This is a genomic window from Micromonospora sp. NPDC020750, from assembly GCF_044334565.1.
Classification (GTDB): Bacteria; Actinomycetota; Actinomycetes; order Mycobacteriales; family Micromonosporaceae; genus Micromonospora.
This window is the reverse complement of sequence record NZ_JBIRTH010000009.1, coordinates 226,348-281,678: the sequence shown is the minus strand read 5'-3', so window position 1 is coordinate 281,678 and position 55,331 is coordinate 226,348. Positions and strand designations below refer to the sequence as shown.

50 protein-coding genes and 1 pseudogene (1 of these 51 running past the window's edge) are annotated in these 55,331 nt (G+C 73.4%); 25 read left to right on the top strand and 26 right to left on the bottom strand.

The window, feature by feature from the left end:
• The 3 genes in view from ACH4T9_RS26370 to wecB are tightly spaced (each overlapping or abutting the next) and all read left to right on the top strand, a layout consistent with a single transcriptional unit that may run on beyond the window.
• Window positions 1-316, top strand: the final stretch of a protein-coding gene (locus tag ACH4T9_RS26370; RefSeq protein WP_396674022.1) for an NAD-dependent epimerase/dehydratase family protein. Its footprint begins 812 nt before the window's first position; 316 of the gene's 1,128 nt are visible here — the last part of the coding sequence; its start codon lies off the left edge, out of view; its stop codon occupies window positions 314-316.
• Entirely contained in the window at window positions 313-1,551 is a 1,239-nt protein-coding gene (locus ACH4T9_RS26365) for a glycosyltransferase family 4 protein (protein ID WP_396674021.1), read from the top strand. Before ACH4T9_RS26370 ends, ACH4T9_RS26365 begins: the two co-directional genes overlap by 4 nt.
• A complete protein-coding gene (gene wecB / locus ACH4T9_RS26360; protein ID WP_396674020.1) occupies window positions 1,548-2,672 on the top strand; it encodes a non-hydrolyzing UDP-N-acetylglucosamine 2-epimerase in 1,125 nt (374 codons plus the stop codon). Before ACH4T9_RS26365 ends, wecB begins: the two co-directional genes overlap by 4 nt.
• Before the next feature lie 100 nt (window positions 2,673-2,772).
• On the opposite strand, the gene ACH4T9_RS26355 is transcribed toward wecB, so the two are convergent.
• Window positions 2,773-3,828, bottom strand: coding sequence for a GNAT family N-acetyltransferase (locus ACH4T9_RS26355; protein WP_396674019.1), 1,056 nt, complete (start codon window positions 3,826-3,828; stop codon window positions 2,773-2,775).
• On the bottom strand, window positions 3,825-4,958 hold the full coding sequence (locus tag ACH4T9_RS26350; protein ID WP_396674018.1) for a DegT/DnrJ/EryC1/StrS family aminotransferase: 1,134 nt from the start codon (window positions 4,956-4,958) through the stop codon (window positions 3,825-3,827). Before ACH4T9_RS26350 ends, ACH4T9_RS26355 begins: the two co-directional genes overlap by 4 nt.
• A gap of 301 nt (window positions 4,959-5,259) precedes the next feature.
• On the opposite strand from ACH4T9_RS26350, the gene ACH4T9_RS26345 reads away from it, so the two are divergent.
• Window positions 5,260-6,225 (top strand): DUF389 domain-containing protein, encoded by a 966-nt coding sequence (locus ACH4T9_RS26345; protein ID WP_396674017.1) that lies wholly within the window; start codon window positions 5,260-5,262, stop codon window positions 6,223-6,225.
• A 96-nt stretch (window positions 6,226-6,321) separates the two neighbouring features.
• Here the strand turns inward: ACH4T9_RS26345 and ACH4T9_RS26340 are convergent, their stop codons facing one another.
• From ACH4T9_RS26340 to yidD, 3 genes are all read right to left on the bottom strand, one after another.
• Window positions 6,322-6,753: a hypothetical protein gene (locus tag ACH4T9_RS26340; protein ID WP_396674016.1), complete on the bottom strand. Its 432-nt coding sequence runs from the start codon at window positions 6,751-6,753 to the stop codon at window positions 6,322-6,324.
• Window positions 6,754-6,794: 41 nt separating this feature from the next.
• Window positions 6,795-9,260, bottom strand: coding sequence for a Tex family protein (locus ACH4T9_RS26335; RefSeq protein ID WP_396674015.1), 2,466 nt, complete (start codon window positions 9,258-9,260; stop codon window positions 6,795-6,797).
• Between the two features lie 163 nt (window positions 9,261-9,423).
• Window positions 9,424-9,936, bottom strand: a complete 513-nt coding sequence (gene yidD, locus ACH4T9_RS26330) for a membrane protein insertion efficiency factor YidD (protein WP_396674014.1) — start codon at window positions 9,934-9,936, stop codon at window positions 9,424-9,426.
• A 121-nt stretch (window positions 9,937-10,057) separates the two neighbouring features.
• Here yidD and ACH4T9_RS26325 point away from each other — a divergent pair, with 121 nt between their 5' ends.
• A complete protein-coding gene (locus ACH4T9_RS26325) occupies window positions 10,058-11,569 on the top strand; it encodes a deoxyguanosinetriphosphate triphosphohydrolase family protein (RefSeq protein ID WP_396674013.1) in 1,512 nt (503 codons plus the stop codon).
• A gap of 68 nt (window positions 11,570-11,637) precedes the next feature.
• On the opposite strand, the gene ACH4T9_RS26320 is transcribed toward ACH4T9_RS26325, so the two are convergent.
• From ACH4T9_RS26320 to ACH4T9_RS26310, 3 genes are all read right to left on the bottom strand, one after another.
• On the bottom strand, window positions 11,638-12,777 hold the full coding sequence (locus ACH4T9_RS26320) for an MBL fold metallo-hydrolase (RefSeq protein ID WP_396674012.1): 1,140 nt from the start codon (window positions 12,775-12,777) through the stop codon (window positions 11,638-11,640).
• Between the two features lie 162 nt (window positions 12,778-12,939).
• The gene (locus tag ACH4T9_RS26315) at window positions 12,940-13,950 is read right to left on the bottom strand and encodes a serine hydrolase (RefSeq protein WP_396674011.1); all 1,011 of its coding nucleotides are present in this window, start codon (window positions 13,948-13,950) and stop codon (window positions 12,940-12,942) included.
• 126 nt (window positions 13,951-14,076) lie between these two features.
• Window positions 14,077-15,261 (bottom strand): zinc-dependent alcohol dehydrogenase, encoded by a 1,185-nt coding sequence (locus ACH4T9_RS26310; protein ID WP_396674010.1) that lies wholly within the window; start codon window positions 15,259-15,261, stop codon window positions 14,077-14,079.
• Between the two features lie 222 nt (window positions 15,262-15,483).
• Here ACH4T9_RS26310 and ACH4T9_RS26305 point away from each other — a divergent pair, with 222 nt between their 5' ends.
• Window positions 15,484-16,452: a peptidoglycan DD-metalloendopeptidase family protein gene (locus ACH4T9_RS26305; protein ID WP_396674009.1), complete on the top strand. Its 969-nt coding sequence runs from the start codon at window positions 15,484-15,486 to the stop codon at window positions 16,450-16,452.
• 153 nt (window positions 16,453-16,605) lie between these two features.
• Here the strand turns inward: ACH4T9_RS26305 and ACH4T9_RS26300 are convergent, their stop codons facing one another.
• From ACH4T9_RS26300 to ACH4T9_RS26290, 3 genes are read right to left on the bottom strand one after another with little or no spacing between them, the layout of a single operon-like run.
• Entirely contained in the window at window positions 16,606-17,367 is a 762-nt protein-coding gene (locus ACH4T9_RS26300) for a succinate dehydrogenase/fumarate reductase iron-sulfur subunit (RefSeq protein WP_396674008.1), read from the bottom strand.
• On the bottom strand, window positions 17,364-19,301 hold the full coding sequence (locus ACH4T9_RS26295) for a fumarate reductase/succinate dehydrogenase flavoprotein subunit (RefSeq protein ID WP_396674007.1): 1,938 nt from the start codon (window positions 19,299-19,301) through the stop codon (window positions 17,364-17,366). Before ACH4T9_RS26295 ends, ACH4T9_RS26300 begins: the two co-directional genes overlap by 4 nt.
• Window positions 19,302-19,303: 2 nt before the next feature.
• A complete protein-coding gene (locus ACH4T9_RS26290; RefSeq protein WP_396674006.1) occupies window positions 19,304-20,035 on the bottom strand; it encodes a succinate dehydrogenase cytochrome b subunit in 732 nt (243 codons plus the stop codon).
• 35 nt (window positions 20,036-20,070) lie between these two features.
• Between ACH4T9_RS26290 and ACH4T9_RS26285 the strand changes: the two genes are divergently transcribed.
• On the top strand, window positions 20,071-21,000 hold the full coding sequence (locus tag ACH4T9_RS26285) for a LysR family transcriptional regulator (protein ID WP_396674005.1): 930 nt from the start codon (window positions 20,071-20,073) through the stop codon (window positions 20,998-21,000).
• Window positions 21,001-21,200: 200 nt separating this feature from the next.
• Window positions 21,201-22,241, top strand: a complete 1,041-nt coding sequence (rfbB, locus tag ACH4T9_RS26280) for a dTDP-glucose 4,6-dehydratase (protein ID WP_396674004.1) — start codon at window positions 21,201-21,203, stop codon at window positions 22,239-22,241.
• 84 nt (window positions 22,242-22,325) lie between these two features.
• Here rfbB and hrpA read toward each other — a convergent pair whose 3' ends face one another.
• Window positions 22,326-26,375 carry an ATP-dependent RNA helicase HrpA gene (hrpA, locus tag ACH4T9_RS26275; protein WP_396674003.1) on the bottom strand — a complete coding sequence of 1,350 codons (4,050 nt, stop codon included), beginning with the start codon at window positions 26,373-26,375 and terminating at the stop codon, window positions 22,326-22,328.
• Window positions 26,376-26,473: 98 nt separating this feature from the next.
• On the opposite strand from hrpA, the gene ACH4T9_RS26270 reads away from it, so the two are divergent.
• Complete coding sequence (locus ACH4T9_RS26270; protein WP_396674002.1) at window positions 26,474-26,917, top strand: cytidine deaminase family protein; 444 nt, start codon at window positions 26,474-26,476, stop codon at window positions 26,915-26,917.
• Window positions 26,918-26,954: 37 nt separating this feature from the next.
• Here the strand turns inward: ACH4T9_RS26270 and ACH4T9_RS26265 are convergent, their stop codons facing one another.
• Window positions 26,955-27,314 (bottom strand): YciI family protein, encoded by a 360-nt coding sequence (locus ACH4T9_RS26265; RefSeq protein ID WP_396674001.1) that lies wholly within the window; start codon window positions 27,312-27,314, stop codon window positions 26,955-26,957.
• Window positions 27,315-27,455: 141 nt separating this feature from the next.
• On the opposite strand from ACH4T9_RS26265, the gene ACH4T9_RS26260 reads away from it, so the two are divergent.
• From ACH4T9_RS26260 to ACH4T9_RS26240, 5 genes are all read left to right on the top strand, one after another.
• Window positions 27,456-29,516 (top strand): multicopper oxidase family protein, encoded by a 2,061-nt coding sequence (locus tag ACH4T9_RS26260; RefSeq protein ID WP_396674000.1) that lies wholly within the window; start codon window positions 27,456-27,458, stop codon window positions 29,514-29,516.
• 53 nt (window positions 29,517-29,569) lie between these two features.
• Window positions 29,570-30,616, top strand: coding sequence for a FecCD family ABC transporter permease (locus tag ACH4T9_RS26255; RefSeq protein ID WP_396673999.1), 1,047 nt, complete (start codon window positions 29,570-29,572; stop codon window positions 30,614-30,616).
• Entirely contained in the window at window positions 30,613-31,677 is a 1,065-nt protein-coding gene (locus ACH4T9_RS26250) for a FecCD family ABC transporter permease (protein ID WP_396673998.1), read from the top strand. The genes ACH4T9_RS26255 and ACH4T9_RS26250 overlap by 4 nt, the downstream gene beginning before the upstream one ends.
• 146 nt (window positions 31,678-31,823) lie before the next feature.
• Window positions 31,824-32,675, top strand: coding sequence for an ABC transporter ATP-binding protein (locus ACH4T9_RS26245; RefSeq protein WP_396673997.1), 852 nt, complete (start codon window positions 31,824-31,826; stop codon window positions 32,673-32,675).
• A gap of 11 nt (window positions 32,676-32,686) precedes the next feature.
• A complete protein-coding gene (locus ACH4T9_RS26240; RefSeq protein ID WP_396673996.1) occupies window positions 32,687-33,628 on the top strand; it encodes an ABC transporter substrate-binding protein in 942 nt (313 codons plus the stop codon).
• A gap of 232 nt (window positions 33,629-33,860) precedes the next feature.
• On the opposite strand, the gene ACH4T9_RS26235 is transcribed toward ACH4T9_RS26240, so the two are convergent.
• From ACH4T9_RS26235 to trmB, 7 genes and pseudogenes are all read right to left on the bottom strand, one after another.
• On the bottom strand, window positions 33,861-34,760 hold the full coding sequence (locus tag ACH4T9_RS26235) for an endonuclease domain-containing protein (RefSeq protein ID WP_396673995.1): 900 nt from the start codon (window positions 34,758-34,760) through the stop codon (window positions 33,861-33,863).
• Window positions 34,761-34,973: 213 nt separating this feature from the next.
• Window positions 34,974-35,621 (bottom strand): hypothetical protein, encoded by a 648-nt coding sequence (locus tag ACH4T9_RS26230; RefSeq protein WP_396673994.1) that lies wholly within the window; start codon window positions 35,619-35,621, stop codon window positions 34,974-34,976.
• Between the two features lie 392 nt (window positions 35,622-36,013).
• Window positions 36,014-36,634, bottom strand: a complete 621-nt coding sequence (locus tag ACH4T9_RS26225) for a dihydrofolate reductase family protein (protein WP_396673993.1) — start codon at window positions 36,632-36,634, stop codon at window positions 36,014-36,016.
• Window positions 36,634-37,140, bottom strand: coding sequence for an SRPBCC family protein (locus ACH4T9_RS26220; protein ID WP_396673992.1), 507 nt, complete (start codon window positions 37,138-37,140; stop codon window positions 36,634-36,636). The genes ACH4T9_RS26225 and ACH4T9_RS26220 overlap by 1 nt, the downstream gene beginning before the upstream one ends.
• Window positions 37,141-37,143: 3 nt before the next feature.
• Complete coding sequence (locus ACH4T9_RS26215; protein ID WP_396673991.1) at window positions 37,144-37,485, bottom strand: ArsR/SmtB family transcription factor; 342 nt, start codon at window positions 37,483-37,485, stop codon at window positions 37,144-37,146.
• Window positions 37,486-37,640: 155 nt separating this feature from the next.
• The gene (locus tag ACH4T9_RS26210) at window positions 37,641-40,154 is read right to left on the bottom strand and encodes a DEAD/DEAH box helicase (RefSeq protein WP_396673990.1); all 2,514 of its coding nucleotides are present in this window, start codon (window positions 40,152-40,154) and stop codon (window positions 37,641-37,643) included.
• Between the two features lie 148 nt (window positions 40,155-40,302).
• Window positions 40,303-41,015: pseudogene (trmB, locus tag ACH4T9_RS26205) on the bottom strand (tRNA (guanosine(46)-N7)-methyltransferase TrmB).
• 161 nt (window positions 41,016-41,176) lie between these two features.
• Here trmB and ACH4T9_RS26200 point away from each other — a divergent pair.
• Both ACH4T9_RS26200 and ACH4T9_RS26195 read left to right on the top strand, forming a co-directional pair.
• Window positions 41,177-41,857, top strand: coding sequence for a hypothetical protein (locus ACH4T9_RS26200; protein WP_396673989.1), 681 nt, complete (start codon window positions 41,177-41,179; stop codon window positions 41,855-41,857).
• Window positions 41,858-41,889: 32 nt separating this feature from the next.
• A complete protein-coding gene (locus ACH4T9_RS26195; protein ID WP_396674073.1) occupies window positions 41,890-42,537 on the top strand; it encodes a class F sortase in 648 nt (215 codons plus the stop codon).
• A 41-nt stretch (window positions 42,538-42,578) separates the two neighbouring features.
• Here the strand turns inward: ACH4T9_RS26195 and ACH4T9_RS26190 are convergent, their stop codons facing one another.
• Window positions 42,579-42,950, bottom strand: coding sequence for a tyrosine-protein phosphatase (locus ACH4T9_RS26190; RefSeq protein ID WP_396674072.1), 372 nt, complete (start codon window positions 42,948-42,950; stop codon window positions 42,579-42,581).
• Here ACH4T9_RS26190 and ACH4T9_RS26185 point away from each other — a divergent pair.
• Window positions 42,910-43,086 (top strand): DUF397 domain-containing protein, encoded by a 177-nt coding sequence (locus ACH4T9_RS26185; protein WP_396673988.1) that lies wholly within the window; start codon window positions 42,910-42,912, stop codon window positions 43,084-43,086. The two genes, ACH4T9_RS26190 and ACH4T9_RS26185, sit on opposite strands and share 41 nt — an antisense overlap.
• A gap of 375 nt (window positions 43,087-43,461) precedes the next feature.
• Here the strand turns inward: ACH4T9_RS26185 and ACH4T9_RS26180 are convergent, their stop codons facing one another.
• The 3 genes from ACH4T9_RS26180 to ACH4T9_RS26170 are packed head-to-tail and all read right to left on the bottom strand — an operon-like array spanning window position 43,462 to window position 45,578.
• Complete coding sequence (locus ACH4T9_RS26180; RefSeq protein ID WP_396673987.1) at window positions 43,462-43,782, bottom strand: antibiotic biosynthesis monooxygenase family protein; 321 nt, start codon at window positions 43,780-43,782, stop codon at window positions 43,462-43,464.
• A gap of 40 nt (window positions 43,783-43,822) precedes the next feature.
• Complete coding sequence (locus tag ACH4T9_RS26175) at window positions 43,823-44,620, bottom strand: exodeoxyribonuclease III (RefSeq protein ID WP_396673986.1); 798 nt, start codon at window positions 44,618-44,620, stop codon at window positions 43,823-43,825.
• A gap of 37 nt (window positions 44,621-44,657) precedes the next feature.
• The gene (locus ACH4T9_RS26170) at window positions 44,658-45,578 is read right to left on the bottom strand and encodes a proteasome assembly chaperone family protein (protein ID WP_396673985.1); all 921 of its coding nucleotides are present in this window, start codon (window positions 45,576-45,578) and stop codon (window positions 44,658-44,660) included.
• A gap of 410 nt (window positions 45,579-45,988) precedes the next feature.
• On the opposite strand from ACH4T9_RS26170, the gene ACH4T9_RS26165 reads away from it, so the two are divergent.
• The 3 genes from ACH4T9_RS26165 to ACH4T9_RS26155 all read left to right on the top strand — a co-directional run bounded on the left by ACH4T9_RS26165 (window position 45,989) and on the right by ACH4T9_RS26155 (window position 48,036).
• A complete protein-coding gene (locus ACH4T9_RS26165; RefSeq protein WP_396673984.1) occupies window positions 45,989-46,975 on the top strand; it encodes a peptidase M23 in 987 nt (328 codons plus the stop codon).
• A gap of 105 nt (window positions 46,976-47,080) precedes the next feature.
• Window positions 47,081-47,227 carry a hypothetical protein gene (locus ACH4T9_RS26160; protein ID WP_201754126.1) on the top strand — a complete coding sequence of 49 codons (147 nt, stop codon included), beginning with the start codon at window positions 47,081-47,083 and terminating at the stop codon, window positions 47,225-47,227.
• 47 nt (window positions 47,228-47,274) lie between these two features.
• Window positions 47,275-48,036: an EcsC family protein gene (locus tag ACH4T9_RS26155; RefSeq protein ID WP_396673983.1), complete on the top strand. Its 762-nt coding sequence runs from the start codon at window positions 47,275-47,277 to the stop codon at window positions 48,034-48,036.
• Window positions 48,037-48,142: 106 nt separating this feature from the next.
• Here the strand turns inward: ACH4T9_RS26155 and ACH4T9_RS26150 are convergent, their stop codons facing one another.
• Window positions 48,143-48,991 carry a GDSL-type esterase/lipase family protein gene (locus tag ACH4T9_RS26150; protein ID WP_396674071.1) on the bottom strand — a complete coding sequence of 283 codons (849 nt, stop codon included), beginning with the start codon at window positions 48,989-48,991 and terminating at the stop codon, window positions 48,143-48,145.
• Between the two features lie 178 nt (window positions 48,992-49,169).
• Between ACH4T9_RS26150 and ACH4T9_RS26145 the strand changes: the two genes are divergently transcribed.
• From ACH4T9_RS26145 to ACH4T9_RS26125, 5 genes are read left to right on the top strand one after another with little or no spacing between them, the layout of a single operon-like run.
• Window positions 49,170-49,433 (top strand): DUF6343 family protein, encoded by a 264-nt coding sequence (locus ACH4T9_RS26145; RefSeq protein ID WP_396673982.1) that lies wholly within the window; start codon window positions 49,170-49,172, stop codon window positions 49,431-49,433.
• Window positions 49,434-49,445: 12 nt separating this feature from the next.
• Entirely contained in the window at window positions 49,446-50,858 is a 1,413-nt protein-coding gene (locus tag ACH4T9_RS26140) for an NADP-dependent succinic semialdehyde dehydrogenase (RefSeq protein ID WP_396673981.1), read from the top strand.
• 38 nt (window positions 50,859-50,896) lie between these two features.
• On the top strand, window positions 50,897-51,859 hold the full coding sequence (locus ACH4T9_RS26135; RefSeq protein ID WP_396673980.1) for a TIGR03885 family FMN-dependent LLM class oxidoreductase: 963 nt from the start codon (window positions 50,897-50,899) through the stop codon (window positions 51,857-51,859).
• A gap of 37 nt (window positions 51,860-51,896) precedes the next feature.
• The gene (locus ACH4T9_RS26130; protein WP_396673979.1) at window positions 51,897-53,468 is read left to right on the top strand and encodes a Na+/H+ antiporter; all 1,572 of its coding nucleotides are present in this window, start codon (window positions 51,897-51,899) and stop codon (window positions 53,466-53,468) included.
• Window positions 53,468-53,725, top strand: coding sequence for a UBP-type zinc finger domain-containing protein (locus ACH4T9_RS26125; protein ID WP_396673978.1), 258 nt, complete (start codon window positions 53,468-53,470; stop codon window positions 53,723-53,725). Before ACH4T9_RS26130 ends, ACH4T9_RS26125 begins: the two co-directional genes overlap by 1 nt.
• Before the next feature lie 111 nt (window positions 53,726-53,836).
• On the opposite strand, the gene ACH4T9_RS26120 is transcribed toward ACH4T9_RS26125, so the two are convergent.
• Entirely contained in the window at window positions 53,837-55,111 is a 1,275-nt protein-coding gene (locus ACH4T9_RS26120) for an MFS transporter (RefSeq protein ID WP_396673977.1), read from the bottom strand.
• Between the last annotated feature and the right edge of the window lie 220 nt (window positions 55,112-55,331).

Below are 55,331 nucleotides of genomic sequence, written 5' to 3'. Positions count from 1 at the left end.
CACCCACCCCGGGGTGACCCGGGGGGAGCACTTCCACCTCGCCAAGATCGAGCGCTTCGTCGTGCTGCGCGGCTCGGCCGAGATCGCCCTGCGCCGGGTCGGCCACGCCGACGTCGTCCGGTTCGCGGTCGCCGGGGACGATCCGGTCGCCGTGGACATGCCGACGATGTGGGCGCACCGGATCACCAACACCGGGCCCGGTGAGCTGGTCACCCTGTTCTGGACCAACGAGATCTTCGACCCGGCCCGGCCCGACACGTACCCCGAGCCGGTCGACCTGCCGGCCCTGGTGTCGAGCGCGGTGGTCGCCGGATGAGGATCGGCCTGGTCAGCCAGTGGTACCCGCCGGAGGGCGCCTTCATCCAGGACAACCTCGCCGCGGAACTCGTCGCGCGCGGGCACGAGGTGAAGGTGCTCACCTCCTTTCCGAGCTATCCGTACGGCCGCGTCTACCCCGGCTACCGGCAGCGGTGGTACGACTGTGTCCGCACCGGAGGGCTGACCGTGCGCCGGGTGCCGGCGTACCCCAGCCACGACCGGTCGCCGGTGCGCCGGGCGGCCAGCTACCTGTCCTTCGCGGCGACGAGCGCGGTCGCCGGGGCGCGTTACCTCGCCGACGTCGACGTGACGTACGTCTACCACCCGCCGCCGACGTCCGTCGCCGCAGCCGTCGTCGGCCGGCTGCTGCGCGGCACGCCGGCCGTCCTGCACGTGCAGGACCCGTGGCCGGAGTCGGTGCTGCACTCCGGGATGGCGCCGCAGGGGCGCGCGGGCCGGCTGCTCGACGGGGCGATCGCCGGGGCCATGCGGCGGATCTACCGGTCGGTCACGGCCGTCGCGGTGATCTCGCCGACGATGGCCGAACTCGTCATCGAACGGGGCGCGGACCCGGACCAGGTGCGGGTGGTCTGGAACTGGACCGACGACCGGCTGTTCCGGCCGGTGCCGGCCACCGACGCCGCCCGCGCCGCCATCGGCCACACCGGACGCTGCACGATCATGTTCGCCGGGAACCTGGGGCTGCTCCAGGGGATCGAGACGGCGGTCCGGGCCGCCGCCGCGACCCGCGACCTCGTCGACCTGGTGCTGGTCGGCTCCGGGGTGCAGGAGGAGAGCGCCCGCCGGCTCGCCGCCGACCTCGGCGCCCACAACGTCCGGTTCCTCGGCCGTCGCCCGCCGGAGCGGATGGCCGAGCTGTACGCCGCGGCTGAGTACCAGCTCATCTGCCTGCGGGACGCTGCCGGCCTGCGGGGGACCGTCCCGTCGAAGCTCCAGGCGGCGCTGGCCTGCGGCCGTCCGGTGATCGTCTCGGCGGGCGGCGACGCCGCCCGGCTGGTCCGCTCGGCCCGGGTCGGACTCACCTGCCCGCCGGAGGACTGGCGGGCGCTCGCCGACCGGTTCGCCACCGCGGCGGCCCAGCCCGTCGCCGAGCGGCGGGCGGCGGGTGACCGCGCCCGCCAGGTGTATCTGGACCGCATGTCGCTGCGGGTGGGAGTCGACCAGTTGGAGGACATCATGATCAAGGCCGCGGACCGGGGGAGGCGTCGATGACGCGCGTCATGACGGTGGTCGGGACCCGACCCGAGATCATCCGGCTGTCCCGGGTCATCGCCCGGCTCGACCGGACGGTCGACCACGTGCTGGTGCACACCGGGCAGAACTGGGACCCGACCCTGTCGGACGTCTTCTTCACCGAGCTGCGGCTGCGCCAGCCCGACCGCTACCTCGGGGTGGACACCACCTCGCTGGGCAGCGTGCTCGGCGGCGTGCTGACCGGGGTGGAACGGGCGATCGAGGACCTGCGGCCGGACGCCATGCTGGTGCTCGGCGACACGAACAGCTGCATTGCCGCGCTGATCGCCCGGCGGATGCGGGTGCCCGTCTACCACATGGAGGCCGGGAACCGCTGCTTCGACCTGAACGTGCCGGAGGAGACGAACCGGCGGGTGGTCGACCACGTGGCCGACTTCAACCTGGTCTACACCGAGCACGCCCGGCGCAACCTGCTGGCCGAGGGGCTGCACCCCCGTCGGATCCTGCACACCGGGTCACCGATGCGGGAGGTGCTGGAGCACTACCGCGCCGAGATCGACAAGTCCGGCGTCCTGGAGCAGCTCGGGCTGACCCCCGGCGGCTACTTCCTGGTCAGCGCCCACCGGGAGGAGAACGTCGACGACGCCCCCCGGCTGGCCCGGCTCCTGGACTGCCTGCGGGCGGTCCGGGAGCACTGGGACCTGCCGGTGCTCGTCTCCACCCACCCCCGTACCCGCAAGCGACTGGCCGAGCTGGCACCCGACCCGGCCGACCTGGCCGGCATCACGTTCCACGAGCCGTTCGGCCTGTTCGACTACGTACGCCTGCAGGCGCAGGCCCGCTGCACCCTGTCCGACAGCGGCACGATCAGCGAGGAGGCGGCGATCGTCGGCTTCCCCGCGGTGACGCTGCGCAACTCGATCGAACGCCCGGAGGCCCTGGACAGCGCCGGCATCCTGCTGACCGAGCTGGACCCGGACGCGGTCCGCGAGGCGGTGACGGTCGCCATCGCCCAGGTGGCGTCCGCGGGCGTGCCCTGCCCGGCGGACTACCAGGTCACCGACACCTCCCGCCGGGTCGTCAGCTTCGTCCTTTCCACGGTGCGGCTGCACCACGGCTGGGCCGGCATCCGGCGCTGACCGGCCCGACCGGGGGGCCACAGTGGCGTACGCCGCGCCGGAACTGGTCACCGACGGGCGCGGGCCGGGGGCGGGTCAGCGCCCGTCCCCGCCTACTGGGTCAGCGCCCGCCGGCCCGGTAGGCGGGGAAGAACCCGCCGTCGCGCAGGTCGGTGACCGGGCAGCCCAAGCGGTGGGCGCGGGCGGCGGTCAGCGCCGCGTACCGGTCCCGGTCGAGCACCACCGCGCCCGTCCACCAGGGGACGAGGGCGCCGCCGAACGACGTCTTGAAGCGGAGCAGCCCGTCGTCGCCGCGCACCCCGCCGCCGAGGTGCACCCGGGCGCAGCCGGTCTCGGCGGCCCACTCCAGGATGCGCCAGACCAGCAGGTTGTTGGCGCCGTCGCGGGCGGCGGCCGGCTCCGAGCCGGCGAGGTGGTAGTGCGCCCGGTCCCGGTGCCGCAGCACGAGCGCCCCCGCGACGACCTCCCCGTCGGGGTCGCGTACCGAGGCGAGCAGCAGGTCCTTGTCCAGCCCCGACGACAGCAGCCGGTAGTACCCGTCGGGGAACAGGTAGCGCTCGGCGCTGCCGATGCGGCGCATGGTCCGCTCGTACACCCGCCGGAACGGCGCGGCGGCGGTGAGGTCGAGGGCCGTGGCCGGCCGCAGCTCGGCCGTCAGCCCCGCGTTCCCCGCCTTGCGGACGGCGGTGCGGGCCCGGCCCGCCATCGCCTCCCACACCCGGCGGGGGCCGGCGTCCACGGCGACGGTCACGGTCTCGCCGTGCTGCGCCAGCCGCACCGTCCCGAGTGCCCGGACGGCCGCCACCGGCGCGGGATCCAGCGGCGAGAAGCGGAGGAAGAGGCTCACCATGCCCTGGTCGCGCCAGCAGGCCACGGCGCGGGCCCAGAACCGGGCCAGGTCGTCGGGCGGGCAGCCGGGTTCGACGTGCAGGCCGCAGTAGCCGTACGGGCTGACCCCGTCGGTCACCCCGTCGGCGACGGCCCGAAGCACGTACGGGAGCTGGATCCGCCGCCCCAGCCGGGCGCTGTGCCAGGCGCCTCCCTGCGCCGCCGCGTCCGCCGTACCGTAGCCGGCGGTGAAGTAGACGTCGGGACAGTCGGCGTCGAGCCGGCCGGCCTGCGGGCCCGGTCCGGTCAGGGCGAAGTCGCCCGTCACCGGCGGTCCAGGAACCGTTCGACGGCCCCGCACACGCGGTCGACCTGCCGCTCGTCGAGCGCGGACCCGCTGGGCAGGATGAGGCCGGTGTCGAAGAGGCGCTCGGCGACGCCGGTGACCGACGCGGGCGCGTCGGCGTAGACCGGTTGCAGGTGCATCGGCTTGAACACCGGCCGGGTCTCGATCTCGTCGAGGGCGAGCGCGGCGGCGAGGTCGGCCGCCCGCCAGCCCGCCCGGGCGGGGTCCACGACCACGGTGGACATCCAGCAGTTGCCGCCGCCGTCGTCGTCGCCGAGCAGGCGTACGCCGGGCACGGTGGCGAACAGCTTCGCGTACCGCTCCCGCAGCAGCCGCCGCCGGACCAGCATGCCGTCCAGACGGTGCAGCTGGCCGCGACCGACCGCGGCGAGCAGGTTGCTGGGGCGGTAGTTGTATCCGACCTCGGTGTGTTCGTAGTGCACCACCGGCTGGCGGGCCTGCGCGGCCAGGTACCGGCAGCGCGCCACGAACGCCTCGTCGTCGGAGAGCAGCATCCCACCGCTCGACGTGGTCATGATCTTGTTGTGCTGGAAGGAGAGGACGGCCGCGCGGCCGAACGAGCCGGCGGGGCGGCCCCGGTGGGTCGCGCCCAGGGACTCGGCCGCGTCCTCGATCACGGGCACTCCGGCGGCGGCGCACACCGGCAGCAGCGAGGTGTAGTCCGCGCAGGTGCCGAAGAGGTCCACGGACATGACCGCCCCGACCGGCGTCCCCGCCGCCCGCAGGCGGGCCAGCAGCGCGGCCAGCAGCGACACGTCGAGGTTTCCGGTCTCCTCGTCGCAGTCCACGAAGACCGGCCGGGCACCGGTGTACGCGACGGCGTTCGCGGTGGCCGCGAAGGTCAGCGTCGGGACGATCACCACCTGCCCGGGGCCGACGCCGAGGCCGAGCATGGCCAGGTGCAGGGCGGCCGTTCCGGAACTGGTCGCCAGCGCGGCCCGGGTGCCGACCCGCTCGGCGGTCGCGTGTTCGAGGGCGGTGATGTCCGGGCCGAACGGGCCGACCTGCCGCGCCCGGAACGCGGCCAGCAGATAGGCCTCCTCCACCGGCCCGAGGTCGGGCGGGGAGAGGTAGACCGGGTCGGCGGTCATGACGCCACGGACCCGGCCGTGCTAAGCGGAAGGTCGGTGCCACTCTGCGGAACACGGGAGGAATCCACGTTTTCTCCGTTTCTCGCCTGGACCACGTCACATCGGTCAGAACCGTTCTACCAAACGGCGGACCGACGACCGTCGCTTTCACGTTTCGGGCGTGCTCGCGCGGGTCGGCCCCGGTGGGCCGGCAGACAGGCAGGCGGGGGCCGCCGTCGGGCGGGCCGGGGGATGGGCCGGCGGGCGGTACAGTGCTGCCGGCCGCGCCTGGCGGCCCGGGTCGGACGTGAGGGGACGCGCCGTGCTGCACCTCAGGGTGATCGCCCCGCCGGACCAGTCGTCGGCCGTGACCGACCTGCTCGCCGCCGATCCCGGCGTAACCCACCTGGCGGTGCTCCCCGGGGCGGCCAGGCAGCCCGAGGGAGACCTCATTCTTTGCGACGTGGTCCGCGAGCGGGCTGACAACGTGCTGCGCGGGTTGCAGGAGTTGGGCGTCGAGGCGCGCGGCGGGATCGCCGCCGACGACGTGGAGCTGACGGTGTCCCGCGCCGCCGACCGGGCCGCCGCGGATGCTCCCGGCAGCGGGGCGGACGCGGTGGTCTGGGACGAGGTGGCCGCGAAGACCGGCGAGCAGACCGAGCTGTCCGCCACCTACCTGGTACTCATCGTGGTGGCCACCATGATCGCCGGGATCGGGGTGCTGCTCGATCAGCCCATCCTGATCGTCGGCGCGATGGTGGTCGGGCCGGAGTTCGGCCCGCTGGCCGCCCTCTGCGTGGCCCTGCTGCGCCGCCGGCCGGCCGTCGTCGGCCGCTCCGTGCAGGCCCTGGTGGTGGGCTTCCTGGCCGCCATGCTCGCCACCGTGCTCAGCACCTGGGCGCTGACCCTGGCGGGCCTGGTCGACCGGGACATGCTGCTCGCCGCCCGGCCGCTGACCGACTTCATCTGGCGGCCGGACGCGCTGTCCTGGGTCGTCGGCCTGCTCGCCGGGATCGCCGGGATGCTCTCGCTGACCTCGAAGAAGTCCGGCTCCCTGGTGGGCGTCCTGATCTCGGTCACCACCGTGCCGGCCGCCGCCAACGTCTCCGTCGCCGCCGCGTACGGGGTGTGGCACGAGGCGGCCGGCTCGGCGCTGCAACTGGTGATCAACCTGTGCGCGATCGTGCTCGCCGGGCTGGCCACCCTGGGTGTGCAGCAGGCCTGGTGGTGGCACGTGGCCCGGCGGGCCCGCCGCCGCCCGGCCCGGTCCCGGCCGGTCGGCGGCTGACGGGACGTCCCCGGCCGGACCGCCGCCCGGCGGTCCCGCCCGGATGCCGGCTCCCTGGGCGGTCCCGCCCGACCCGGGTCGCCCCGGGCCGTGCGGTCACCAGTCGTCGCCGGCGGCCAGCCGCCGGGTGAGCAGGTCACGCAGCGGGACCGAATCGCCGTCCCGACCACCCTCGCCGACGATCAGGGGGGCGGGGACGGGCTGCGGGTCGGCACCGAGGAGCCGGGCCCGCAGGCCCGCCGGGACGGTCAGCAGGTACCACCGGCCGGCGGTGTCCACCGCGCGGGAACGGGCCCGGTCGACGTACCAACCGGTGAGCCGGGTGCGGTACCGACCCTGGCCCGCGTACGGCACGGCGGCCAGCCGGGTGGGCCGCAGCCCGCGCCGGGTCGCCTCGGCCGTGAACCAGGCCACGATCTGTGCCGCCTCGGCGCGTTCGGCCGCCCGCCGCCGCTCGTCCGCCTCGGCGTGCGCGCGCACCGCCTGCCGCTGCCGCTCCCGCCACTGGACGTCGTCGTCGCCACCCATGCCGGCGACGGTACGCGCCGCGCCCGCCCCACCGCGACCGGTCAGGCGAGGCCGGCCCGGCGCAGCGCCTCGGCCATCGGCCCGTCGGCGGGCGGGGGAGTCCCGCCGCCCCGGCCCGGCCGCTGCTGCGAGCCGCCGCGCCCCTGGCCGTCCCCACGGGGACCACCCCGCCCCTGACCGCCCCCGGACTGCTTCCCCCGGCCGCCCCCGGATGGCTCACCCCGGCCGCCCCCGGACTGATCGCCCCGGCCGCTGCCGGATGGCTCGCCCCGGCCGCCGCGCTCGCGTCGCCCGTCGTCCGGACCACGCCGGGCCGCCTCGGTCTCGTCCTCCAGCCGCAGCGTGAGCGAGATCCGCTTGCGCGGCACGTCGATGTCGAGCACCTTGACCCGGACCACGTCGCCCGACTTCACCACGTCGCGCGGGTCCTTGACGAAGGTGCGGGACATCGCCGACACGTGCACCAGGCCGTCCTGGTGCACGCCGACGTCGATGAACGCGCCGAACGCCGCCACGTTGGTGACCACGCCCTCCAGCACCATGCCGGGGGTCAGGTCGCCGATCTTCTCCACGCCCTCGACGAACGTCGCGGTCCGGAACTCCGGCCGCGGGTCCCGCCCGGGCTTCTCCAGCTCGGCCAGGATGTCGGTGACGGTGGGCAGGCCGAACGTGTCGTCGACGAAGTCGGTGGCCCGCAGGCCGCGCAGGATCGCGCTCTGCCCGATCAGCGAGCGCAGGTCCTGGCCCGTGCTGGTGAGGATCCGCCGCACCACCGGGTACGCCTCCGGGTGCACGCTGGAGGAGTCCAGCGGGTCGTCGCCGCCGGGGATGCGCAGGAAGCCGGCGCACTGCTCGAACGCCTTGGGGCCGAGCCGGGCCACCTTCTTCAGCTCCTTGCGGGAGCGGAACGGGCCGTTGGCGTCCCGGTGCAGCACGATGTTCTCCGCCAGCCCCGCGCCGATGCCGGAGACCCGGGTCAGCAGCGGCGCGGAGGCGGTGTTGACGTCCACCCCGACGGCGTTCACGCAGTCCTCGACCACGGCGTCCAGCGACCGGGAGAGCTTCACCTCGGACAGGTCGTGCTGGTACTGCCCGACGCCGATCGAGCGCGGGTCGATCTTGACCAGCTCGGCGAGCGGGTCCTGGAGCCGACGGGCGATGGAGACCGCCCCGCGCAGCGAGACGTCCAGTTCGGGGAGCTCCTGCGAGGCGTACGCGGAGGCGGAGTAGACCGACGCGCCGGCCTCGGAGACCACCACCTTGGTCAGCGTCAACTCCGGGTGCCGCTTGATCAGGTCACCGGCGAGCTTGTCGGTCTCCCGGCTGGCGGTGCCGTTGCCGATGGCGATCAGCTCGACGCCGTGCGCCCCGGCCAGCCGGGCGAGGGCGTCGACCGAGGCGTCCCACTGCCGGCGCGGCTCGTGCGGATAGATCGTGTCGGTGGCCACCACCTTGCCGGTGGCGTCGACCACCGCGACCTTCACCCCGGTGCGCAGGCCCGGGTCGAGGCCCATGGTCGGCCGGGTGCCGGCGGGGGCGGCGAGCAGCAGGTCGCGCAGGTTGGTGGCGAAGACCCGCACGGCCTCCTCCTCGGCCGCCTGCCACAGCCGCATCCGCAGGTCGGCGCCGAGGTGGATGAGGATCCGGGTGCGCCAGGCCCAGCGCACCGTGTCGGCCAGCCACCGGTCGGCGGGGCGGCCGTGGTCGGTTACCCCGAACCGGCCGGCGATCGCCGCCTCGTACCGGCTCGGGCCGGTCGGCGCGGCGTCGGGGTCGCCCTCGGTCTCCGGGGCCATCGTCAGGTCGAGCACGCCCTCCTTCTCGCCCCGGAGCATCGCCAGGATCCGGTGCGAGGGCAGCTTCGGGTACGGCTCGGCGAAGTCGAAGTAGTCGGAGAACTTCGCCCCGGCCGACTCCTGGCCGTCGCGTACCCGGGAGACCAGCCGCCCCCGCGACCACATCTGCTCGCGCAGCGTGCCGATCAGGTCGGCGTCCTCGGCGAAGCGCTCGATGAGGATGGCCCGCGCGCCGTCCAGCGCGGCGGCGGCGTCGGCCACCCCCCGCCCGGCGTCGACGAACCCGGCGGCCCGCTCCCGAGGGTCCTGGCCCGGGTCGGCCAGCAGCGCCTCGGCCAGGGGCTCCAGCCCGGCCTCGCGGGCGATCTGCGCCCGGGTCCGCCGCTTCGGCTTGTACGGCAGGTAGATGTCCTCCAGCCGGGACTTCGAGTCGGCCGCCATGATCTGCGCTTCCAGGGCCTCGTCGAGCTTGCCCTGGCCGCGGATGGACTCCAGCACCGCGGCGCGGCGCTCGTCCAGCTCACGCAGGTAGCGCAGCCGCTCCTCCAGGGTGCGCAGCTGGGCGTCGTCGAGCAGGCCGGTGGCCTCCTTGCGGTAGCGGGCGATGAACGGCACGGTGGAGCCGCCGTCGAGCAGCTCCACGGCCGCCCGTACCTGTCGTTCGGCGACGCCGAGTTCGTCGGCTATCCGCTGGTGCACAGACTGGGTCACGATCTGATCCGCCTTCTCGGGTGGGGTCCGTCCTGCATTGTGCCGCCCGCCCCCGACGCCGCCGCCCTGACCCACCGCCCGCGCACGTCGCCGCCGTCCGGGTGGCGGGTGGCTGGTCCTGATCCAACGGCTTCTTCAGCTTGATCTTCGAGGTGAGCGGCGGTCAGGGCAGCGGGTCGGCGGTTCCGCGCGGCACCTGCGGCCGGCAACGGCGCAGCCGGGCCGCCGCGAGTCGCCCGCCGACGGCCAGCCCGTACCGGTCGACGGCGGCGAGTCCGTACGCGCTGCAGGTCGGGGTGTACCGGCACTGCCCCGGCCAGCGGTGCGACAGCCAGCGGCGGTAGCCGCGGATCGCGGCGAGACCGACCCGGTCCAGCGGTCCCGGTCGATTGCCGGCCGTCCGGCCCCGGCGGGCGGGTGCCTGGCCGCCGGCGGCGCCCGCGACGGCGGCGCCCAGGGTGAGCAGGGTGGAGTAGAGCCCGAAGTCGCAGCAGCCCGGGCTGCTGCAAGGGTCGTCGCCACAGGAGTCCAGGGCCCCCTTGCGGCCCTTGCAGCCGGGTCCCTGACGGCGCGCGCCGACCTCGCCGTGGCAGTGGCCCGTGGCATGGCAGTGGGTCGGCTTTCGGCAGGGGCAGGGCCCCCGGTCGCCGGAGTCGTCGGCGCCGGTGATCTTCATGGGCGACATCATGCCTGGTCCGGGCGAGCCGCCCTGGTGGGCCCGGCCGCCCCGGGAGGATCCACAAAACGTGACCGGAAACCCGGTGAACATCTGTGGACACCGCACTAGCGTGGTGATCATGGAAACTCCCGCTGACCCGCGGGCGCGTCGGCTCTTCGGCGGCAGCGCCCGGGCCCTCGGCGATCTCGCCGGCAGCCCGTTCCGGGCCGACCGGGACCGGATCGTGGCCTCGCCCTTCTTCACCCGGCTGGGCGGGGTCACCCAGGTGATCAGCCCCGGCGGCTCCGGGCTGCTCGTGCACAACCGGCTCACCCACAGCCTCAAGGTGGCCCAGGTGGCCCGGGCGATCGCCGAGCGGCTCACCGCCGACGATCGCTGGCAGGGCCTGCTGGAGAAGCTGGGCGGCTGCGACCCGGACGTGGTGGAGGCCGCCGCGCTCGCCCACGACCTCGGCCACCCGCCGTTCGGGCACCTCGGGGAGCGTGTGCTCGACCGGCTGGCCCGGCACCGGCTCGGCCTGGCCGACGGGTTCGAGGGCAACGCGCAGTCGTACCGGATCGTCACCAGCACCGAGATCCGGGGCGCGGCGACCACCGGCCTCGACCTGACCGCGGCGGTCCGGGCGGCCCTGCTGAAGTACCCGTGGACCCGGCTGGACCACCCGGACCCGCACCCCCGGCACCTCGCCCCGCCGCCCCGGGGCGCCGCCGCCCCACCCGACGACCCGGACAGCGGCTCGGCCAAGTTCGGCGCGTACCGCACGGAGCTGGCCGACCTGCGGCAGGCCCGGGAGCCGTTCGTCGGGCGGATCGCCGACTGGCAGCAGACCGTCGAGGCGTCGGTGATGGACACCGCCGACGACATCGCGTACGCCATTCACGACGTGGAGGACTTCTACCGGGTCGGGGTGCTCCAGCAGGGGGCCGTGGCCGCCGAGCTGACGGCCTGGCAGCGGGAGAACGGGCACTTCCGGGCGGTCACCGAGCCGGCCCTGGCCGGGGCGGCCCGGCGGCCCGGCGCGGCGATCGAGCGGCTGCGCCGGCAACTGCACCGCAAGGACGGCTGGATCGCCGACGACGCGGCGTTCGCCGCCGCCGTGGAGCACGTCCGTGAGGAGCTGGTCGAGGGGCTGCTGGCCATGCCGTTCGACGGCTCGATCGAGGCGGAGCAGTACGTGGCCCGGTTCTCCGCCCGGTGGACCACCCGGTTCGTCGACGCCATCACCGTCGCCGACGCCCCGTCGGTGCGTTCCGGGCATGTGCTGCTCGCCCCGGCGCAGTGGCACGAGGTGCAGGTGCTCAAGTTCGTCCACCACCGGTTCGTGCTGGCCCGGCCGGACCTCGCCCTGCACCAGCGCGGCCAGGCCCGGCTGCTGGGCACCCTCGTCGAGGCGCTGTGGGAGTGGCTGCTCGACCCGGAGGAGGAGTCCCGGCTGCCGCGCCGGCTGCACGACCTGGTCGAGCTGGCCGAGGCGGAGCTGCACCCGCGCACCCCGGACCGGGTCGGCCGGGCCCGGGGGCGGGCGATCATCGACTTCGTCGCGCAGCTCACCGACGGCCAGGCGGTGGCGATGCTGGACGCCCTATCCGGCCGCTCCCGAGCGCTGTGGACGGACGCCTTCGTGCTGTAAGGACGGGCGGTGTGGCGCGGACGGGGCGGCGCGGCGTGGACGGGGTGGGGCGGGCGCTCAGCGGGCGCTCAGGCGATCGACTGCCACCAGCCGTCGACCGCGGGCGGGTCGTCGACCACCACCCGCTCGCCGGGGCGGGGCACGGCCAGCCGCACGTCGCGGGCCTTCGCCTCGGCCCAGATCCGGTCCACCGGCTCCGACCAGTCGTGCAGGGCCAGGTTGAACGTCGCCCAGTGCACCGGGACGAGCAGCCCGCCGCGCAGGTCGAGGTGGGCCGCCACGGCCTCCTCCGGGAACATGTGGATGCCCGGCCACGCCCGGTCGTACGCGCCGATCTGCATCAGCGTGACGTCGAACGGGCCGTGCTCCGCGCCGATCTCGGCGTACCCGTCGAAGTAGCCGGAGTCGCCGGTGTAGAACAGGCGGCGGTGCGCGCCGGCCACCACCCACGAGCTCCACAGCGTGCCGTCGCGGCGCAGCCCCCGGCCGGAGAAGTGCTGGGCGGCGGTGGCGGTGATCGTCAGCGGCCCCACCCGGTGGCTCTCCGACCAGTCCAGCTCGACGATCCGGTGCTCCGGCACACCCCAGCGGTCCAGGTGGGCGCCGACGCCCAGCGGCACCAGGAACGGCGCCGACTGCCCGGCCAGCAGCGCCCGCACGGTGGCCATGTCGAGGTGGTCGTAGTGGTCGTGGGAGATCAGGATCGCGTCCACGGCGGGCAACTCGTCGAGGCCGACCGGGGGCTGGTGCAGCCGCCGCGGCCCGACCAGCGCCGACGGTGAGCACCGGTCGCTCCACACCGGGTCGATCAGCACCCGGTGCCCCTCTATCTCGATCAGCGCCGACGCGTGGCCGTACCAGACGACGTTGAGCTCGCGCTCGGTCGCGGCGGGCGCGTCGGCCGGACGCCGCAGCGGGACGGCGGCGGACGGCCGGCGCCTCTGCTTGCCGAAGATCAGCTCGCGGACCAGGTTGCGGTCGGACGCGCCGGGCGTCGTGCGGGTGCTCGGCCGGTTGTGGAAGGTGCCGTCGCGGAACTGCGGCGAGCGGCCCGCCCGCGCGGCGCGCGCCCCGGTCAGCCGCCCGCCCAGCGCCGCCGGCACGTCCCGCGCCACCCAGGCCAGGCCGGCGAGCGCGGCCAGCCCGGCCGCGCCGCGCAGCCGCCGCCCGAGTGCCCGCGCAACGGCCCGTTCCGCTGGTTCCCCCATCGTGGTGCCCCCTCCGCCGGTGTACCGCCAGTAAACGGTAGTCCGCCGCCGCACCCGCGCGCCGGGTGCCGGTCGGCTCGGCCGCGCGGGTGCCAGGGGCGGGGAGATCGTCGAGTTCGACGGCGGTATGCCCAGGAGGAGGGGCGGGGTGGCCGGGCCTGGTCAGCCGCCGTTGCTCGGCCGCCGCACGGGCGGCCGGTAGGTGGCGCCGCCGCCGGTCAGCCCGTCGACGGTGGCCAGGAAGCTGCGCCCCATCCGGGCCCGGGCCTGCACCGCCGGGTGGGTCGCGCCGAAGTTGTCCGCGTCGGCCTGCCCGTCGGCGAACAGGGCGTACGTCAGCACCGCCGCGCCGGCGGCGTCGAAGATCACCCCGGCCTCGTGCCGGGCGCTGCCGAACCAGCCCGCCTTGGTGGCGATCCGGGCCCGCTGGGCGGAGGACATCTCCCGCCGGATGCCGTCGGTGAACGCGACGGGGGAGCGCAGCAGCCCGAGTAGGAACGCCGTCGAGGACGCCGACAGCAGCGTGCCGGCGACCAGCGCCCGCAGCAGGTCGTGCGCCTCCCGGGGGGTGCTGGTGCCGAGGTAGAACCGGTTCGGGTTGGCCACCGGCTGCACCTGCGTGTTCGGGAAGCCCTTCGCCACCAGGATCTGGTTCAGCTCGGCCGCCGGGCAGACCAGGCCGCAGAGCCGGACGGCGGTGTCGTCGGAGACGGTGAGCAGGTTCGCCAGCGCGTGCCCCAGGGTGACGCTGCTCGGGTACGCGCCGTCCAGGCTGAAGATCCCGTCCCCACCGGGCACCACGATCGACGCCGTCACGTCGACCTGCTGGGCGAGCGTGAGCAGTCCCCGGTCGACCTTGTCCAGCACCGCCGTGGCCACCGCGATCTTGTTCACGCTGTACGCCTCGATCCGGGCGTCCGCCTCGTCGGCGACGGCCACCAGCGGGGCGGCGGACGAGTTGGCGACGGTCACGTACGCCTGCCAGTTGCCGCCGGCCAAGGTGGACTCCTGGGCGTACCTGGCAGCCACCCAGCTCGTGGCCTCGACCGCGTGGGCCGCCCCCCGGGGACGCATGGCGGCGGCGGAGGCCGGCGTGCCGGCGCCGAGCACCGTGCCGGCGGTCGCCACCGTGCCCAGCCCCAGCGCAGCCCTGCGGTTCACCCTGATCGTCATTCGTCTCCCCGTCGGTGGTCGCGGATCATCCGTTCCGCCCGCCACCCTAGGGGAGAAGATTGATTCCGGTGAACCCGAAACCGGTCGCCGGGGCCGGCGACCGACCCGTGACCAACGCCGTACGGGTCACGGCGCGAGCACGACCTTGACGCAGCCGTCCTCCTTCTTCTGGAACATCTGGTACGCCTGCGCCGCCTGCGCCAGCGGCACCCGGTGGGTCCGCAGGTCCTCCACGCCCAGCGGGTCGCCGTCGCCGGAGAGCAGCGGCATGATCTCGTCGGTCCACCGGTGCACGTGACACTGCCCCATCCGAACCTGGACGCCCCGGTCGAACATCTCCATCAGCGGCAGCGGGTCGACCTCCCCGCCGTACACCCCGGAGATCGACACGGTGCCGCCCCGGCGGACCGCCTTCAGCGCGGCGTGCAGCACGGTCAGCCGGTCCACGCCCGCCCTGTCCGTCATGGTCCGGGCCAGCTTGTCCGGCAGCATCCCGGCCGCGGCCTGGGCCAGCTTGCCCGAGGTGGAGCCGTGCGCCTCCATGCCGACCGCGTCGATCACCGCGTCCGGTCCGCGCCCGTCGACCAGGTCGATCAGCGCGTCGGGCACGTTGTCGAGCCGGCTGACGTCGAGCGTCTCGATGCCGTGCCGGCGGGCCATCTCCAGCCGCTCCGGCACCAGGTCCAGCCCGATCACCCGGTCGGCGCCGAGGTGCCGGCCGATCCGGGCGCAGAGCTGCCCCACCGGGCCCAGCCCGAACACCGCGAGGGTGCCGCCGGGCGGGGTGTCGGCGTACCGCACCGCCTGCCAGGCGGTGGGCAGGATGTCGGACAGGTACAGCCAGCGCTCGTCCGGGCCGGTCTCCGGGACCTTGATCGGCCCGAACTGGGCGTGCGGCACCCGCAGGTACTCGGCCTGCCCGCCGGGCACGGAGCCGTACAGCGAGGTGTAGCCGAACAGGGCGGCGCCCTTGCCCTGCGAGGTCACCTGGGTGGTCTCGCACTGGGCGTAGAGCTGCCGGTCGCACATCCAGCAGGAGCCGCAGGAGATGTTGAACGGGATTACCACGCGGTCGCCCGGCTTGAGCCGGGTCACCCCGGGCCCGACCTCCTCGACGATCCCCATCGGCTCGTGGCCCAGCACGTCGCCGGGCTTCAGGTAGGGCCCCAGCACCTCGTACAAGTGCAGGTCGGAGCCGCAGATCGCGGTGGAGGTGATCCGGACGACGGCGTCGGTCGGCTCCTCGATGCGCGGGTCCGGCACCTCCTCGACCCGGACGTCCCGTTTGCCCTGCCAGGTCAGTGCCTTCATGTCTTCCTCGTCCCCTCGTCGGTGCCGCCCCTACAGGGCTGCTACCCGCGTCAGGGCCGTTGAACCGGGGGCGCGGGCACCGGTGGCTCGCACGTCGACCCGGCGAGGGCCTGCTCCGCCTGCGGCTCCCACCGCGTATTGATCTGTCGATATGGAAGATCTACGATGGCCGCCACCGGAGCGCCCACCGGCCACGACACGAGCGAGCATCGGGAGACAACAATGAGCGACGATTCGGAACCGGGCCGCCTACTCGACGCGTCGGCTCGGCGTCGCACCCTCCTCACGGCGCTGGGCGTCGGGATCGGGGTCGGGGTCGTCGGCGTGCCCAGCCCGGCGATGGCGGCGGTCGCCGGCTGGAGCAACCCGACGCTCGGCGCGCTGACGTCCGGATACAAGACCCCCGGCCGCCCCACCCACATGGGCTGGGACGTGGCGAACAGCCAGGGCACCCCGGTCTACGCGACGGCCGCCGGAACGGTCCGGGACATCAGGACCAACTCGTACCCGGGCGACACGTCGAGCGGCCCCCTGGGCGGTCGCACCGGCAACAGCGTCCACCTCAACCACGCCGACAGCTACTTCTCCTACTACGGCCACCTCCACCGGGTGCTGGTCAGCGACGGCCAGCAGGTCAGCTGCGGACAGCTGATCGGCCTGATGGGCACCACCGGCAACTCGACCGGCCCGCACCTGCACTTCGAGATCCACCGACCCCGGCTGACCTCGACGGATCCTCGGGTCTTCCTGGCCAACCGGGGTATCACCCTCGGCTCGACGGCCCCCGTCGGCAGCACCGGCTACCCGAGCGTCAGCCAGGGCGCTTCGGGATGGGTGCCCAAGGTGATCCAGTACCTGGTGCGGGCGCGCGGCATCTCCGTCGTCGTGGACGGCGTCTTCGGGCCGGCCTGCGCCTCGGCGGTCAGGTCGTTCCAGAGTGGCCGAGGGCTCTACGCCGACGGCATGGTCGGCCCGATCACCTGGACGGCCCTCGTCCTGCCCCTGCTTGAGGGCAACTCCGGCGACCTGGTCCGCGGCCTGCAGACCGCGCTCAACGGCCGGGGCGCGGGCCTCGTCGTGGACGGCGGTTTCGGTTCGGTCACCACCAGCGCGGTACGCAGTTTCCAGAGCCGCAACGGTCTCGTCGCCGACGGTCTCGTCGGCCCGGTGACCTGGAGCGTGCTGATCTGATCCGCCACTGACGCCCACCCCCATCCCTCCCCTACGCGCACTTTCACGGAATGTGTGGCATCGGCGCACGCCATGGCCCCGCTTTCCGTGAAAGTGCGCGCACCGGGACCACGCGGGGAGGGGAGGCCCGTCGGTCGTCGGGGTGCGGTCGGGTCAGGAGCCCGGGGTGCCGCCGCCCTTGGCGGTCGCCGTGAGGTAGTCGCGGTTGAGTCGGCCGATGGTGCTCAGCGGGATGCCCTTCGGGCAGACCGCCGTGCACTCGCCGGCGTTGGTGCAGCCGCCGAAGCCGGCCTCGTCGTGCGCGTCGACCATCCCGATCACCCGGGTGTACCGCTCGGGCTGGCCCTGCGGCAGCAGCGAGAGCTGGGTGAGCTTGGCGGCGGTGAAGAGCATGCCGGAGCCGTTCGGGCAGGCCGCCACGCAGGCCCCGCAGCCGATGCAGGCGGCCGAGGAGAATGCGGCGTCCGCGTCGGCCTTGGCCACCGGCGTGGCGTGCGCCTCGGGGGCGCTGCCGGTCGGCGAGGTGATGTACCCGCCGGCGGCGATGATCTTGTCGAAGGCGCCCCGGTCGACCACCAGGTCCTTGATGACCGGGAAGGCGCGGGCCCGCCACGGCTCGATGTCGATCGTGTCGCCGTCGGAGAACTGCCGCATGTGCAGCTGGCACGCGGTGGTGCCGCGCTGCGGCCCGTGCGCGTCGCCGTTGATCATCAGGCCGCACATGCCGCAGATGCCCTCGCGGCAGTCGTGGTCGAACGCCACCGGCTCCTCGCCGGAGAGGATCAGCCGCTCGTTGAGCACGTCGAGCATCTCCAGGAACGACATGTCGGGGGAGACGTCGTCGACCTGGTAGGTCACCATCCGACCCTTGTCCTCGGGGCCGGGCTGGCGCCAGATGCGCAGGGTCAGGTTCACTTGTAGCTCCGCTGCGTCGGGTGCACGTATTCGAACTTCAGGTCTTCCTTGTGCAGCACGGCCGGCTCACCGGCGGCGGTGTACTCCCAGGCCGCCACGTAGGCGAACCGGTCGTCGTCGCGCTGCGCCTCGCCGTCCGGGGTCTGGTGCTCGGCCCGGAAGTGACCGCCGCAGGACTCCTCGCGGTGCAGGGCGTCGACACACATCAGCTCGGCCAGCTCGAAGAAGTCGGCCACCCGGCCGGCCTTCTCCAGCGACTGGTTGAGCCCCTCGCCGTCGCCCGGCACCCGGACCCGCTGCCAGAACTCCTCGCGCAGCGCGCGGATCTCGTCGATCGCCTTGCGCAGCCCGGCCTCGTTGCGTTCCATCCCGCAGTGCTCCCACATGATCTGTCCCAGCTCACGGTGGAACGAGTCGACCGTCCGGTCGCCGTCGACCGCCAGCAGCCGCCGGACGCGATCCTCCACGTCGGCGCGGGCCTCGACCGCCGCCGGGTGGCTGGCGTCGACCTTCTCCAGCGGCCCGGAGGCCAGGTAGTTGGCGATGGTGCTGGGCAGCACGAAGTAGCCGTCGGCCAGGCCCTGCATCAGCGCCGAGGCGCCGAGCCGGTTCGCGCCGTGGTCGGAGAAGTTCGCCTCGCCGATCACGAACAGCCCGGGGATGGTCGACTGGAGGTCGTAGTCGACCCAGAGGCCGCCCATCGTGTAGTGCACGGCGGGGTAGATCCGCATCGGGACCTGGTACGGGTCCTCGCCGGTGATCCGCTCGTACATCTCGAAGAGGTTGCCGTACTTGGCCTCGATGGCCTTGCGGCCGAGCCGGTCGATCGCGTCGGCGAAGTCGAGGTAGACGCCGAGCTTGGTCGGCCCGACACCCCGGCCGGAGTCGCAGACGTTCTTCGCGGCCCGGGAGGCGATGTCCCTGGGCACCAGGTTGCCGAAGGAGGGGTAGATCCGCTCCAGGTAGTAGTCCCGTTCGTCCTCGGGGATGTCCCGGGGCGCGCGGTCGTCGCCGGCGGCCTTCGGCACCCACACCCGGCCGTCGTTGCGCAGCGACTCGCTCATCAGCGTCAGCTTCGACTGGTGGTCGCCGGAGACGGGGATGCAGGTCGGGTGGATCTGGGTGTAGCAGGGGTTGGCGAAGTATGCGCCCTTGCGGTGCGCCCGCCAGGTCGCGGTGACGTTGCAGCCCTTGGCGTTGGTGGAGAGGTAGAAGACGTTGCCGTACCCGCCGGAGGCGAGCACCACCGCGTCGGCCATCTCGGTGCTGATCTCGCCGGTGACCAGGTCCCGGACCACGATGCCCCGGGCCCGTCCGTCGACGACGACCAGCTCCAGCATCTCGTGCCGGGAGTTCATCTCGACGTTGCCCAGGCCGATCTGCCGCTCCAGCGCCTGGTACGCCCCGAGCAGCAACTGCTGGCCCGTCTGGCCCCGGGCGTAGAAGGTGCGCTGCACCTGCGCGCCGCCGAACGAGCGGGTGTCGAGCAGGCCGCCGTACTCGCGGGCGAACGGCACGCCCTGGGCGACGCACTGGTCGATGATGTTGACCGACACCTCGGCCAACCGGTGCACGTTCGACTCCCGGGAGCGGAAGTCGCCGCCCTTGACGGTGTCGTAGAACAGCCGGTGCACCGAGTCGCCGTCATTGCGGTAGTTCTTGGCGGCGTTGATGCCGCCCTGCGCGGCGATCGAGTGGGCCCGGCGCGGGCTGTCCTGGTAGCAGTACGACCTGACGCGATAGCCCTGCTCGGCCAGCGTGGCGGCAGCCGACCCGCCGGCCAGGCCGGTGCCCACCACGATCACCGTCATCTTGCGGCGGTTGGCCGGGTTGACCAGCTTGGCCTCGAAGCGGCGGTTGTCCCAGCGGGCCTCGACCGGGCCGCCGGGAGCCGACGTGTCGGCGATCGGGTCGCCCTCGGTGAACAGATCCATGGTCAGGCCACCAATCCGGTGAGTACGGCGAACGGGACCGCCAGGTAGCCGGCGCAGAGCGCGACGGCGAGGACGAGCGCGGCGGCGCGCGCCCGGCGCTCGCCCCCGGGGGTCTGCTGGCCGAGGCTGCGGAACGCGCTGAACGCGCCGTGGCGCAGGTGGAAGCCGAGCGCCACGATCGCCAGGGTGTAGAAGAGCGTGACGTACCAGCGCTCCGGCGCGAAGTCGGCGACCACGTTGCCGTACGGGTTGCTGGGATCGCCCTTGGGGTTCAGGTGACCGGTGGTCAGGTCCAGGATGTGGTAGATCACGAAGAGCAGGATGATCACCCCACCCCAGCGCATGGTGCGGGCCGCGTAGCTGCCCCGGACCGCCTTGCGGTGGGCGTACTTCACCGGGCGGGCGGCGCGGGCGCGCAGGGCGAGAACCGTGGCGGCGGCGATGTGGCCCAGCACGGCCACCAGCAGCGCTATGCGCTGGATCCACAGGAACCAGGTCGACGGGAGCAGCGGCGTGCCGAGGTCGCGCAGCCAGTGCCCGTAGTGGTCGAACGCGGTCTCGCCGGTGAAGATCTTCAGGTTGCCGAGCATGTGGGCGATCAGGAACAGCATGAGGAGGATGCCCGTCACCGCCATGACGGCCTTCAGGCCGACGTTGGAGCGGATGGGCGACCGAGTTTTCGTGAGTACCACTCGACCGACGCTAGGAGCACTTCGATCAGTCGTCCAATGCATCGACCTCGCAGTCTTGATAGCCGTAGGCTATGTAGATGCAGCTCCATCAGCTCCGCTACTTCGTCGCAGTCGCGGAAGTGCGACATTTCACCCAGGCGGCCGATGTCGTCGGCATAACCCAGCCCTCGTTGAGTAAGCAAATTCACGCCCTGGAGGCCGACCTCGGGGCACCGCTGTTCGAGCGGGTGCGGGGCAACATCGCCCTCACCGCCGCCGGCGAGGTGCTGCTCCCGCTGGCCAGGCGGATCCTCGCCGACGTCGAGACCGCCACCCGCGAGGTCCAGGAACTGGTCGGGCTGCGGCGCGGTCGGGTCCGTCTCGGCGCCACCCCGAGCCTGGCCACCGCGCTCGCCCCGCCGGTGCTGCGCCGGTTCCGCGACGCCCACCCCGCCGTCGACCTGCGGGTGGAGGAGGGCGGTTCGCAGAACCTGGTCCGCGACCTGCTCCGCGGCGACCTCGACCTGGCGTTGATCATCATGCCCGCGCACGGCGCGGATCCGGGGCTGCACACCGAGGAGATCCTGCGGGAGAGCCTGGTGGTGGCCTCGTTGGACGAGGTCCCCGGTACCTCGGCGGCCGGCGAGCTGCGCGTCACCGACCTGCGCGGCCAGCCGCTGGTCATGTTCCGCGAGGGCTACGACCTGCGCGACGCCACCCTCCAGGCGTGCCGGGAGGCCGGCTTCGAGCCCACCCTGTCCGTCGACGGCGGCGAGATGGACGCCGTGCTCAGCTTCGTCGAGGCCGGGCTCGGGGTGGCGCTGGTGCCCGGCATCGTGGTGGCCCGCCGACCCGCCATCCGGGTCACCCGGCTGGCCCCGCCGGGGGTGCGCCGGACCATCGCCGTGGCCCGCCGCCGCGACGTCGTACCCACCCACGCCGGGCGCGAGCTGCGCCGCATCCTGATGGACTACGTGCACACCGCGATCGAGGCGGACGGCCTCCCGCCCGGGGTGGAACCGAGGTGAGGGACCCCGGCCGGGGGAATGGTTGCGACCCTGCCGTCCGCTTGTGCCGTGCTTGAGTTAAATAGTCCTTAAGGGCGTTGTATCAGCCGCGTTGCTCCTGTTGGTCCCCTATGGTGAAGCCTTGCACAGGCACGACGCCCCGTCGGCCTGTCGAAGACGAAGTCGAACGCGCGGGCTTCGCGTGGCAGGGAGGCCACCACATGAGGATCCTGGTTACCGGCGGTGCCGGCTTCATCGGGTCACACTTCGCCCGGAGCCTGCTCAACGGGCGGTACACCGGCTTCGAGGACTGCCACGTGACGGTCCTGGACAAGCTGACCTACGCGAGCGACCGGCACAACCTGCCCGCCAGCCACCCCCGCCTGGCCTTCGTCCGCGGCGACATCTGCGACCGGCCGCTGCTCGCCGACCTGGTCCCCGGGCACGACGCGGTGGTGCACTTCGCCGCCGAATCGCATGTGGACCGCTCCATCGACGACCCGGCCCCGTTCTTCGAGACGAACGTGATGGGCTCGCACCGCCTGATGGCCGCCTGCGCCCGCGCCGGCGTGGGCCGGGTCGTGCACGTCTCCACCGACGAGGTGTACGGGTCGATCACCGACGGCGCGTGGACCGAGCGTTGCGTGCTGGAGCCCAACTCGCCGTACGCGGCGTCGAAGGCCGCGAGCGACCACGTCGTGCGCTCGTACTGGCGCACCTTCGACGTCGACGTGTCGATCACCCGGTGCGCCAACAACTACGGGCCCTACCAGCACGTGGAGAAGGTCATCCCGCGCTTCGTCACCAGCCTGCTCACCGGTGGGGACATCACCCTGCACGGTGACGGCGGCGCGGTCCGGGAGTGGCTGCACGTCGACGACCACTGCCGGGCCATCGCGCTGGTGCTGGGCAAGGGCCGCGCCGGGGAGGTCTACAACATCGGCGGCGACGTCGAGCTGACCAACAAGGCGCTGGCCGAGAAGATCCTGCTGCTCGCCGGGGCCGGCTGGGAGCGGGTGCGGCACGTCGCCGACCGCAAGGTCCAGGACCAGCGGTACTCGCTCGACTACACCAAGATCTCCGACGAGCTCGGCTTCGAGCCGCAGATCCGGTTCGCCGAGGGGCTGTCCGAGGTCTTCCACTGGTACCGGGAGAATCGGGCCTGGTGGGCGCACGCGTACCCGGAGGCCCGCTCCGGCGGCCTGACCAACTCCGTGCGGGGGCTCCCGGTCGGCCGGGCGGTGCCCGCCCCGGTGCACTGACCCGCCGCCAGCACGCCGTCCGGCCCCCGGGCGGTGGTGGCCGTACCGCCCGGGGAAGGGCCGGTCCGACCCTCCCCGGACGGCTCAGCGGCCCTCGGCGTCGTCCATCGCCCGGTAGATCCGCTGCTCGGAGACCGGGTACGGGGTGCCGAGCGCCTGGGCGAACACGTTCACCCGCAGCTCCTCGATCATCCAGCGGATCTGCCGCACCGCCGCCGACTGCCGCCGGCTCGGCGGCAGCGCGGCGAGCAGGTCGGCGTACTCCTTCTGCACCACCGCGATCCGGTCCTGCTGCTGGCGGTCCCGCTGCGGGTTGCCCGGCAGCCGGTCCAGCCGCCGTTCGATGGCGGTCAGGTAGCGCAGCAGGTCGGGTAGGCGGGCGTACCCGGCCTCGGTGATGAAGCCGGCGTGCACCAGGCCGGAGAGCTGGGCCCGGATGTCGGCCAGGGCGGCCACCACGGCCAGGTTCTGGGTCTTGCCGAGCCGCTGCTCGACGGCGTACCCGGCGGCGAGCACCTGCCGCACCCGCCCCATCACCTCGACCACGGTGTCCACCAGGTCGGCGCGGACCCGCTCGCGCAGCGCGGCGAAGCCCTCGGCGTCCCACGCGGGGCCGCCGGCCTCGGCGATCAGCCTGTCGATCGCCGCCCCGGCCGCGTCGGAGATGAGCTGCTGCACGCCGCCGTGCGGGTTGCGGCTCAGCGCCAGCTTCGCCTCGTTGGACAGCCGCCCCTGGAGGAACTTCGCCGGGGAGGGCACGGTCAGCCGCAGCAGCCGCCGGGTGCCGGCCCAGTGCGCGGCGGCCTGCTCGGCCTCGGAGTCGAAGACCTTCACCCCGACCGTCTGCCCCTCGTCGACCAGCGCCGGGTACGCGGTCACCGCGTACCCCGCGCGGACCTGTTCGATGGTGCGCGGCAGCGTGCCGACGCCCCACTGGGTCAGCCCGGTGCGGGCCACCTCCGGCGCGGCGGCGGCCACCACCTGGCGCACCTCCTGGCGGAGCTGGCGTTGCAGGGCCGGCAGGTCCTTGCCCTCGGCGACGGGCTTGTTCTCCTCGTCGAGCACCCGGAAACTGACCCGCAGGTGGGCGGGGAGTTTCGCCGGTTCCCAGGCGTCCCGGGGCACGGTCACCCCGGTCATCCGGCGCAGCTGCCGGGTCAGCGCGTCCAGCAGCGGCTCCTCGCCCGGGGTGATCGCGGCGAGCGCCGCCCGGGCGTAGTCGGGGACCGGGACGAAGTTGCGCCGGACCGGCTTGGGAAGCGACCGGATCAGCGCGATCACCATCTCCTCGCGCAGCCCGGGGACCTGCCAGTCGAAGCTCTCCACCGGCACCTGGTTGAGCAGCGGCAGCGGGATTTCCACGGTCACCCCGTCCGTCGAGGTGCCCGGATCGAAGGTGTACGTCAGCGGGAGGGTGACCCCTTCCGTCCGCCACTCGTCCGGGTAGTCGGCCTCGGCGACCCCGCCCCGGCCGGCGTTGACCAGCAGCTCCCGGGTGAACGTGAGCAGGTCGGGCCGCTCCCGGCGGGTCTGCTTCCACCAGGCGTCGAAGTGCCGACCGGACACCACGTCGGCCGGGATCCGCTCGTCGTAGAACTGGAAGATCGTCTCGTCGTCGACCAGGATGTCCCGCCGTCGGGCCCGGTTCTCCAACTCCGCGATCTCGGTCAGCAGCCGCTGGTTGTCCTGCCAGAAATGGTGGTGGGTCTGCCAGTCGCCCTCGACCAGGGCGTGCCGGATGAACAGCTCCCGGGACAGGGTCGGGTCGATCCGGCCGAAGTTCACCTTCCGGGCGGTGACCAGCGGTACGCCGTACAGGGTGACCTTCTCGTACGCCAGCACCGCCGCCTGCTTCTTCTCCCAGTGCGGCTCGCTGTAGCTGCGCTTGACCAGGTGCTGCGCGAGGGGCTCGACCCACTCCGGCTCGACCCGGCCGGCCACCCGACCCCAGAGCCGGGAGGTCTCCACCAGCTCGGCGGCCATCACCCAGCGCGGCGGCTTCTTGAACAGCGCCGACCCGGGGAACAGGGCGAACTTCGCGCCCCGCGCGCCGAGGTACTCGTGCTTCTGCGGGTCCTTGAGCCCGACGTGGGACAGCAGGCCGGCCAGCAGCGACTGGTGCACCTTCGGGGTGTCGATCTCCTCCGGCAGGTCCGCGGCCGGGCCGCGCCGTCCGCCGTCCGGCCCGGCCTCCTTCGCGCCACGCCCGTTGCGTCCACCGCCGGCCTGATCGGGGGTACGGAGCACCTGGCGGAGCTGGCTGACGATGTCCTGCCACTCGCGCACCCGCAGGTAGTTGAGGTACTCCGCCTTGCACATCCGGCGGAACGCGCTCGACGACAGCTCCCGCTGCTGTTCCCGCAGGTACCGCCACAGGTTCAGCAGCGCGACGAAGTCGGATTCCCGGTCGGCGAACCGGGCGTGCGCCTGGTCGGCCTGGGCCTGCCGCTCCGCCGGCCGCTCGCGCGGGTCCTGGATGGACAGCGCGGCGGCGATCACCATCACCTCGGTGGCGCAGCCGTTGCGCTCGCCCTCGAGGACCATCCGGGCCAGCCGGGGGTCGACCGGGAGCTGGGCCAGCCGCCGGCCCAGCGGGGTGAGCCGCTTGTCCGGGTCGGTCTCGGCCGGGTCGAGCGCGCCCAGCTCGTGCAGCAGGTTCACCCCGTCGGCGACGTTGCGCTTGTCCGGCGGGTCGATGAACGGGAATGCCGCGACGTCGCCCAGCCCGATCGAGGTCATCTGGAGGATGACCGAGGCCAGGTTGGTGCGCAGGATCTCCGGGTCGGTGAACTCCGGGCGGGACAGGAAGTCCGGCTCGTCGTAGAGGCGGATGCAGATGCCGTCCGAGGTGCGCCCGCAGCGGCCCTTACGCTGGTTGGCCGACGCCTGTGACACCGGCTCGATCGGCAGCCGCTGCACCTTCAGCCGGCTGGAGTACCGGGAGATCCGGGCGGTGCCCGGGTCCACCACGTACTTGATGCCGGGCACGGTCAGCGAGGTCTCCGCGACGTTGGTGGCCAGCACCACCCGGCGCCCGGCGTGCGGGGCGAACACCCGGTGTTGCTCGGCGGCGGACAGCCGGGCGTACAGCGGCAGGATCTCGGTGCCGAGCAGCGACCGCTTCCTCTCCACCAACCGGGCCAGCGCGTCGGCGGTGTCCCGGATCTCCCGCTCGCCGGAGAGGAAGACCAGGATGTCGCCCGGCCCCTCGGCGGCCAGCTCCTCCACCGCGTCGCCGATCGCCTGGATCTGGTCGCGGACGTTCTCCTCGTCGTCGGTCTCGTCGGCCTCGGCCTCGGTGACCTCGACCAGCGGCCGGTACCGCAGCTCCACCGGGTACGTCCGTCCGGACACCTCGACCACCGGCGCCGGTCTGCCCTCGGGGTCCGCGAAGTGTTTCGCGAACCGGTCCGTCTCGATGGTCGCCGAGGTGATGATCACCTTGAGGTCGGGTCGGCGGGGGAGGAGCTGCCGCAGGTACCCCAGAATGAAGTCGATGTTGAGGGAGCGCTCGTGCGCCTCGTCGATGATCAGCGTGTCGTACTGGCGCAGCATCCGGTCGGTCTGCAACTCGGCCAGCAGGATGCCGTCGGTCATCAGCTTCACCAGGCTGCGGTCGCCGACCTGGTCGTGGAAGCGGACCTTGTAGCCGACCACGTCGCCCAGCTCGGCGCCCAGCTCCTCGGCGATCCGGTCGGCCACCGTCCGGGCGGCCAGCCGGCGCGGCTGGGTGTGCCCGATCAGCCCGTGCACCCCACGCCCCAGCTCCAGGCAGATCTTCGGCAGCTGGGTGGTCTTGCCGGAACCGGTCTCGCCGGCCACGATCACCACCTGGTGGTCGCGGATCGCGGCGGCGATGTCGTCCCTGCGTTCGCTGACCGGCAGCCCGGCCGGGTAGGTGATCACGGGAACGGCCGCCCGACGGTCGGCGAGCCGCTGCTCGGCCCGGGCCACGTCGGCGGTGATCTCGGTTAGGGCAGCCTCGCGCCGCTGCGGGTCGCGCAGCCGCCGGGCGCCGTCGAGGCGCCGCTGGAGCCGGCGCTGGTCGCGGAACATCAGGGTGGGCAGGCGGCGGTGCAGCTCGCGGACGGTGTCGGACGCGGCGGGTGCGGCGGGAACGGCTGGATTCTGCATGTCGTCGCCAAGGATAGGCAGCCCGAGTGCCGACCGCCCCCCGGTTATCGCCGTCTAGAGTTGACCGCCGACCGACACCGACCGCGGGGACGCCGAGAATGACCATGCGAGACACCGACCGGGCGCTGGTACAGGCCGCCACGGCGGTCGCCAAGCTGCGCTGTCGCAGCGACAACCACACCGTCGCCGCCGCCGCCCGCACCGCCGACGGCCGGGTCTTCACCGGCGTGAACGTCTACCACTTCACCGGTGGGCCGTGCGCCGAGGTGGTCGCGATCGGCGCCGCCGCCACCCAGGGTGCGGGCGAGCTGGAGACGATCGTGGCGGTGGGCGACCGGGGACGGGGGGTCATCCCGCCGTGCGGCCGGTGCCGACAGGTGCTGCTGGACTACTTCCCGTCGATCCGGGTCATCGTCGGCCCGGCGGACGCGCTGCGCGCCGTGCCGGTCGCCGAGCTGCTGCCCACGGAGTACGTCTGGGCCGACCACCAGATCGACGCCGGTGTCGGGGTGCCGACGCCCCGCGAGGACGCCGCCGGCTGACCACCCCGGCGGCCCCCGGCCCCGTGCCGGCCCCGGCTCAGTCGCCCGCCGCCATCTCCAGCATCGACCGGGGGATCGGCACGCCGCCGAACCGGACGTTGCCCTGCGGCACCAGCCAGCTCATCACCCGCACGACGAGCCGGCCGGCCCGGACCGCCGGGTCGTTGCCGTACAGCTCGCGGGCCGCCGCCCGATCGACCGCGAGCACCGCGAAGCCGCGAAGCCGGTCGTCGTCGGGGTCGAGGAAGGGGCCGGCCGCCAGGACGAGGCCCTGCTCCACCAGCCCCGCCTGGTGGGCCAGGTGGGCGTCGCGCAACCGGTCCGCAGCGTCCCGGGGCAGCTCCGGTGCGTCCTCGGGCCAGGCGAGGAGCACGACGGTGTGCTGGTCGAATTCCATGCGACCAGCGTATGGGGGTGAATGGTGCCGTCATCGCCTGAACGAGGGTTTCCGAGAAGATAGCGGCTTTTGCCCCTTCGGGCGAAGTTTGTTCCATCTAGCCTCGGTCCCAGGACGACGACGCGGGGGAGGTGCGGGGGAATGGTCTCCAGAAGAGGTCTGCTCATCGCGGGGGCGGCAGGTGGCGCGGTCGCGCTGACACCGGCCGGGTGGGCCGTCGCCGGGCCGCGTCCGGCCCCGCCGCTGGACCCGCGCGACATCCCGAAGTACGTCACCCCGCTCCCGGTTCCCCGGGCCATGCCCCGGGACCTCGGGGGCCCCGACGCCGACGAGTACGCGGTCGCGGTGCGGCAGTTCCGCCAGCAGGTCCTGCCCCGGTCGCTGCCGCCCACCACCGTCTGGGGCTTCGGCTCGGCGGCCCACCCGGGCAGCTTCCGGTACCCGGGCCCCACCATCGAGGCCCGGGCCGGCCGGCCGGTCCGGGTCACCTGGCTCAACCAGCTCCTCGACCGGCGCGGCCGGCACCTGCCGCACCTGCTCCCGGTGGACCCCACCCTGCACTGGGCCAACCCGGCCGGCGGCGACGAGGGGCGGGACCACGCCGGCCACTTCCGCCGCACGCCAGGGCCCTACCTGGGGCCGGTGCCGCTCGTCGTGCACCTGCACGGCGGGCACAACCGGCAGGAGAGCGACGGCCACCCGGAGGCCTGGTACCTGCCGAACTGCCGCGACCTCCCGTCCGGGTACGCGCGGTACGGCAGCTCGTACCGCGAGTTCGGCGACCGGTACGCCGACTACCGCGGGACCCGGTGGTCGCCCGGCGCGGCGACCGTCGAGTACGCCAACGACCAGCGCGCCACCGCCCTCTGGTACCACGACCACGCCCTCGGCCTGACCCGGTTGACCATGTACGCCGGCCCGATCGGCCTGTACCTGCTGCGCGGCGGCGCCGCCGACCTGCCGCCCGGGGTGCTCCCCGGCGCGGCGACCGGCCCGGCCGGCGGTTCCGCCCGCGGCCACCACGAGATCCCGCTGGTGATCCAGGACCGCAGCTTCACCACCGACGGCTCGCTGAGCTACCCGGCCAGCCGGGCCGAGTTCGACGGCCGTCCCGGCCGGTACGTGCCGGAGACGGACGTGTCGCCGATCTGGCACCCGGCGGTCTTCGCCGACGCCATCGTGGTCAACGGCCGCACCTGGCCGGTGCTGGAGGTGGAACGCCGGCGCTACCGGTTCCGCCTGCTCAACGGCTGCAACTCGCGGTTCCTGCTGCTGTCGGTGGCGGCGCACCCCACGGCCCGGCCGGCGGTGCCGGCGGTGCCGTTCTGGCAGATCGGCAGCGACGGTGGCTTCCTGCCGGCGCCGGTGCGACTGGGCAAGCTGCCGCTCGGCGGCGGTTCCCGGGTCGACGCGGTGGTCGACTTCTCCGACGTGCCGGCGGGAACCGAGCTGTACCTGGTCAACGAGGGCCCGGACGGGCTGGCCGGCCGGCCGGGGGCGGACGTCGAGCCCGCCGACCCGCACACCACCGGCCAGGTGCTGAAGCTCGTCGTCACCGAGGCGACCGGCCCGGACCGCAGCGTCCCGCCGGACCAGCTCGACCTGCCGTCGTCGCGACCGCTCGGCCCGGCTGAACGGGTCCGCCGGCTGTCGCTGAACGAGACGATGTCGACGTCGCCCGGCGCCGGGCCGGTGGCCGCGCTGCTGGGCACCGTCGACCGGGACGGCCGGGCGGTGCCGCTGCGCTGGAACGCGCCGGTCACCGAGACGCCCCGGCTGCACGGCACGGAGGTCTGGGAGTTCCACAACTTCACCCCGGCCGCCCACCCGATCCACCTGCACCAGGTGCAGTTCGAGCTGGTCGGGCGGGGGCCGACCGGCCAGCAGCCGCCGAGCCCGGCCGAGCGCGGGTGGCTGGACACGGTGGCCGTGCTCCCCGGGGAGGTGACCCGGATCAAGGCCCGGTTCGACCTTCCGGGCCGCTTCGCCTGGCACTGCCACCTGCTGGAGCACGAGGACAACGAGATGATGCGGCCGTACGACGTCGTGCCCTCCGGTGGGGCGCGGACCGGCGACGGCGGGATCAGCGCGGAGGGCTCCTCCGGGCTCGGCCTGGCCGGCGTGGCGGCCCTCGGGGCCGCCGCCCTGGGCGCGGGAATGCTGCACGGCGCACGCGATCCCGGATCGACATCCCTCGGTTAGGCGGGTCTGAGCAGCTCAGCTAAGGTAAGGCGAGCCTAAGCTGAGGGAGTTTCGTGACCACCGTCGCCGCGCGGCCGATCCGGGCCGCCAGCCGGCCCGCCCGCGGGTCGGGCCGACGGGTGGCCGTCACCGTGGGGGCGGCGGCGGTGCTGGCGCTCGCCGTGCTCGCCAGCTTCGCCCTCGGCAGCCGGCCGCTGGCGCCCGACGACGTGTGGCACGCGCTGGTCGCCCCCGACGGCGGGGACGCCACCACCATCGTCCGCGAGCTGCGGATGCCGCGCACCACCCTGGGCATCGTCGTCGGTCTCGCCCTCGCCATCGCCGGGGTGCTGTTTCAGGCGCTGACCCGCAACCCGCTGGCCGAGCCGCGCATCCTCGGCATCAGCGCCGGCGCGTCGTGCGGCGTGGTGCTGGCCATCGCCGTCTTCGGCGTCGGCAGCCTCGCCGGGTACGTCTGGTTCGGCGTCGCCGGGGCGCTCCTGGCCGGCCTGGCCGTGTTCGCGGTCGCCAACCGGACCCGCGAGGGCGCCTCGCCGGTCACCCTCGCGCTGACCGGCGCCGCGCTCGACGCCAGTCTCGGCGCCGTCGTGTACGCACTGCTCAGCATCGACGCCCGCACCTTCGAGGAGTACCGGTTCTGGGTGGTCGGCGGGCTGACCGGCCGGGACGTCGGCGTCACCGGTCAGGTGCTGCCGCTCGTCCTCGCCGGGCTCGTGCTGGCCGTCCTGGTCGCCCGGGGCCTGGACGCGCTCGCCCTCGGCGACGACGTCGCCCGGGGGCTGGGCCACCGCATCGGCCTGGTCCGCCTCGGCGGCGGCGCGGCCGGGGTGCTGCTCACCGGGGCGGCCGTGGCGGCGGCCGGACCGATCGCGTTCGTCGGGCTCGCCGTGCCGCACCTGGCCCGGGCCCTGGTCGGCGCGGACCACCGGTGGACCCTCGCCGTCGCCGCCCTGCTCGGACCCGCCCTGCTGCTCGGCGCCGACGTCGTCGGCCGGCTCGTCGCCCCGCCCGGCGAGGTGCCCGCCGGGGTGATCACCGCGCTGATCGGCGCCCCGCTGCTGGCCTTCCTCGTCCGCCGCGCCCGGGTGGTCACGGCATGAGCGCCCTCGCCACCGGGGCCCGCCCCCGATCCGCCCCGCCCGGCCGGACCCTGCTGCGCCTCGGCCCGCTACGGGTGCCGGTACGCCGCCGGCCGGTGCTGGTCGCCGCCGCGCTGACCGGGCTGCTCGCCGCCGCCGGGGTACTCAGCCTCTCCCTCGGCACCCCGTACGTCGCCCCGGCCGACGTGCTGCGCGCAATCTCCGGCGCCGGCACCCCGTACGACCTGGTGGTGCTCGACCTGCGGCTGCCCCGACTCGTCCTCGCGGCGGTGGCCGGCGCGGCGTTCGGCGTCGCCGGCACGCTGATCCAGAGCGTGGCCCGTAACCCGCTGGCCAGCCCGGACGTCATCGGCATCACCCAGGGGGCCGGGCTGGCCGCCACCATCGCCCTGACCGGCGGGGCAGCCGCCGTCCTGGTCGCCCCGGCGGCGCTGCTCGGCGGGCTGGCCGCGGCGGCACTGGTGCTCGCCCTCGGTGCCCGGCACGGGCTGGCCGCCCAGCGGTTCGTCCTCGCCGGGGTCGCGGTGGCCTTCGCGCTGCGGGCGCTGATCGAGGTGGTCCTGATGACCGTCGACCCGATCGACGGGATGCGCGCCCAGATCTGGCTGGTCGGCACCCTCGCCGGAAAGGGATGGACCGAGGCGGCCTGGATCGCGGTCACCCTGCTGGCGCTGCTGCCCGTGCTGCTCTGGGCCGGCTGGGCACTGAACAGCACCGCCCTGGACGACGACACCGCACGCGGGATCGGCGTCCGCCCGGTCGCCCGCCGGATCGGCCTGGCCGGCACCGGGGTGCTCGCCGCCGCGATGGTCACCGCGCAGGTCGGCGCCGTCGACTTCGTCTCCCTGGTCGCGCCCCAGCTCGCCCGCCGGCTGGTCCGGGCCGAGCGTCCCCCGCTGCTCTGCTCCGCCCTGCTCGGCGCGCTGCTGCTGGTCCTCGCCGACCTCGCCGGCCGCCGGCTGCTCGCCCCGACCCAACTCCCGGCGGGCGTGCTGACCGCCGCGATCGGCGGGCCGTACCTGATCTTCCTGCTGCTGCGCGGACGCCGGAGGCCGTCCTGATGCCCACGACCGCCCCCGCCGGCCCGCCGCCACCGTCCCCCGCCCCCGCCGGCCCGCCCGCATCCCCGCCGGTCGGGTCCGGCGGTGTCCCCGCATCCCCCGGCGTTCCCGCATCCCCTTCTGTCGTCCCCTCCCGAGGAGCCGCGATGCTCTCCACCCGCGACCTGGTCGTCGGCTACGACGAGCGGACCGTCCTGGACGGACTCGACCTCGAGCTGCCCGCCGACGCCTTCACGGTCGTCGTCGGCCCGAACGCCTGCGGCAAGTCGACGCTGCTGCGCACCATGGCCCGACTGCTCACCCCCAGCCGGGGCGCGGTGCTGCTCGACGGCACCGCGATCCGGGACCTGCCGACCCGGGAGGTCGCCCAACGTCTCGGCGTGCTGCCGCAGAGCCCGCTGGTGCCCGAGGGGGTCACGGTCGCCGACCTGGTCGGTCGGGGCCGGCAGCCGTACCAGCGGTGGTGGCGGCAGTGGTCGGAGCAGGACAGCGCCGCCGTCGACGAGGCGCTGGAGCTCGCCGACGTGGCCGGCCTCGCCGACCGGCCGGTGGACACCCTCTCCGGCGGGCAGCGACAGCGGGTCTGGATCGCGATGACCCTGGCTCAGGACACCGAGGCGTTGCTGCTGGACGAGCCGACCACCTTCCTCGACCTGGCCCACCAGATGGAGGTGCTGGACCTGCTGCACCGGCTGCGCGCCGAGCGGGGCCGGACCGTGGTCGCCGTGCTGCACGACCTCAACCAGGCCGCCCGGTACGCCGACCACCTGATCGCCATGCGCTCCGGCCGGGTGGTGGCCGCCGGCCCGCCCCGGGAGATCCTCACCGTGGAGCTGGTCCGCGACGTCTTCGGGCTCGACTGCGTCGTCGTGCCCTGCCCGGTGACCGGCGCGCCCCTGGTCGTGCCGGCCCTCACCAGCCCCTCCCTGGCAGCCCTCGCGCGGGCCGCCTCCTCCGTCACCTCCTCCGCAGGCCCACCGGCCGGCGGAACCCTCTGAAAGGAACATCGATGCGTCGTCTCGCCGCCGTGCTCACCGCGGCCGTCGCCCTGAGCGCCGGACTCACCGCCTGCGGAGAGAGCGACCCCGTCGCCGACACCGCCGCCGGGGACACCCGGGAGATCACCCACGCCATGGGCACCACCAAGGTCCCGGCCGACCCGAAGCGGGTCGTGGTCCTCGACACAGACAAGATCGACACGACACTGTCGCTGGGCATCACACCGGTCGGTGCGGCCACCGCGGGCGAGGCGAAGGGCTGGCCGACCTACTTCGGCCAGGAGAAGCTGGCCGGGATCAAGACGGTCGGGGTGGTCACCGAGCCCGACCTGGAGGCGATCAACGCCCTCAAGCCCGACCTGATCCTGGGCAGCAAGTTCCGCCAGGAGAAGTTCTACGACGAGTTGGCCGCCATCGCCCCGACGGTGTTCACCGAGCAGGTGGGCATCACCTGGAAGGAGAACCTCCTCCTCGACGGCAAGGCGCTCGGCAAGGAGGAGCAGACCCGTGAGCTGCTCACCACGTACGAGAAGCGGGCCGCGGACTTCGGCGCGAAGCTCGGCGACGCCGCCCAGCGGAAGATCTCCATCGTGCGCTTCATGCCCGGCGCGATCCGGGTCTACGGCCCGGACTCCTTCTCCGGCATCGTGATCGGTGACACCGGGCTGGGCCGCCCCGAGCGGCAGAAGCTCGCCGACAAGGAGGACAAGCGCTTCGACGCGGTCAGCCCCGAGCGGGTCAACGAGGTCGACGCCGACGTCATCTTCGTGACCGCCTACGGCGAGAAGGCCGCCGCCGAGCAGAGCACCGTCTCCGGCGGCACGTTGTGGAAGGGCCTGTCCGCGGTGAAGGCCGGCAAGGCGTACCCGGTCTCCGACGAGGTCTGGATGACCGGCATCGGCGTCGGCGCCGCCAACAAGATCATCGACGACCTCGAGAAGTACCTTTCCTGACCCCCGCCCCGCGCACTACCCCGCCGCCACCCTCCTCCCGAGACGCGCGCATATTCCCGGAAAGAGTGGCTGTTCCGCCGAGAACAGCCACTCTTTCTCTGTAAGCGCGGGCGCTCTGTAAGCGCGGGCGCTCTGTAAGCGCGGGCGCTCTGTAAGCGCGGGCGCTCTGTAAGCGCGGGCGCTCTGTAAGCGCGGGCGCTCTGTGAGAGCGGGCGCTCTGTGAGAGCGGGGGTTAATGGGTGGAGTGGCGGGAGCGGAGGGCGGAACGGATCTCCGTCAACACGCCGTCGAAGTCTTCTCTCATTCGTTTGCTCGTCACGTGCAGGACCAGCCAGTCGTCGCCGAGCAAGTGGTTCAGACGTTGCCGGTCGCGGTGGAACTGCTCCGGGTCGTGGTGCCAGATGCCGTCGTACTCCACGGCCACCTTAAGGTCCGGCCAGGCGAGGTCGACCCTCGCCACGAATTGACCGTTGCGAGTGACCACGTGTTGGGTCACCGGTCGGGGCAGGCCGGCGCGGACGAGTCGCACCCGCAGCCGCGACTCGGGCAGAGACTCCGCGCCCGCGTCGACCAGGCTCAACGCCTCGGCGAACCTGCGGGCACCCCGCTGGTTGCGACGGCGGGCGAGGTACACGGTGAGGTCGTCGGCGCAGACGGCATGACGGTGCAGCAGTGCGTCGATCAACGCCACCGCCTCGACGGTGTCCAGCCAGCAGGCAAGGTCCCAGCAGGTGCGGACGCCCGTGGTGACCGGCATTCCGTCGACCCGCTGAACCTCGCCGTCGCGCCACCCGGAGACGTGGATGAGCAGCCCGGTGAGCGGGCCGAAGCGGGAGGCCGGCTCGACCAGCACCTCGACCGGCTCGTGTGGCCCCGGCGTCGGCCCGCCGAGCATGGCGACGGCCGACCTGCCCGCCAGGGTGCACCCGGGTGGGAAGAGCCACGACGCCGCGGCCCGACATCGGGTCAGGTGCGTTATCTCGATACGGGAATCGGCATAGACGTTGTGCAGAACCTGCCGCCACGCGCTGCTGCGCAGGTCGTTCTTCGTGAGCAGGCCGCGGCGAACCGCGTCCCGGGCGAAGAACACCTGCCCGACCAGCTCGGCCGGCCGACGAGGAATGCGAGCCACCCTCCCACCCTGCCGCACCCCCGCCCCTCCCAAAACCCCCTGTGGATAACCCCCCCTCCCTCCCTCCCTCCCCTCCCCGTTCCCAAGGCGCGCACTTACACGGAATGAGTGGCTATTCCACGTGGAATAGCCACTCATTCCGTGAATTTGCGCCGCGGGCCGCGGCCCGCGGCCGCGTCCGCGGTCGCGGCGGGGGTGGGGGTGGGGGTGGGGTCAGGCGGCGGTGGACCAGATGGCGCGGAAGGCGGCCGCCTCGCCGGCCAGCCACTGCTCGACCTGATCGGGCTTGACGCTGCCCGGCATCCGGTATGCCTCGCCTCGGCGGACGTCTACCAGGACCGGGGCGGCGTGGGGGAGGACGGCGTCCATGTGTCGGGCCATCAGGTGCAGGGTGGCCAGGGCCGCCTCCTCACTGGGCGGGGCCTCGTCGAAGTGCAGGCGGACGGCCTCGGCGCGGCCGTCCTCGGCGTACCGGATGCCGAAGTGGGGGTTGATCTTGACGGGGAGGTCGCCGAGCATGGCCAGAGCGTCGCGGGTCTGGGCCAGGTCGACGGCGGTCGGCTCGCCGAGGGAGCGCAGCCAGGTCGTCGCGCCCGGTACGAGCGCCTGGTAGAGCGGGCGCCAGCGCGGCTTGACCACGTCGGCGACCTGCGCCAGGTGGGTGCCGCCGGTGTGGAACGCGACGTCGGCCTTGAGCGCCTTGACGAACTGGCCGTGCGGGTTGAAGCCGTGCCGGCTCGCCCGCTGCTTGCGCAGGCCCCCGACGAAGCTTGCCTTGGTGGGCCCGGTGCGGTCGACGTACCGGGTGAAGCCGAGGAGGGTGGCGTAGGGCGGGAGGGTGCTGGAGGTGGACGCGTTCACGGAAGTCCTCCCAGGTCAGGACTTGGTTTAGTACACATATTCTAATCGATGGGTCTGACATCACCCAGTGAAAAGGAAGGGCAGTCCGTGTCGCGTCCGCGTGAACTCTGCGAGTGTCCGGGCGAGCCTGCGAGTGATCTTGCGAGCCGTCCGGACCACCTTGCGAGTCACCCCTACGTGCCGGGCCGGTTGCCGAGAAAGGGCATCGACGAGGAGCGGGATGCCGTGGCATGAGCAGCGATGCTTTGATGGGCTCCGAGGTGGAGACCTCTCTACTGCCAACGCCTTGACAAGAGCGGCCCCGTTGGCGAGACGGCCCAGCAGGTGGGCTGGTCATCCCCGCAGGAAGACCGTCTGCGTGCCAACCGCGTGGGTGTTCGTCCGCCGTGCGCCTACCGCTCCCGGATGGCGTAGGTCAGGTGCGTCGCCCTCGGGGAGGGCTCCGCGCGGACCGGTTCCAGGGCCACGCGGCCCGCGTCCACGCCCTCGAACAGGCGGATTCCGGAGCCGAACAGCACGGGCGACAGCGCGATCGAGAACTCGTCGACCAGGCCGGCGTTCACGTACTCCAGAATCGTCGCGCCGCCGCCCGCGATGCGGATGTCGCGGTCGCCGGCGGCCTCGCGGGCCTGGTCGAGCGCGGACTCGATGCCGTCGTTGACGAAGTGGAAGGTGGTCCCACCCGGCCGCTCCCAGGGGTCACGCTTCTCGTGCGTCACGACGAAGACCGGCGTGTGGAACGGCGCCTCCTCCGGCCACGCCTGCTCGCCGGCGTCGAACATGCGCTTGCCCAGCACGCTCGCGCCGGTGCGCTCGAACGTCTCCCGCGCGATGTCGTTGTCGCGCCCTTCCTCACCGCCCTCGCCGAGCTTCAGGTTCTCCCGGAAGAACCGCTGCGGGAAGATCCACTGATGCAGTTCCATCCACTGCCGCCCCATCAGGTCCCCGATGGACTCGGGCGCGATGAACCCGTCCAGCGACATCGACACGCTGAAGAACACCCTCCCGGCCATCAGCCCTCCGCTCCCTTTAGAACGATCTCGGTGACGTAGGCAGCCAGCTTGCTCAGGGTCTGCTGGCCGCCCTCGATCGCGTGGTACTTCTCGGCCGCCTCGTCGCGCAGCTCCTTGGTGGGGAACACCGTGCGCATCTCGATCCGGGTCGCCAGCCCGTCGGGCGCGAACGTGAGGACCGACTCGAAGGCGTTCGGGTCGCCGCGGGACTCACCGTGCAGCAGCGCGATCCCCTCCGGCGGGGCGATCTCGGTCCAGGAGATCCACTCCTGGTAGTCCGTCCCGTCCGGCCCGTGCATCACGAAGTCCCACTCCCCGCCGACGCGGAACTCGAAGGACCGCGTGGTGGTGGTGAACCCCTCCGGCCCCCACCACCGTGACAGGTGCCGCACCTCGGTGAACGCCTCGAACACCAGCTCCCGTGGGGCGTCGATGACCCGGGAGATCACGATCTCGCGGTCAGCCGTCGCGGACTGCGCCGGTGCCCCTCGTTCCAACTTGCTCATCAGCTACTCCTCCTGCCTCGCCTGCTTCAGGTCCTGCACGTACGCGTCCAGCCGGTCGAAGCTCTCGTTCCAGAACCGCTCGAACCCGCCGGCCCACTCGTGGACCGGTCGCAGCCCGCGGGCGTCGAGGCCGTACAGGCGCTGCTTGCCTGCCCTGCGGTCCCGCACCAGCCCGACCTCGCGGAGCACCCGCAGGTGTTTGGACGCCCCCGGCTGGGTCATCCCCAGCTCCTGGGCCAACTCGGTCACCGGCCGCTCACCCGCCCGCAGCAGCACCAGGATCTCCCGGCGCTGCGGCTCGGCGATCGCGTTGAAGACGTCCGATGTCGTCGCTGCTCGTGCCATGGCAACCATCATATACCCATAACGGCATGCGTTTAGGCGAGAGGAGCCAAGCAGGCCTTGTCAGATGACGATCGTGACCCTTGTCACCTGACCCGGCTCAGGCTGGTGCGCGCGAAAGGTCCGGACGTCCGGACTGCCCCTCCCGTGACGATCGGCTAGAGCTGGCCGACGTCCGTGATCCGGACGGCGGCGGCACCCACCTCGTCGGAGGCGGCCAGGTCGATCTCGGCGCTGATGCCCCAGTCGTGGTCCTCGTCGGGGTCGTCGAGGATCTGCCGGACCGTCCACCGCTCCCGGCCCTGCTCGATCATCAGCAACGCCGGGCCGCGGGCATCCGGGCCGACCCCGATCGAGTCGTACGCCTCGAAGTACGGCTCCAGCGCGTCGGCCCACGCGTCCGCGTTCCAGCCGTCCCCGGCGTCCAGCTCGCCGAGCAGGTCCCAGCGACGCAGGGCCGCCAGCTCGACCCGGCGGAACAGCGCGTTGCGCACCAGCACCCGGAACGCCCGGGCGTTGCGGGTGACCGCCGGCGGCCGGTCGTCCAGGTTGGCGTACGCCTCGGCGGCCTCCGCGACGTCGGAGGGGTTGCGCAGCCGCTCCCACTCGTCGATCAGGCTGGAGTCGACCTGGCGGACCAGCTCGCCGAGCCACTCGATGAGGTCGACCAGCTCCTCGGTCTTGGCGTCCTCGGGGACGGTCTGGCGCAGCGTCTTGTACGCGTCGGCGAGGTACCGCAGCACCAGCCCCTCGGAGCGGGTGAGGGAGTAGAACTGCACGTACTCGGTGAAGGTCATCGCCCGCTCGTACATGTCGCGGACGACCGACTTGGGGGAGAGCTGGTGGTCGGCGACCCAGGGGTGCCCCTGCCGGTACATCTCGTACGCGGCCTCCAGCAGCTCCGCGAGGGGCTTCGGGTGGGTCACCTCGTCGAGCAGTTCGAGGCGGGCCTCGTACTCGATGCCCTCGGCCTTCATCGCGGCGACCGCCTCGCCGCGGGCCTTGAACTGCTGCGCGGAGAGCACCTGGCGGGGGTCGTCGAGGATCGACTCGATCACCGAGAGCACGTCGAGGGCGTACGACGGGGACTCGGCGTCCAGCAGCTCGATGGTGGCCAGGGCGAGCGGCGACAGCGGCTGGTTGAGCGCGAAGTCGAGCTGGAGGTCGACGGTGAGCCGGACCCGGCGGCCGGTCTCGTCCGGCTCGGGCAGTTCCTCCACCACCCCGCCGGCGCGCAGCGCCCGGTAGATGGCGATCGCCCGGCGGATGTGCCGGCGCTGGGCGGCGGGCTCCTCGTGGCTGTCGGTGAGCAGGTGCCGCATCGCGGCGAACGCGTCGCCGGGGCGGCCGATGACGTTGAGCAGCATCGAGTGGCTGACCTGGAAGCTTGAGGTCAGCGGCTCCGGCTCGGCCTCGACGAGGCGGTCGAAGGTGGGCCGACCCCAGCCGATCGAGCCCTCCGGCGGCTTCTTGCGGACCACCTTGCGCCGCTTCTTCGGGTCGTCGCCGGCCTTGGCGAGGGCCTTCTCGTTGTCGATGACGTGCTCGGGGGCCTGCACGACGACCCGGCCGATGGTGTCGAAGCCCGCCCGGCCGGCCCGGCCGGCGATCTGGTGGAACTCGCGGTTCTTGAGCAGCCGGGTGCGGATGCCGTCGTACTTGCTCAGGCCGGTGAACAGCACGGTGCGGATCGGCACGTTGATGCCGACGCCGAGGGTGTCGGTGCCGCAGATGACCTTGAGCAGCCCGGCCTGGGCCAGGGTCTCGACGAGGCGGCGGTACTTCGGCAGCATGCCGGCGTGGTGCACGCCGATGCCGTGCCGGACCAGCCTCGACAGGGTCTTGCCGAATCCGGAGGTGAACCGGAACCGGCCGATCGCCTCGGCGATCATGTCCTTCTCGGCCCGGCTGGCGACGTTGACGCTCATCAGCGCCTGGGCGCGCTCCAGGGCGGCGGCCTGGGTGAAGTGCACGACGTACACGGGGGCCTGCTTGGTCTCCAGCAGCTCCTCGAGGGTCTCGTGCATCGGCGTCATCGCGTACGTGAAGATGAGCGGGACCGGCCGCTCGGCCGAACGGACGACGGCGGTCGGCCGGCCGGTGCGCCGGGTGAGATCGTCGACGAAGCGGGTGGTGTCGCCGAGGGTGGCCGACATCAGCACGAACTGCGCCTGGGGCAGCTCGATGATCGGCACCTGCCAGGCCCAGCCCCGGTCCGGCTCGGCGTAGAAGTGGAACTCGTCCATGACCACCTGGCCGACGTCGGCCCGCTCGCCCTCGCGCAGCGCGAGGTTGGCCAGGATCTCGGCCGTGCAGCAGATGATCGGGGCGTCGGCGTTGACGCTGGCGTCGCCGGTGAGCATGCCGACGTTGTCGGCGCCGAAGACCTCGCAGAGGGCGAAGAACTTCTCCGACACCAGGGCCTTGATCGGGGCGGTGTAGAAGGTGGTCCGGCTGTCGGCCAGGGCGGCGAAGTGCGCGGCGATCGCCACCAGGCTCTTGCCCGAGCCGGTCGGCGTGTTCATGATCACGTTTGCGCCGGAGACGATCTCGATGACCGCCTCCTCCTGGTGGGAGTAGAGGTCGAGGCCGCGCTCCTTCGCCCAGCCGGCGAACGCGTCGAAGAGGGTGTCGGGGTCGGCGCTTGTCGGCAGCGCGGCGGTGAGCGTCATAGCCCGTCCATCGTGCCTGCCGCAGGCCCTCCCGCGCCAACCGGGCCACCCTTCATTCGTCGGGCGCCGGCCGTTACGACAGGGCCGCGTCCGACGACAGGGGTGTCAGAGAGGGCCGGCAGGAAACCGCGCAGGGGGAGCCTGCCGGTCACGCCCGGTGGTGGATCAGGTCGAGGACCGGGCGGCCGGCGGTCAGCGCGCGGCGCTCGAACTTGGTGACCGGCCGGTGGGCGGGACGCGGGGCGTACCCGCCGTGCACGTCGGTCAGCCCCGGGTCGGCGGTGAGCGTCTCGCGCATCGACTCGGCGTACTCGGCCCAGTCGGTGGCGCAGTGCAGCGTCCCACCGGGGACCAGTCGGGAGCGCAGCAGCGCCACGTGCGCGGGCTGGATGATCCGCCGCTTGTGGTGTCGCGACTTCGGCCACGGGTCGGGGAAGAACACGTGCACCGCGTCAGCGAGCCCTCCGGCAGCGCCCGGACCAGGTCCAGCGCGTCGCCCCGCCCGACCCGCACGTTGCCCAGGCCGTGGCGCTCCACCAGGCCCAGCAGGTTGGCGATTCCGGGCGTGTGCACCTCGACGGCCAGATAGTCTCGGTTCGGGTCGCCGATGGCCATCTCGGCCGTGGCGTCCCCCATCCCGGACCCGATCTCCAGCACCACGGGGGCCCGGCGGCCGAAAAGCCCCGCCAGGTCCACCGGCGCGGCGAGGTCGTCGGTGATCGTCATGCCGTACGCCGGCCAGAGCCGGTTCAGGTCGTCGACCTGACGGTCGCTCATCCGGCCGCGCCGGGGGTGGAAGGTGCGGATCCGGGGCGCGTGCGGCGGCACGGTCGCGGCGGGGTTCGGTTCGGTGGAGGTCACAGCGACCCGAGCGTACGCGACGGCCACGCCGGACCGGATGTGATGTACGACGGGGACGGGCGGACCCGTCCCTGTGATGTACGACCGGGACGGGCGGACCGTCCCGTACGGCAGGCCGGGCGGCCGGTGCCCGGCGTCGCGCTACCGCGCCGGGAGGGGTCATGGGGTCAGCCACGCGCCTCGGCGCCGCGCTGGCGGTCGCGGTCGCCGCGGTCGCCGGACCGCTCGCGGTCACCACGGTCAGCGTGGTCGCCGGACCGCTCGCGCGGGTCGCGCGGGCCGCCGGTGCCCCCGCGGTCGCCCCGGCGCCCGAGGCGTCGGCCGGTCAGCCCGGCGGCGGCCAGCCCGGCTGGATCGTCTTCGTCGAGGTCAGCCCCGGCACGGTGCAGCCCGGTTACCTGGTCGGCGTCCGCGCGAGCTGCCACGACAACTCGGTGCCGGCCATCGTGGTCTCCGACGCCTTCGGCCGGGTCGCCGCCCGACCGGACCGCGGCCTGCTGACCGCGTCCCCGATGGTCCGGGAGCGCGTCTGGCCGGGCAACTACCGGGTCAAGCTGGAGTGCCGGGGCGGGGAGACCGCGACCACGATGCTCCAGGTGGTCAAGCGGGCCCCCTCGCCCTCGCCCACCCACAGGCCGACGCGCGAGCCGGCCCCGCACCCGACGCACCCGGCGGCGCAGCACCCGAGCCGGGGCCCGAACACCGGCTTCGGCGGCACCGCCGGGGCGGCCACCGGCGGCCTGCTGCTGCCCGGGGGTGTGGCGCTGGCCGTGGCCGGGGTGACGATCGGTCTGGCCACCAGGCGCCGGCCCCGCGTCCGCCGCGCCGCCGGCGGGAGCTGAGACCGGCCGTGGCCTCCGCACGCGTACCCCGGTTGTCCGCCCCGCCGGTCGATGCCGCGCAGCCGGCGGAGCGCCGGCCGTGGTCGGTGCCGGTGGCCGTGGTCCTGGTGCTGGTCGGCGTCTTCGCCACCGGCGCGGGGCTGGGCCGCGTGTCCGGGCCGCTCGACTGGGTCGCCGGAACCGCCGGCCGGCCCGCCGCCGGCGCTCCCGGTCTGGCGGCCAGCCGACCGGTGTCCCTGGCCGTGCCGGCGATCGGGGTCTCCGCGCCCGTGGCGCCGGTCGGGCAGGCGCCCGACGGGTCGGTCGACGTGCCACCGCTGGCGAATGCGGACGAGACCGGCTGGTACGACCGTGGCCCGACCCCGGGCGAGCCGGGCCGGGCGGTGATCGTCGGGCATGTGGACACAAAGAGCGGCCCGGCGGTCTTCTACGACCTGAGCAAGCTCAAAACCGGCGACCGGATCGAGGTGACCCGCGCCGACGGCGACGTGGTGCTCTTCGCGGTGGACTCGGTCGAGCACTTCGGCAAGGACGCCCTGCCCGCCGACCGGGTGTACGGCGACGACGGGCCGCCGGGACTACGGCTGATCACCTGCGGCGGCCAGTGGGTCGGCGGGCGGACCGGCTACGCCGACAACGTGGTCGCCTTCGCCTCGCTGGTCGACACCCGCCGCCCCTGACGCCCCTAACTTGGTGAAAGGGCTGCACGCCGGCCTGGCCGTCAGGCCACCTGCATTCGCAGCGCCGTCAGCTCCGACTCCTCGGCGCCGTGCTTCACGAGGTAGGCGGAGACGGAACCATGGATGCTGCGAATCCAGAGCATCGCCCGATGGATGAGGGTGGCGGAGACAAGAAGGGTGCCGTGTCCTGCCGTGGACGATGCCGTTTTCACGGTCAGGCCCAGCTCGGCGTTCGACCGGAGGAAGTCCGCGGTGACCTCCGCCTCGGACGCTCCCAGCAACGTCTGGAGGACGGCAACGACGACACCTGTCCGGTCCTTGCCGGAGGCGCAGTGAACCAGCACGGGCGGGCCCGGGGTAAGAAGACAACGAATGACAGCGACCGCGGAACGCCCCGCGTGCCCGGGACATATCCCGCAGTCTCGTCACCGGGCGAAGGTCGCCACTCTCCTGCCCGGCGTCGTCCTGGTGCGGGACACGAAGAATCGCCACGGCGGCACGCTGACGTTCGCTTCAGACGCGTGGCGTGGTTTCGTAGCGCTGGCGTAGGCGATCGGTCCGGTCGGCTGACTGCGGCTGATCCCGGGCACAGTCACTGCACTCTCACGTAGACGCGTCCGGCCAGAGTGACTCCGACGGGCTTGTCTCCTGGGGTGACCAGTGGGACTGGATCACCGTAAGGCCCCCGTACTTCCCCTTTCTTTTCTGCCCCGGCGCGTCTCATGATCGTCTGTCGTTCAGCGAGAACCGGTACGGCGTGTCGCGTCCGTTTTCAGCAGACGATCATGACGCTCAGACACGCGGGCAAGTCGGTGTGGGTCGGTAGCGGCTCCCACACGCCAGGGAGCGGCTACCCCGTCAGCGTGATCAACTTTGCCTCGCTGGCCGGCCCGTGCCGCCCCCTGACGGGCCCCGCGACCCGGATCAGGGCCGGGGCGGCACCTGGAGGACCACGTCGAACTCCAGCAGGCTCGCGCCCGAGGCGACCGGACGCCGCTGCTCGCCGCCCTCGCCGCCGGCGTGCGCGGCCCGGGACGGCCCGGCCGCCCACGCCTGGTAGGCCTCCTCGGTCTCCCATTTTGTATAGACGAAGTAGCGCTTCTCGCCGCCGACCGGGCGCAGCAGTTCGAAGCCGAGGAAGCCGGGGGAGCCCTCCACCGCGCCGGCCCGGGCCGCGAACCGCCGCTCCAGCTCCTCGCCCGCGCCGTCCGGTACGTCGATTGCGTTGATCTTCACGACTGCCATGTCCCCACCCTAACCGCCGGCCGGACGCACCCGGCCGGCGTCAGGGCGTCGGCGCGGCCGGGACCGGGTCGGCGTCCACCACGATCGGGGCGTGGTCCGAGGGGCCCTTGCCCTTGCGGGCCTCCCGGTCCACGTACGCGGCGCGGACCGCCAGGGCCAACGGCGCGGACGCGTACACCAGGTCGATCCGCATGCCCTTGTTCTGGTGGAACATCCCCGCCCGGTAGTCCCAGTACGTGTAGGGGTGCGGGCCCTTCATCGGGGTGGGCACCACGTCGTGCAACCCCAGGTCGCGCAGCGCCGCGAGGGCGGCCCGCTCGGCGGGGGTGACGTGGGTGGAGGCGGCGAACAGCGCGGGGTCCCAGACGTCGGCGTCCGTCGGGGCCACGTTGAAGTCGCCGCAGACCGCCACTGGCGGCCCGCCGGTCAGTTCCCGCTCCAGCACGTCCCGGAGGCCGGCGAACCAGGCCAACTTGTACGCGTAGTGCGGGTCGTCGACGGCGCGGCCGTTGGGCACGTACACCGACCAGACCCGCAGCCCGGCGCAGGTGGCCGAGATGGCCCGGGCCTCCGGCTCGGGGAAGCCCGGCTCATCGGGGAAGCCGACCGTCACGTCGGCCAGGCCGACGCGGGACAGGATCGCCACCCCGTTCCACCGGCCGTCGCTGTGGCTGGCCACGGTGTAGCCCAACTCGCCGACCTCGGCCACCGGGAACGCCCCGTCGGGGCACTTGGTCTCCTGGAGGCAGACGACGTCGGGGCCGGTGGCGGCCAGCCAGTCGAGCAGCCGGGGCAGGCGGGCCTTCACCGAGTTCACGTTCCAGGTCGCCAGGCGCATGCCTCCAGCCTGCCGTATCCCCGCCCCGACCGCCCGGTCAGCTCCCCGGGGTGTCGCCCGGTCGGCCCTGCTCGGCCAGGAACCGTTCCAGCTCGGCGCCCAGCTCGTCGGCGGTGGGCAGGGGACCGGCCTCCGCGGCGAGCAGGTTCTTCTCGCCCCGACCCCGGGCGAACGCGTCGTACTGCTCCTCCAGGGCCGAGACGAGGGCGGCGGCGTCCTCGGTCTGTGCGACCTGCCGGTCGATCTCGACCCGGACCACCTCGGCGGCCGAGCGCAGCCCGTCGCGGGGCAGCAGCAGTCCGGTGCTGCGGGACACCGAGGCGAGCAGCACCTCGGCGGCAGCCGGATACTCGGCCTGGGCGACGTAGTGCGGTACGTGGGCGGAGAAGCCGAGCGCGTCGCGGCCCAACTCGCCGAGGCGGAACTCCAGCAGGTGCCCGACACTGCCGGGGACCTGGACGCGTTGCAGCCACGGCTCGTACCCGGAGATCAGCTCGCGTCTCGTGGCGTGTGCGGTGACCCCGGTCGGCCGGGTGTGCGGGACCGCCATCGGGATCGAGTTGAGCCCGACGGTGAGCCGGACGTCGAGCCGGGCCGACAGCCCGCCGACGGCGGCCACGAAACGCTCCCACTGCAGATCAGGCTCGGGGCCGGTGAGCAGCAGGAAGGGGGTCTCGTCGTCGTCGCGCAGCAGGTGCACCTCCAGCGTGGGCGCCTCGTACTCCTCCCAGTGGTCCTCGACGAAGGTCATCGCCGGGCGCCGGGACCGGTAGTCGTAGAGCTGGTCGATGTCGAAGCGGGCGACCTGGCGCGCGTCGAGGGAGGTGAGCAGCTGCTCCCGGGCCAGCCGGGTGGCGCTCCCGGCGTCGACGAAGCCGGTGAGGGCCTGGATGAGGACCGGCTGCCCGAGGTCGGGCAGCTCGTCGGAGAGTTCATAGAGCTCGTGTGGGTCGAGCACCGGTGCGGACCTCCCTGGAATGTGCCAACGGGGCGCCGTGCCGCGCACAGCCCCCGGTTCGGGGAACGTACCCGCCATCCTCGTGCATTCCTGCGTCGACGGTCCGACGGGAAGGTTCATGATCACAATTAGGTGAACGCCCTCTTCCGGCGGCGTCGCCCGTCCCGCCGGGGTCGGACGGCCGACCCGGTGTCGGCCGAACGGGGGAGAGGTCGGTCTCCCCGCTCGTCGTGGGCGTTAGCTGCCCGGCTCGGTGTGCCTCCGTCGGCCCCGGAGGTTCGTCCGGTCCGCCCGGCTCGTGCCGGTGCGGCCCGCCGGCTGCCCGGGTGCCCGGCGTGGCGGGCGGAAGTGTGACGATGGACACCCATAGGCCCGGGGTCATCCGGATTTGTCCCGCCTAGTGTCGGCGGATGCGTGACGACGGCACCCTCGACGACCAGCAGAACCCGGGCGTGGCGGCTGGCCGTTCGGACGTTACCACCTCGTCCGAACGGCCAGCTACTACTTCCACCACCACCGACGGCACCCGCCCCGAGCGCCACCGGATTCCTTCCCCTGGCGGTACGACTACCCGCCCCGGGCGGTTGCGTAACCTGCTCGCCCCCGGCCGTTCCGCGTCCGGTACCGCCGCCCCGGGCGGCCCGTCGCGCCGGCCCGGGCGGACCGTGGTCGCCCTGGCCGCCGGCGTGACCTGCTGCCTCGGCCTTGCCGCCCTGGCCCAGGCCCGGCAGGAGACGCGGGACGACACCGCCGCCCGGGCGGCCGTCGCCAGCGCCGACCTGGAGCGGCGTGCCGCCGGCGACACCGCTTCCCGGTCGCTGGACCGGGTGTCCGCGACGACCCCGTCCGCGACCGTCAGCCCCTCCGCCGCGACCCCGTCCGCCTCCGCCACCACCGTCGATCCGGACACCTCCCGGGCTCCCGCCCCCCGCAAGCGGCCCGCGCGCCCGGCGGATCCCGCCCCGGTCGCCGGACTGACCAAGGCGCAGATGGCCAACGCGAAGGTGATCGTGCGGACCGGCAAGGCGATGGGGGTGCCCCGCAGAGGACTGGTCATCGCCGTGGCGACCGCGATGCAGGAGAGCAACCTCTACAACGTGGCCAGCGGCGTGCTGCCCGAGTCGCAGAAGTACCCGCACCAGGGGGTCGGCTGGGACCACGACTCGGTCGGGCTGTTCCAGCAGCGGGCCAGCAGCGGCTGGGGCGAGGTGGGCCAGCTCATGGACCCGGCGTTCGCCACCCGGCAGTTCCTCGCCGCGCTCCAGCAGATCCCCGGCTGGCGTGACCTGCCGCTGACCGTGGCGGCCCAGGCTGTGCAGATCTCCGCGTATCCGGACCTGTACGCCCAGCACGAGTGGCGGGCGACCGAGGTGGTCAACGCGCACCTGGCCGCGTGAAATGATCACCGCGCGGGCCGGGCACGCACAGTGAGGAACACAGTGGACGCATGGGGGTTGCTCCCACGGGGTACACATGGTGGAGGCAACCTACAGGAGGACGACATGTCAGCACTGGTGCAGCGGATCAGCCGGTTCCTCCGCTCCCCGCAGGGACAGAAGATCGTCGACCGGGGCCGCCGTGAGATGGCGAAGCCGGAGACCCAGCGCAAACTGAAGCAGTTGGCCTCCCGCCTGTCCACCCGGCGCTGAGCGCCGGCGCCGTCGTACCCGCACGTCACCGACCCCCGGGAGCCTCCGTGACCGACCCCGCCCCCGTCGACGGCCAGCCCAGCACCCCCGCCCCGGAGCCGGCCGCGCCGCGTCCACCGGCGGTGATCCCCACCGCCGCCCAGGACGTCCCGGAGGCGCCGCCGGCCCGGCTCTGGGACCGGATGCGGGAGGACCCGCAGTACGCCCCGGAGCACCTCGCCCTGGAGGCGGTGCGCCGCCTCGGGCCCGAGGCGGCCCAGTGGGCGGCCCGGGTGCGGGCGGAGCGGCCGGGCGTGCCGGCCGAGGAACTGGCCGACCAGGCGGTCCGCAAGTTCGTCACCCTGGCCCGGCTCTCCGGCGCGGTCTCGGGCGCGGCCGGGCTGCCCGGCGCGGTGGTCGACGTCGGGGTGCTGGCCTGGACGCAGGCCCGGATGGTGCTGCACATCGCGGCGGCCCACGGGATCGATCCGACCCACCCCGACCGGGCCACCGACCTGCTGGTGCTGCAGAAGGTGCACAAGGTCGCCGGGACCGCCCGGCTGGCGCTGGGGGTGGCTGCCGGGCGGGAACGGGCCGGGGCGCTGTTCGGCTCCGGGGGGCAGAACGCGCTGGGCAAGGCGATGATCCGGCTGAGCGTGCGGTTGGCCCAGATGGCCGGGGTGCGGGCGGCGAAGCGGGTCTTCGCCAAGGTGATCCCGGGCGCGGCGATCATCCTCGGCACCTGGGCCAACTCGTCGGCCACCAAGGACCTCGCCGAGCGCTCCCGGCACCTCTACCGCAGCACGCCCCCGACCGACTCCCCCACCTGACGCCGTCGCCGGCTCGGGCTCGCGGTGATCCATGATCGTCTGACGGGAACCGGCGTGACACGCCGGGCGGGGTGCCGGTAAGGGTCAGACGATCGTGGGCCCGGGTTCAGTCGAAGCCGGCGGCCCGCCAGGTCGCGTCGGCCAGCCGGCCCTGCCCGGCGACGTTGGGGTGGAACCAGTCCAGCGCGTTCACCAGGTCGAGGGTGAAGCGCACCCGGTGCACGGCCCCGCCGTCGTACCGGCACCGCGAACCGTGCGCCCGGCAGGCCGCCTTCAACTGCGCGTTGTAGGCGTCGATCCGGTCCCGCACCCTGGCCCGGCGGGCCACGTCGGCGGGCGCGGTCGAGGTCGCGTCGGCCAGCAGCGCCGGGCAGATGCCGTGCCGCCAGGCCCGCACCGCCCGGGAGTCCGTGTGCCCGACCTCCCACAGCCGGTACAGGTCGGGGATGCTGACCACCAGCACCCGCGCCTTCGGGCGACCCTTGCGCAGCACCCGCAGGCCCCGGTCCACCTCGCTGCGGAAGGTGGCCACCGGGGTCATCGCGTCGACGTCGTCGCGGCACACGTCGTTCGCGCCGATCAGCACCGTGACGTAGTCGGCGCGGTCGCGTACCGCCGCCTCGGCCTGCCCGGCCAGCGCCGCGGCCCGCGCGCCCGGCTTGGCGTGGTTGTACGCCTTCCCGCGCAGCTTCGGGTTCCGGTCGACCAGCCGCTGGTAGTGGCTGTCCACCCGCAGCCCGTCCCCGGTCGACCAGGAGTTGCGCTCGCACGAGCTGAGCATCAGGCAGGAGCCGAAGCCGGCGCTGATCGAGTCACCGAGCGCGGCCATCGCGGCCGGCGTGCCGGGCGCGGGCGATCCGCCCGACGGCCGGGGCTGGGCGCTGCCCCCGTCCTCACAGGCGAGCGCGACCAGGGCCGCCAGGCAGGCGACCGCGGCGACCCAGCGTCGAGGCATCATTCCCCAGTCCCGCGGCGGAGTGCGACAGCGCGGTAACCCTATGCGGGACACCGGGTCGGGGGGTGGCCTCCTGTCGGCTTTCCGGCAGTTTGCCCCGTCGTCGCCCAGCGAGTGGTAATGGGCATGCGGTGCGGCCGGGTCGGTTAACCGCGTCGATCGGGGGTAGCTCGCAGGGATGACGAGATCGCAGCCCCGACGTGCCCGCGGAACGGTGGGCCACGCGTACAGCGCGCTCAACCTCCGCCTCGCGCTCGCCGGCTTCGGGCTGGTGACCATGGCGGTCTTCGCCGTGCTGGCGTTCCGGGCCGACCTGGTGTGGCTGGGCGTGGTCTGCGCGGTCTTCGCCGCCGTCGCCGTGGTCGACCTTTTCGTCATCCAGCGCCGTCGGGCCGCGCGCCGCCGGGAGCAGCCGGGCGCGCGGCACTCGCTGTTCGAGTGACAGGAGTACGAGATGCCCATCGCCACCACCAACCCCGCCACCGGGCAGGTGCTCAAGTCGTACGACCCGATGTCGACCGAGCAGCTCGACGCGGCGATCGAGCGGGCCGACCTGGCCTTCCGGGACCTGCACCGGACCACCGTCGCCCAGCGGGGGCGGTGGCTGAGTGCCGCCGCCGACCTGCTCGACGCCGAGCGCGACGACACCGCCCGGCTGATGACCACCGAGATGGGCAAGACGTACGCCGCTGCGCGGGCCGAGGTGACCAAGTGCGCGTCGGCCTGCCGGTTCTACGCCGCGCACGCCGAGCGGATGCTCGCCGACGAGCCGGCCGACGCCCGCGCCGTCAACGCCACCCGCGCGTTCGTCCGGTACCAGCCGATCGGGCCGGTGCTGGCGGTGATGCCGTGGAACTTTCCGCTCTGGCAGGTCATGCGGTTCGCCGCCCCGGCGCTGATGGCCGGCAACACCGGCCTGCTCAAGCACGCCTCGAACGTGCCGCAGACCGCCCTGTACCTGGAGGGCCTGTTCCGCCGGGCCGGCTTCGCGGAGGGCGCGTTCACCACCCTGCTCGTCGGCTCGGACGCGGTGGACCGGATCCTCAGCGACCCGAGGGTGCGCGCCGCCACCCTCACCGGCAGCGAGCGCGCCGGCCGGTCGATCGCCCAGATCGCCGGCCGGGAGCTGAAGAAGACCGTGCTGGAGCTGGGCGGCAGCGACCCCTTCGTGGTGATGCCCTCGGCCGACCTGGACCGGGCCGCCGAGGTCGCCACCACCGCCCGCTGCCAGAACAACGGCCAGTCCTGCATCGCCGCGAAGCGGTTCATCGTGCACACCGACGTCTTCGACGCGTTCGCCGAGAGGTTCGCCGCGAACATGGCCGCGCTGCGGGTCGGCGACCCGATGGACGCCGGCACCGACGTGGGGCCGCTGGCCAGCTCCGGCGGCCGGGACGAGGTCCACGCCCAGGTGCGGGACGCCGTGGACCACGGCGCCACGGTGCTGTGCGGCGGCGAGAAGCCGGCCGGGGACGGCTGGTTCTACCCGCCGACCGTGGTCACCGACCTGACCCCGCAGATGCGGATGTGGACCGAGGAGGTGTTCGGGCCGGTCGCCGGGCTCTACCGGGTCTCCTCGTACGCCGAGGCCATCGAGGTGGCCAACGGCACCGCGTTCGGCCTCGGCTCCAACGCCTGGACCACCGACCCGGACGAGCAGGAGCGCTTCGCCGCCGACCTGGACGCCGGCAGCGTCTTCATCAACGGGATGACCACCTCGTACCCGGAACTGCCCTTCGGCGGGGTGAAGAACTCCGGGTACGGCCGGGAGTTGTCCGCGCTGGGCATGCGCGAGTTCTGCAACACCAAGACCGTCTGGGTGGGCCGGGGCGAGGCCCCGGCCGGCGCCGGGGCGCACGCCGAGTAGCGATTGCCCGGACACCGTCATGGGTAGGAGGTGCGGTCATGACGGTGTTCGGCTTCCACGCGTCCCACGAGCAGATCCACCCGGCCAAGTTGCTGGAGGCGGTGATCCACGCCGAGCGGGCGGGCTTCGACGCGGCCATGTCCTCGGACCACTTCTCCCCGTGGAGCGCCCGGCAGGGCCAGTCCGGGTTCGCCTGGTCCTGGCTCGGCGCCGCCCTCCAGGCCACGAACCTGCCCTTCGGCGTGGTCAACGCCCCCGGCCAGCGGTACCACCCGGCGATCATCGCGCAGGCGATCGGCACCCTCGGGGCGATGTACCCGGGTCGGTTCTGGGCGGCCCTGGGCACCGGCGAGGCCAGCAACGAGCACATCACGGGGGACACCTGGCCGCGCAAGGACGTCCGCACCGCCCGGCTGCGTGAGTGCGTCGACGTGATCCGGGCGCTGCTGGCCGGCGAGGAGGTCAGCCACGACGGCCTCGTCACGGTCGACCGGGCGAAGCTGTGGACCCGGCCCGAGCAGCCGCCGGCGCTGATCGGCGCGGCGGTCAGCGTGGCCACCGCCCGCTGGTGCGCCGAATGGGCCGACGGGCTGATCACCGTCAACGCCCCCACCGGTCACCTGCGACAGATGATCGACGCCTACCGGGACGCGGGCGGTCGGGGGCCGCTGCACCTCCAGGTGCACGTGAGCTGGGCGCCCGACCAGGCCGAGGCCGAGGCCCTCGCGTACGACCAGTGGCGCAGCAACGTGTTCGCTCCGCCGATCTGCTGGGACCTGGACACGGCCGAACACTTCGACGCCGTCTCCGCCGACGTGCCGCTGGAGAAGGTGACCTCGACGGTCAACGTCTCCGCCGACCTCGGCCGGCACGTCGGGTGGCTCCAGGAGTACCTGGAGCTGGGCTTCGACCAGATCGCCCTGCACCACGTCGGGCAGGAGCAGCGGGCCTTCATCGACACCTTCGGCGCCGAGGTGCTGCCGAAACTGCGGGCGGCGTGATCCGTCCGGACGGGGTCGCGGCCTAGGCTCGTACCCCATGGAGTCACTGTTCGAGGTCGTCGTCTTCCTCGCGATCGCGACGCTCGGCGCGGCGTTGGCCCGCAGGCTCGGCCTGCTGGCGCCGATCCTGCTGGTGGTCGTCGGCCTCGTGCTCTCCTTCGTGCCCGGCTTCCCCCAGGTCCGGCTCGACCCGGATCTGGTCCTGGTGGGCATCCTGCCGCCGCTGCTGTACGTGGCGGCGCTGGAGACGTCGGTGCCGGCGTTCCGGCTCAACCTGCGGCCGATCCTGCTGCTCGCCGTCGGCCTGGTGATCTTCACGGCGTTCGCCGTCGGCCTCGTCGTGCACCTGCTGCTGCCGGCGGTGCCGTTCGCGGTCTGCCTGGCCCTCGGCGCGGTGGTGGCCCCGCCCGACGCGGTGGCCGCCACCGCGATCGCCCGGCGGATCGGGCTGCCGCGCCGGGTGGTGACCATCCTCGAGGGCGAGAGCCTGATCAACGACGCCACGGCGCTGGTGCTGCTGCGGGTGGCCACGATGGCGACGATCGGCACCTCGGTCGGGGTCGGGGACGTGGCCTGGGAGGTGGTGGCGGCCACCGGCGGCGGCATCCTGGTCGGGCTGGCCGGTGTGGTGGTCTTCGGGTTCCTGCACAAGCGGATCAGCGACGCCGTGCTGGACAACGCGCTGTCGCTGATCGTGCCGTTCGCGGTGGTCTTCGCCGCCGAGGCGATCCACGCCTCCGGCGTGGTCGCGGTGGTGGTGACCGGGCTCGGGATCGGGCACCGGATGCCGATGCTGATGTCGGCGGCCTCCCGCCTTCAGATCGGCGCGTTCTGGCGGCTGACCCGGTTCCTGCTGGAAGGGCTGGTCTTCCTGCTCGTCGGCCTGCAACTGCGCGAGGTGGTGCGGGACCTCGACGAGCCGCTCGGCTTCCTGACCGCGATCACCGCGGCGGTGCTGGCGACCGTCGTCCTGGCCCGGTTCGTCTGGATCTTCCCGGCCACGTACCTTGCCCGGCTGGTGCCCCGGGTCCGGCAGCGCGAGACGAGGCCGTCGGCGAAGTTTCCGATCGTCATCGGCTGGGCCGGGATGCGCGGGGTGGTGACCCTCGCCGCCGCGCTGGCCCTGCCACTCACCCTCGCGCAGGACCGCCCCTACCCCCGGCAGCTGTTCATCTGGCTGGCCTTCGCGGTGATCGTGGTGACGCTGGTCGCCCAGGGCGCCACCCTGCCGGCGGTGGCCCGCCGGCTCAGGCTGCCGCCGGACGACCCGATGCAGGACGCGCTCTCCGCGGCCGGCGTCCAGCAGCAGGCCAGCCGGGCCGCCCGGGAGCGGCTCGACGCGCTGGCGGACAGCGCGCCGAAGGCGGTCGTGGACCGGCTGCGCCGAGGGCTGGAGGAGCGCACCAACCTGGCCTGGGAGCGGCTCGGCGGTACCGTTCGGGAAACCCCGTCCCAGGCGTACGGTCGGCTGCGGCAGGAGATGATCGACGCGGAGCGGGAGGTGTTCCGGGCCGCCCGCGACGCCGGCCGGATTCCCGAGGAAGTGCTGGTGCGGGCCTACCGTGACCTGGACCTGGAGGAGTCGTTGCTGCGACAGGAGACCGACTGATGAGCTGCCAGCATCTCACCGAGGCGGGTGCCGTCGAGCCGCTGACCACGGCGGAGTGCCCCGACTGCGTTGCCGTCGGCAACGACGACTGGGTGCACCTGCGGGCGTGCCTGGCCTGTGGGCAGGTCGGCTGCTGCGACTCCTCGCCGTACCAGCACGCCACGAAGCACTTCGAGGCCACCGGGCACCCGGTGATGCGCTCGATCCAGCCGGGGGAGGCGTGGCGCTGGTGCTTCGTCGACGAGGAGATCGGCTGACGCCTCCCGTCATGGGTCGGGTGCTCGTCCTCAACTGCGGCAGCCGTGCGGCGCGGCTCAGCCGTGCGACATGGCTCAGCCGTGCGACATGGCTCAGCCGTGCGACATGGCTCAGCCGTGCGGCGCGGCGCGGGAGGCGAGGGCGCGGCGGGTCAGCGTCGGGGTGAGCAGGCCGACCAGAGCCAGCAGCGCGGCCAGGGCAAGCCAGCCGGGCCACCCGCCGTCGAGCAGCAGCAGGGTCAGCAGGGCCGGCCCGACCGCCCGGGCCAGGCCGGCGAGCAGCCCGTCCGCGCCCTGGTACGCGCCGATCGCATCGGGCGGGGCCAGGTCGTAGGCGAGGCTCGCCCCCGCGGTGCCGTGCCACATGTCGCCGACGGTGAAGACGGCGGTGGCGAGCAGCAGCAGCGCGGTCGCCGGCAGGGCCGGCAGGCCGGCCGTGGCCGCGTACAGCAGCATGGCGGCGGCCAGCACCAGGCCGGCGCGGCGCATCGTCGCGGCGGCCGGGACGGCGGTCGTCGCGCCCCGGCTCAACGGGACCGCGAGCAGCACGGTGAGCACGGTGTTCACCAGCAGCACCGCCGAGACCACGGCCGGCGGCGCGCCGGTGCGGGTCACCGTCCACAGCGGCACCACCAGGGTGAGCGTCACGTAGTGCAGCGAGAGCACCGCCGAGGCGAGGCTCACCGCGAGGAACGGGCCGTCGCGCAGTGCCCGGCCCCGCAGTGCCCGGCCCCGCAGTGCCCGGCCCCGCAGTGCCCGGCCCCGCTGGTGCCGGGATGCCCTGATCCGCCCGGCCGGGGGGAAAGCGGGCAGCCGCAGCAGCAGCGCCGCCGAGAGCAGGTAGGTCGCCGCGTTCCCGACCACCAGCAACTGGTACGCCAGGTGGGTGTCCGCCGCGAGCGCGAACCCGGCCAGCCCGGCGCCGACGGCGATGCCCAGGTTGGCCACCGCCCGCAGGGTGGCGAAGGCGTGCACCCGCCCCTCGGGGCCGCCTACGGCGGCGACCAGCGCGGCCCGTACCGCCAGGTTGCCGGACGCGAGCAGCGCGTCGACCAGGGCGACGGCCAGGAAGACCGGGAACGAGTCGACCAGCAGGTACGCCGTCGCGGCGGCGGCCTGGAGCACCTGGAGGACGGCCCGCAGCGTACGCGGGTCGTGCCGGTCGGCGAGTCCGCCGAGCGGGACGCTGGCGGTCAGCCCGACGAGGCCGGCCACGGTCAGCCCGACGCCCACAGAGGAGGCGCTCAGCCCCACGTCGCGGGTGAGGAAGAGCGCCTGGCCGGTGAGCCAGAGCCCGACGCCGACGGTGTTGGCCAGGGTGGCCCACGCGAGGGTGCGCAGTCGCCCCGGGGGCGGTAGTGGCGACACCGCCGCCCACCACGTCATCCCCCGACCGTAGGGCGGGACGCCGTGCGGCGATGCCCCGCCGGCCGCGACTCCGATCACAGTGGACACCCGACTGGTCGGCCGTTCCCCTCATGATCGTCTTCTTCGTCGGCGAGGACATCGCCCGGCGTCTCGTCTCCGCAATCGTCGGACGATCACGATCCCCCGACACGGCTCGTATGACGCAACCGTTATGCGCCGGATAGACCAAGGCCGATTT

Bases quoted from the DNA above. Each gene is read 5' to 3' on its own strand.
- ACH4T9_RS26365 (WP_396674021.1), top strand. From the start codon at position 313: ATGAGGATCGGCCTGGTCAGCCAGTGGTACCCGCCGGAGGGCGCCTTC.
- wecB (WP_396674020.1), top strand. From the start codon at position 1,548: ATGACGCGCGTCATGACGGTGGTCGGGACCCGACCCGAGATCATCCGG.
- ACH4T9_RS26350 (WP_396674018.1), bottom strand. From the start codon at position 4,958: ATGACCGCCGACCCGGTCTACCTCTCCCCGCCCGACCTCGGGCCGGTG.
- ACH4T9_RS26340 (WP_396674016.1), bottom strand. From the start codon at position 6,753: ATGGGTGGCGACGACGACGTCCAGTGGCGGGAGCGGCAGCGGCAGGCG.
- yidD (WP_396674014.1), bottom strand. From the start codon at position 9,936: ATGAAGATCACCGGCGCCGACGACTCCGGCGACCGGGGGCCCTGCCCC.
- ACH4T9_RS26325 (WP_396674013.1), top strand. From the start codon at position 10,058: ATGGAAACTCCCGCTGACCCGCGGGCGCGTCGGCTCTTCGGCGGCAGC.
- ACH4T9_RS26320 (WP_396674012.1), bottom strand. From the start codon at position 12,777: ATGGGGGAACCAGCGGAACGGGCCGTTGCGCGGGCACTCGGGCGGCGG.
- ACH4T9_RS26315 (WP_396674011.1), bottom strand. From the start codon at position 13,950: ATGACGATCAGGGTGAACCGCAGGGCTGCGCTGGGGCTGGGCACGGTG.
- ACH4T9_RS26310 (WP_396674010.1), bottom strand. From the start codon at position 15,261: ATGAAGGCACTGACCTGGCAGGGCAAACGGGACGTCCGGGTCGAGGAG.
- ACH4T9_RS26305 (WP_396674009.1), top strand. From the start codon at position 15,484: ATGAGCGACGATTCGGAACCGGGCCGCCTACTCGACGCGTCGGCTCGG.
- ACH4T9_RS26295 (WP_396674007.1), bottom strand. From the start codon at position 19,301: ATGGATCTGTTCACCGAGGGCGACCCGATCGCCGACACGTCGGCTCCC.
- ACH4T9_RS26290 (WP_396674006.1), bottom strand. From the start codon at position 20,035: ATGCATTGGACGACTGATCGAAGTGCTCCTAGCGTCGGTCGAGTGGTA.
- ACH4T9_RS26285 (WP_396674005.1), top strand. From the start codon at position 20,071: ATGCAGCTCCATCAGCTCCGCTACTTCGTCGCAGTCGCGGAAGTGCGA.
- rfbB (WP_396674004.1), top strand. From the start codon at position 21,201: ATGAGGATCCTGGTTACCGGCGGTGCCGGCTTCATCGGGTCACACTTC.
- hrpA (WP_396674003.1), bottom strand. From the start codon at position 26,375: ATGCAGAATCCAGCCGTTCCCGCCGCACCCGCCGCGTCCGACACCGTC.
- ACH4T9_RS26270 (WP_396674002.1), top strand. From the start codon at position 26,474: ATGACCATGCGAGACACCGACCGGGCGCTGGTACAGGCCGCCACGGCG.
- ACH4T9_RS26265 (WP_396674001.1), bottom strand. From the start codon at position 27,314: ATGGAATTCGACCAGCACACCGTCGTGCTCCTCGCCTGGCCCGAGGAC.
- ACH4T9_RS26260 (WP_396674000.1), top strand. From the start codon at position 27,456: ATGGTCTCCAGAAGAGGTCTGCTCATCGCGGGGGCGGCAGGTGGCGCG.
- ACH4T9_RS26250 (WP_396673998.1), top strand. From the start codon at position 30,613: ATGAGCGCCCTCGCCACCGGGGCCCGCCCCCGATCCGCCCCGCCCGGC.
- ACH4T9_RS26245 (WP_396673997.1), top strand. From the start codon at position 31,824: ATGCTCTCCACCCGCGACCTGGTCGTCGGCTACGACGAGCGGACCGTC.
- ACH4T9_RS26240 (WP_396673996.1), top strand. From the start codon at position 32,687: ATGCGTCGTCTCGCCGCCGTGCTCACCGCGGCCGTCGCCCTGAGCGCC.
- ACH4T9_RS26225 (WP_396673993.1), bottom strand. From the start codon at position 36,634: ATGGCCGGGAGGGTGTTCTTCAGCGTGTCGATGTCGCTGGACGGGTTC.
- ACH4T9_RS26220 (WP_396673992.1), bottom strand. From the start codon at position 37,140: ATGAGCAAGTTGGAACGAGGGGCACCGGCGCAGTCCGCGACGGCTGAC.
- ACH4T9_RS26215 (WP_396673991.1), bottom strand. From the start codon at position 37,485: ATGGCACGAGCAGCGACGACATCGGACGTCTTCAACGCGATCGCCGAG.
- ACH4T9_RS26210 (WP_396673990.1), bottom strand. From the start codon at position 40,154: ATGACGCTCACCGCCGCGCTGCCGACAAGCGCCGACCCCGACACCCTC.
- ACH4T9_RS26200 (WP_396673989.1), top strand. From the start codon at position 41,177: ATGGGGTCAGCCACGCGCCTCGGCGCCGCGCTGGCGGTCGCGGTCGCC.
- ACH4T9_RS26185 (WP_396673988.1), top strand. From the start codon at position 42,910: ATGACAGCGACCGCGGAACGCCCCGCGTGCCCGGGACATATCCCGCAG.
- ACH4T9_RS26180 (WP_396673987.1), bottom strand. From the start codon at position 43,782: ATGGCAGTCGTGAAGATCAACGCAATCGACGTACCGGACGGCGCGGGC.
- ACH4T9_RS26175 (WP_396673986.1), bottom strand. From the start codon at position 44,620: ATGCGCCTGGCGACCTGGAACGTGAACTCGGTGAAGGCCCGCCTGCCC.
- ACH4T9_RS26165 (WP_396673984.1), top strand. From the start codon at position 45,989: ATGCGTGACGACGGCACCCTCGACGACCAGCAGAACCCGGGCGTGGCG.
- ACH4T9_RS26160 (WP_201754126.1), top strand. From the start codon at position 47,081: ATGTCAGCACTGGTGCAGCGGATCAGCCGGTTCCTCCGCTCCCCGCAG.
- ACH4T9_RS26150 (WP_396674071.1), bottom strand. From the start codon at position 48,991: ATGCCTCGACGCTGGGTCGCCGCGGTCGCCTGCCTGGCGGCCCTGGTC.
- ACH4T9_RS26145 (WP_396673982.1), top strand. From the start codon at position 49,170: ATGACGAGATCGCAGCCCCGACGTGCCCGCGGAACGGTGGGCCACGCG.
- ACH4T9_RS26140 (WP_396673981.1), top strand. From the start codon at position 49,446: ATGCCCATCGCCACCACCAACCCCGCCACCGGGCAGGTGCTCAAGTCG.
- ACH4T9_RS26135 (WP_396673980.1), top strand. From the start codon at position 50,897: ATGACGGTGTTCGGCTTCCACGCGTCCCACGAGCAGATCCACCCGGCC.
- ACH4T9_RS26130 (WP_396673979.1), top strand. From the start codon at position 51,897: ATGGAGTCACTGTTCGAGGTCGTCGTCTTCCTCGCGATCGCGACGCTC.
- ACH4T9_RS26125 (WP_396673978.1), top strand. From the start codon at position 53,468: ATGAGCTGCCAGCATCTCACCGAGGCGGGTGCCGTCGAGCCGCTGACC.
- ACH4T9_RS26120 (WP_396673977.1), bottom strand. From the start codon at position 55,111: ATGACGTGGTGGGCGGCGGTGTCGCCACTACCGCCCCCGGGGCGACTG.